The organism is uncultured Alistipes sp. (genome assembly GCF_902388705.1).
Classification (GTDB): domain Bacteria; phylum Bacteroidota; class Bacteroidia; order Bacteroidales; family Rikenellaceae; genus Alistipes.
In genome coordinates, this window is sequence record NZ_CABMQJ010000016.1 from 1 (window position 1) to 44,254 (window position 44,254).

Genomic DNA, 44,254 nt, shown 5'->3' on the forward strand with positions numbered 1-44,254 from the left:
GGGAATCCTGCCCCTGCCGCAGAACGGACTGGTCTACGGCAGGGTGGGTTCCGATTTTTACCGGGGCGCGGCGGTTTCCCGTGCGGCGATCCGGCGCTCGGAGGGTGCTGTACCCGTCCCGTCTGCCGGCGCGGTATCCCGGCCCGCGGGGCTTTTCCGGGGAATGCCGCAGGCCCCCGCCGGGCCGCTGCCCGACAGTCTTTTCCGGTCGTTCCTGCGGGATTCGGCCGCTGTTTTCCGGCTCGGGGATGCCGAGGTGGGCGGTTGTTCGCTTCGGGGGCGGATCATGCTCTACGGCGGCGAACTGCGCATCGATTCGACCTGCCGCATGGAGCACCTGCTTATCTGCGCCCGTAAAATAACCGTGGGGAGCGGTGCCCGCATTACGGCGCAGCTCTTTGCGCGCGATACGGCGGTCATCGAACCCCGCGCCGTGCTGGAATACCCTTCGGGCGTCTATGCGTGCCGTTACGCCGAAGTGGGGGCGCACGGCGCGGTGAACGGCTATGTGATTGTCCGGGATACGGTGGCCCGTAAAAAGGTCACGGCCAACTACCTCCAGTCGCGTACGGCGCGCGTGCGGGGGTTGCTCTATGTCGACGGCATTGCACAGGTGCAGGGCATCGTCGCGGGCCGTGCGGTGCTGCGGCAGGCGGTTTATTTTTCGCCGCAGGGCTACTATAAGGATATGCTCTACGATGTCACGGTGCTCGAAAACCCCGTCACGGCGCAGCCGCTGTGGTTGCCGGCGGCGCGGAGAAAGGAGGCGGCATGCGTCGAGTGACCCGACGGCTTGTGTGCGGGGCGTGCCGCAGGCTGCGGGCGGCTTCGCTGCTCGAAGCCGTCGTGGCCGGGGTGTTGTTCCTGACGGTCTTTGCGGCGGCCCTGGAGCTGCTGCCGCGCCTGACGCTGCGTGACGACGATGCACTGGCGGTCGCCGAGGCGGAATACCGTGTCGGCGAGGCTTTCGACAAGTACGGTACCGGATTGTGGCCCTGCGGCGATTATGCCGAGCTTTACGACTGGGGCGAAATCAGCGTGCGGATCGGGTGTTATGGGGACTTTGCAGACCTGCAGGTAGTCGAAATTTCCGCGCGGATGTCCGGAAGCGGCAAACGCATCGTGCATAAACAGCTCGTCGAATGCAGGCAATGACGAAATACGGGAGTGCTGCCGGGCCTTATTCCCGGCGTACCGAAGCGCCGCGTAAGGCGCCGCCGGGCCTGGATAGACCGTGTGCGGCGTGGCGGAAGGCATCCTTTCGGGGCTCGACCCTTGTCGAGACGCTGGTGATGATGCTCGTGGCGGGGATTGTCTTCCTGACCGTAATGGACGGGATGACGCTTTTCACCCGGTTGCAGACACAGCGGGCCCGGGCGTTGGCGTCCGCCGTCCGCCGCAGCGGAGGCTATACCCGTGTCGTGTCGCTTGTCGGGGATGCCGACAGTATCCTCTGCCCGGCGGCCGGACGGTTGGAATTGTACCGCAACGGCCGCCTGTCGGCGCTGTCGCACGTCGATTCGGTGCTGGTTTACCGCTGCGGCGGGTTTTGCGATACCCTGCTCGGCGGGGTGTCGGCGTTGCGGCTGGCGGAATACGATGCGGTGCCGGATACGGTGGAAATCGGGTTCGGGGTGGGGTTTACGGTGAAATTACCGGTGATGTCCGCCTCGCGGCAGTACCGGATGGCGTTGGACGAAATAGAAAATGGCTATGGCTACGAAGAGTAAGATGACCGATGCGCGGCGCGAGGTTTTCTACGCCGGGCTGCACGCCCTGCTGACGGCGGGGCTGGATTTTTCGCATGCCTTTGGGCTGCTCATCGTGAGCGAGCGGGATGTACGGCTGAAAGCGTTGCTCGAATGCCTTTACAGGGATGTGGTCGGGGGTGCGGCGCTGTGGCAGTCGATGGAGCGCAGCGGGGCTTTCCGGTCGCTGGACTGCGGCGTGGTGCGCATCGGCGAGCAGACCGGGCGGCTGCCCGACACGCTCGATTTCCTGCGGGACTACTACCGCAAACGGGCCGCACAGCGGAGAATGGTGTCTTCGGCCGTCAGCTACCCGCTGGTAATCCTCTCGACGGCCGTAGCGGTCGTGGCCTTTATGCTGGCGGTGATTGTGCCGATGTTCGAGCAGGTCTACGCCCGCATGGGCAGCGAACTGCCCGCCCTGACGCAGTGGGTTATCTGCTTGTCGAAGTCGTTTCCCTGTTATGCCGGCGCAGCCTGTGCGGGAGCCGCTGCGGTTTGCCTGCTGCTGTATGCGAACCGGGGCCGCGAGGAGGTTCAGGCATGGCTGGCCGGCCTGTTGCTGCACCTGCCCGTTGCGGGGGCGATTGTGCGGAAAAACCAGCAGGCGCAGTTCTGTAAACTGCTTTACCTGCTCACCTCGTCGGGCGTTCCGCTGCTCGCGGGCGTGGGGATGCTCTGCGACGTAATCGGCTTCTATCCTTACCGGAAGTCGTTCGCCTCGATTTGCCGCAGGCTGGAGCAGGGCGAGGCATTCTCTGCCGGCATCGCCCGGTTCCCGGAATTGTACGACCGCAAACTGGCCGCCCTCGTGCGTGTGGGCGAAGAGACCAACCGCCTGCCGGAGATGCTCCGCCGCCAGGGCGAGGCGCTGACCGAAGAGCTCGAATATGGAATTAAACGCATGGGCGCAATGCTCGAACCGGCGCTTATCCTGCTGGTGGGCCTGCTGGTGGCCGTAATCCTGATTTCCATGTATATGCCCATGTTCCGACTCGGCGGAATAATGGGGTGAATTCAAGCCCGGACGGAAAATTCACTCCGGGGTACACGAAATATGGCGGCTTTGCGACCGATAGCCCGTATCAGCGGGTCGGACTGTTTCACCGGAGCGGGCCTGGAAATTGTGGGGCTTCATGCGCATGACGAATTTATCGGCAAAAAGACGCAACGGTTCGGAAATTTGGCGGATGGCCATTCGATTTATTCGTACGACGGGCATCCGAAAGAATAATCGATTCAGGCGATGTAAAGCACCCTGTCCGGTTCGTGCGCCTGCATGAAATTAAATCCGCCCTTTGAAATAAGGGCGGATTTTTGATGTGTCCGTACGGACAGCGGCGGGACGGATGCTGCCCGGTGTTTGCCGGTGCGGCGTTCGCGGCCGGGCGGGGTGTTCGTCAGAACTTGTAGTAGAATCCGAATTTCAGGTCGGACGAAGAGAGCTTCAGTCCGAAAGCCTCCCCGCTGCCGCCGTTGAAGTAATCCTTGCGGTAGCCCAGGAACCCGACCTGCGTCAGGAAGCTGAAGTGCTCGTTGATTTTCACGCTTAATCCCGGGGTGATGCCGGCCTGGAATCCCTCGTAATCGCCGCAGGCGAAACCTACGCCGCCGTCGAGGAAGAGCGACAGGATGCCTTTGTTATAATACTTGTAACGGGCATAGGGCGATGCGGTGAACACGTTGTAGCTGTCGCCGTCCTTTACTTTCAGGTATTCGAACCCGAGGGCTACGCCCACCGACCATCTTTGGTTGAAATCGTAGCCTACTTCGGGAGCAATCGAGAACGAGTCGGTCTTGACGCCTTTCGTTTTGTCGTGCCAGTAGCCCAGCTTGCCGCCGATCCACAAACCTTTGTCCTGTGCCGAAGCATTTCCGGTTGCCGTAAAGCATACAACTGCTGCAAGCAGTACCATCATGATTTTTTTCATCTTTGCAAAATGTTTGTTTGACAAAAAGTGTAACTGTTTTTTCTGTTCCGGAAGCAAAGAAAGAGTACAGTTTTTTTCTGCGCAAATAAATTCAACCAACCGGATTGTTCTAAAAATCAATGCCTGAAGTTTCTAAATGAACCATTTCTGCCGGAAACTTCCTGCGGGGCGGTTTCGCGGGTGTTGAAACCGGCTCGGTTTATGCCAGCTGTTTTGCGCAGGAACCGGCAGGAAATAAAAAAGCCATTCATGGCGAATGGCTTTGGACGGGGTGTCGCGAAAAAGTCGCCGCTGTCGGTTCCGGTCTTTCGGGAAAAGGGGCCTGTGGTCCCGGGTGGTTGTCCCGGCGGCTTTGGGGGCTGCGGTTCCGAATGGGAGCTCCTGCAGTGGTTCATGATGGGAGATTCTGGGTTCCGGATGCGGGCTCCTGCGGCCCCGTGTGGGTATCCCGGCGGATTCGGGGGGGGGCTTCGGCAGTTCCGGCAGGGGAGGCCGGGCCGGGAGTAGCCTTTCCGGGCGGGCCCGGACGCTCCTTATCCCGCCGTTAAACGTAGAAACCGTGTGTGCCGAATGTTTTCCCGTGGGGGGGCGCCTTTTCGGCGGAGCGGCGGGGAGCTTACCGGCCGAAGAATTTGGCAACCCGGTCGGTGACGGCCATGCCCATCCGGAGGCGCCCCATGATGTTGTCGCCCTGGTGGCCGTGTCCGGAGTTATGCAGCCATTCGTGGAATTCGGGGTAGAGGCCTTTGCCCGCCATGAATTCGAATGCGGCGTTCTTCAGACGTTTTTCTTCGTTATAACCGGCCTGGATGTTGGCGATCAGGTCGTCGAACGCCGCGATATTGTAAGGATTGGAGACCGGGATTTCGGCAGTGTAATTTTGCTTTTTCATAACTTTTATATTTTTATAATTGACGTATGAAGTATCGATTTCAAGCAGCCCGCAACATCCGGGTCGAACCGTCCGACAGCGTGCCGGAGGACGCTGCAATTTTACCGGTGCCGACCGGTCGGAAAATAGGCTGAAATGGTGTCGTGCCTTTGAAAAACGAACGGCTCCCTATCCCGGGGAATGCCTGGTACGTCGCATCATACAATGTTAGTCACTAGTGCAAAGGTATGATATAATATGTTGAATTCCAAGATTTTCGCATTATTTCTTCGGCGAAAAAAAAGTCGCGAAAAAGTTGCAGGCAATTTTATTATTATATAATAATATAATAATATGTCCGACGAAATAATCCCCGGGAAAATGAATTTTTTTTGCATTTGCGGCTTGTTCCTGTATCGGATTAATAATGTCCGAAACAGCTGGCTGGTAAAAAGGGCTTTTTTATTGGAGCATGGGGTGTGTGCGATCCGGTTGCGGCGCGCATGGAAATTTTGCCGGCCGGAGTCGTTGGAAAACCGCTCCGATTTTATACATTTGCAGTATCATGTCTTCGAACCTGCGGATTATATGTGCATTTGTCGTCCTGTTGTCGTGCTTCTGCACGGCGGCGAGCGCGCAGGAGAGTACCTATACGGTGAGCGGCCGGGTGATCGACCGCCTGACCCGGCAGCCGGTGGCCTATGCCGCCGTCGTTCCTGTCGGGCAGGAGCAGCGGGGCACTTCGACCGATTCGCTGGGGCGTTTCCGCATGGCGCGCGTGCGCGCCGGAATCCACCGCCTGTCGGCTTCGTCCGTGGGCTATAAAACCGTCGTGACGCCCGAGTATATCGTTTCCGCCGCCACGCCTTTCATCGAGATAGAGCTGGAGGAGGACGCCACGCAGCTCGAAGCCGTGACGGTGGCCCCCTCGCCGTTCCGTGCGACGGCCGAAAGTCCCGTGGGGCTGCAGATCATCGGCCTGCGGGAAATCGAGAAGAGTCCCGGCGCCAACCGCGACGTTTCGCGCATCGTGCGCTCGTATCCCGGTGTGTCGTTCTCGCCCGTCGGCTACCGCAACGACCTGATCGTCCGCGGCGGGGGTCCTTCGGAGAACAAGTTCTACATGGACGGCATCGAGATTCCCAACATCAACCATTTCGCCACGCAGGGGGCTACGGGCGGCCCGGTGAGCATCGTCAACGCCGACCTGATTCGTGAGATTAATTTCTACACCGGGGCGTTTCCCGCCGACCGGGCCGGGGCTTTGAGTTCCGTGCTCGATTTCAAACTGCGGGACGGAAATCCCGAGAAGCAGACCTTCAAGGCGACGCTCGGGGCTTCGGAGGTGTCGTTGAGCGGCAGCGGCCATATCGGCGACAAGACCTCCTACCTCTTCTCGCTGCGCCAGTCCTACTTGCAGCTGCTGTTCAAGATGATCGGACTGCCGTTCCTGCCCAACTACATCGACGGCCAGTTCAAGGTCAAGACCCGCATTTCGGAGCACGACGAACTGACGGTGCTGGGGCTGGCGGGCTTCGACAACATGAAACTCAACCTCGACGAAAAGGGCGAGGATGCCGAATACCTGTTGAGCTACCTGCCGCGGATTCGGCAGGAGACCTTTACCGTCGGCGCCGCCTGGCGCCATTATGCCGGCCGCCACGTGCAGGAGGTGGCGTTGAGCCACACCTACCTGAACAACCGCAACCTCAAATACCGCGACAACGACGACTCCTCGGAGGAGAACCTGACCCTCCGGCTGCGCTCCGTGGAGCAGAAGACCACGTTGCGCGCCGGCAACCGCAGCTACCTGGGGCGCTGGACGCTCCGCCAGGGCGCCGAGTTGAGCTATTCAGGCTACACCAACCGCACCCTGCAGCGGCTCTATGCCGACGAGTCCGTGCTTTCCGATTACAACACCCGGCTGGGAATCGTGGGCTGGGGCCTTTTCGCAGGCGCCGATTACGCTTCGGCCGACAGGCGTTTCACGGCTTCGGTGGGCGTGCGGGCCGACGGATGCGACTATTCGCCGCACATGGCGCAGTTGTGGCGCCGGCTGTCGCCCCGGGCGTCGCTCTCTTACCGGCTCAGCAAGGGCTGGTCGTTGAGCGGGAGCGCCGGGCTGTACTACCAGCTGCCGCCCTATACCGCACTGGGATTCAAGCAGGAGGGGGCGCTGGTGAACAAAGCGCTGCATTACATGCGCGTCGGGGCGTTCAGCGCCGGGGCCGGCTGGCGGCTGCGCGACCGCCTGGTGATTTCGTTCGAGGGATTTTACAAGAAATACGGGGATATTCCCCTCTCCCTTGCCGACGGCATTCCGCTCGCCTGCAAGGGCAACGACTACGGGGTGGTCGGCAACGAGGCGCTGCGCTCCTCGGCAGAGGGCCGCTCGTACGGCGTCGAGGCGATGGCCCGCTGGCAGGTGCCCGGAAAGGTCAACCTCGTGGGCTCGGTGACGCTGTTCCGCAGCGAATACCGCAGCGACGCCTGCTCCGCTTACATCGTTTCGGCCTGGGACAGCCGCTTCGTCGTGAATGTGAGCGGCACGTACGATTTGCCGCGCAACTGGAGTGTCGGGGCGCGCCTGTGCGCCGTGGGCGGGGTGCCCTATACGCCCTACGACACCGACAAGTCGTCGCTGGTCGAGGCGTGGAATGCGCAGGGACGGCCTTATTACGACTATGGACGTTACAACGACGGGCGGCTCGACGCATTCGCACAGCTGGATTTGCGCATTGACAAGACATTTTATTTCCGCCGCTGCATGCTGGGGCTTTATATCGACCTGCAGAACGTGACGGGCAGCAAGCTCCGGCAGCCCGACGTGCTGATGTCGACGGGGGTAATCGAGAATCCCGGGGCTCCGGCCGCCGAACAGCGTTACCGCATGAAGTACATCGGGCAGGAGAGCGGAACGCTCATCCCGACGCTGGGGATTACCGTCGAGTTTTAACGACGGCCGCATCCGGCGAGGCGAACCCGGGGCGTTTTCCTCCGGCCGGGGCGTCGGGCTCCGTGCCCGGTTTCAACCTGCGGGACGGAAATCCCGAAAAGCAAAACCTGCCGCATGAAAACAGCAAACCGCAGAACCCGGAGTGGCCGGGCCTGCGGTTTTTCTGTGTTCCGGGCGCTTATTTGCCGGTGCCCGGCCCGGCTTTGCCGGCATTCCTGCGATCCATGACGAAACTGATGACGAACGGGATGGAGAGGAACACCGCCGTGCCGACGACCACCAGCCAGGTATACATCGCCGGGCTGCCCACGGGCAGCTGCGAGGGCGGGAAGAAGGTGACGATGAACGAGAAGAGCACGGCGAGGAATCCGATGCCGCCGACGGCCCACATGCCCGCATTTCCGCCCGGCACCCGGTAGCTGCGCTCCAGCTTGGGCTGGGTGTAGCGCAGGCGGATGCCCGCGGCGTACATCATCATGTACATCACGAGGTAGAGCCCGACGGTCAGTGCGCTCAACAGGAAGAACGCCACGCTTACGTCGCTCATGAGGATGTAGAGCGACGAAAGCACCGTGACGATGCAGCCCTGTATGATGAGGATGTTGATTTGCACGCCGTTTTTGTTGGTCTTTTGCAGGAAGCAGGGCAGCACGCCCTCCTGTGCCGTCCAGAGCAGGCCGCGGCTGGGGCCCGAAATCCACGACATGACGCCTGCAAGGGCGCCGAACGCGACGAGCAGCCCCATGACGTTCGAGAGCCAGCCGACGTGGTAGTGGTCGAAGACGATCTGGAACGTGGTGAACAGCCCCGACTGGAGGTTGATTTGGTCGTAGGGCAGGATAATGGCCACGGCCAGCGCGCCCAGCGTGAAGAGCCCGAACGAAATCAGCGCCGCGAGGAACATGGCGCGCGGGAACTGTGTCTGCGGGGTCTTCAGCTCCGGAGCGTGCACGGCGTGCACCTCGACGCCGGCGAAGAGCAGCAGGATACCCGCGAGGAACGCGATGTCGCTCATGCCCGTGATGTGGGGGAAAAGACGCGGGTGGACGTGGTGCGCGGCGTCGACGTTGACGACCTGGGTGACGGTGTCGGGGATGTGTTCCAGCGCTATGGAGTTGCCGCCGGCCATCCAGATGACAGCCATGACGATGACGACGATGCCCGGCAGGACGGTGCCGATAAGGAAGCCCTTGCTGGTGATGCCCGAAATGGCCGACGTGCCGCGCAGCGTGATTAGCGTGGCGCACCAGTACATGGCGATGGAGAAGAGCCCGACGTAGAGGCCGTTCTGCGCCAGATCGGGCATGCCGATCATGTAGGCGATCGACGCCGCGGCGAAGCCCAGCACGGTGGGGTACCATACGACGTTCTGTATCCATTGCAGGAAGATGGCCGCAAAGCCCATGTGGCGGTTGAACGCCTCCTTGACCCAGGTGTAGACGCCGCCGCCCCGCGAGGCGAATGCGCTTCCCAGTTCGGCGCCTACCAGCGCCGCGGGAATCAGGAAAAGGAAGGTGGCGAAGAAGATGTAGAAGAACATCGTCAGCTCCTCCTGCGCCATCATGGGCAGACCGCGCAGGCTGATGACCGCCGCCGCGGTCATCAGGGCGAGCTGTGTCGTGGTGATATTTTTACGTTTTGCCATAATGTGGAATTGTGGTTATTACCTGGCGGCCAATCAGTTTTCGTGCCGCAGCCGGTAACGGCGGGTGTGTGTTCGGGCGGATGCATGGCGTGTGCGGGCATTCTGCGCCCGCCGGCAATCGTGCGTGCGCGGCCCTTGCCGGCGGGGAATAAAAAAACAGCAGGGGATCTCGCGATTGCCTGCTGCTGCTGGAGGATTGCCCTCCAAAACTACTAACCCAAACTTAAATAAATGAAGAAACCTCACTGCGGTTGCTGTTCCGCAGTTGATTCGATTCATACAAAATACGTGCAAAAACCGTCGGTGTTTCGTCCCGGAATGCGATTGGCCCGAACGTGCCGCACTTGCGCCCGGCGGAGGTACGAATCCCTGCCCGCAGGGAACACCGGCCGCAAAACAAAACAGCAGGGAATCTCGCGATTGCCTGCTGCCCCCGGAGGTTTGCCCTCCTAAAACTACTAACCCAAACTTAAATAAATGAAGAAACCTCACTGCGGTTGCTGTTCCGCAGTTGACAGAATCAGTTGCAAAGCGCGTGCCAGAAACGGCAGGTCGCGGGGCGAATAGCAGAACCTGCCTGTTTTTGTTGTTGTTTGCGCGTTTTGGTTTAATCGACGGGCGGATTTGGTAAAACCGGATTATTTGCATAACTTTGACGTATCTCAATTCCACTAATTCCTCCCGGTTATGAAAACAAAAATCTCCCCCCCCCTCGGTTTGCTGCTTTCGGGACTGCTGTTGATGGCGTCCTGCATTAAATCCCCCTCCCGTGAGAAGACTCCCGACCCCGGGCCTGCTCCCGAAACGGTGACTTACGACGACCTGGCGCTGAAGAGCCTGGCGATTGCTCCCGACGCCAACGAGCGGATATTCGGGACCGTCGTGTTTGCGCCCGAAGCGTCGGCCGGCCGGTGGAACGGCCGTATTTCCGGTTACAAGGCCGACCGTACGCAGCTTGTGGCCGAGTTCGACGCCGTTGCCGCCCGCGTTACGGTCGACGATGCGGAGCAGCAGTCCGGAAAAACGGCCAACGATTTTTCGAAGCCGGTGGTTTACCGCCTCTATGCCGACGACGGGCAGTACAAGGAGTTCACTGCGGTGCTCGATAACGACGGCTACACGGGGTGTCCTGTCGTGGGAATCGTAACCGACGGCCAAAAGGGCGTGACGTCGCGCGACGTATGGATTCCCGGCCGCATGGTGATAGACCGGCAGGAGGGCGAATGCGACGAACTGGCCGCCGAGATCGAAATCAAGGGCCGCGGCCACAATTCGTGGAGCCGCGACAAGAAACCCTATGCCATCAAACTGGCGGAGAAGAGCCCCGTGATGGGCATGAACAAGCAGAAACGCTGGGTGCTGCTGGCCAATGCGGGCGACCGGACGCTGCTGCGCAACCGCGTGGCCTATGAAATCGGCCGCCGCACGCAGCTGGCCTGGACGCCCGACAGCCGTTTCGTCGAGGTCGTGCTCAACGGCAAATACCTCGGCAGCTACCAGCTCTGCGAGCAGATACGCGTGGACAAGAACCGGGTGGATATTACCGAGATGACCGCCCAGGACATCGCGGGTGAGGCCCTGACGGGCGGCTACCTGCTCGAAGTGGATCGTTATTACGACGAGCCCAACAAGTTCCGGACGAAATACCGCGATTTGCCGGTCAACATCAAAAAGCCGGACGAGAAGGTGCTGACCGCCGGGCAGAAAACCTATATCGCCGATTATATAAACAAAGTCGAGGAACTGCTCTGTGCCGGGGAGCAGCCCGATCCCGCCTACCGGGACTACATCGACATCGATTCGTTCGCCGACTGGTGGATTGTAATCGAACTGTGCCACAACCGTGACACGCGCCTGCCGGGCAGCTGCTACATGTACAAGGAGCGGGGCGAGAAACTCTGCGCCGGGCCGCTGTGGGATTTCGACCTGATGACTTTCATTCCCTCGACCTCGTTCCTGCTCAAGGAGTACGAAATAACCGACTTCAGCAAGGAAGGGGGCGACCGGAGCCTGTGGTACAAACGCCTGTTCGCCGATCCAATCTTCGCGGCGCGCGTCAAGGAGCGCTGGCAGGCATATAAACCGGCGTTCGAAACGATTCCGGCGTTCATCGATGCCGAAGCCGAAAAACTCGAAGTGTCGGCCGGGGCCAACTGGGACATGTGGACGCTGACCGGGAATTTCAACCGCGACGAGACGCTGGCGTGGCACGATGCCGTGGAATTGCTGAAAAAGAATTACAGCGACCGCCTGGCGTGGATGGACGGGCAGGTGGCAAAACTCTGATTGGCCGTGCTGGAGAAATAAAGGCCGCCGTCCTCTTTGGGGGACGGCGGCCTTTGTCCGTGCGCTTGCCGGTCGCGGATGCGCTGCCCGGTAGCGCGTGTTTCCGGTTAGCGGAATACGCCCGTGTAGGCCGAAGGCGTGAGGGCGCGCAGCTCCTCTTTCACCGGGTCGGCCACCTCGAGCGTTTCGATGAATGCCGCAATCGACTCGTGCGTGATATGGGCGTTGGTGCGGGTCAGGGCCTTGAGCGCTTCGTAGGGCTTGGGATACCCCTCGCGGCGCAGGACGGTCTGGATGCCCTCGGCTACGACGGCCCAGTTGTTCTCCAGGTCGCGGTCGAGCGCCTCGCGGTTGAGGATGACCTTGTTCAGCCCTTTCATCAGCGAGCGGAAAGCGATGGCGGCGTGGGCTACCGGGACGCCGATGTTGCGCAGCACGGTCGAGTCCGTGAGGTCGCGCTGCAGGCGCGAAACGGGGAGTTTCGACGCGAGGTGTTCGAACAGGGCGTTGGCGATGCCGAAGTTGCCCTCGGCGTTCTCGAAGTCGATGGGGTTGACCTTGTGGGGCATGGCGCTCGAGCCGACTTCGCCCGCCTTGATTTGCTGCTTGAAGTACTCCATCGAAATGTATGTCCACATGTCGCGGCACAGGTCGATCAGGATCGTGTCGATGCGCTTCATGTTGTCGAAGATGGCCGCGAGGTTGTCATAGTGCTCGATTTGTGTGGTGTACTGCGAGCGGCAGAGGCCCAGCGTCTCGTTGACGAACTTATTGGCGAAAGCCACCCAGTCGTATTGCGGGTAAGCCGCGCGGTGGGCGTTGAAGTTGCCCGTGGCGCCGCCGAACTTGGCCGGCACGGCGATGTCGTGCAGCATGGCGAGCTGTTTCTCGAGGCGCTCGACGAACACCATGAATTCCTTGCCCAGCGTCGTGGGCGAGGCGGGCTGTCCGTGCGTTCGCGCCAGCATCGGCACCTCGCGCCACGCCTCGGCGAAAGCCGCCAGTTTGTCGCGCACCTCCTCGGCGGCGGGGTAGTAAACTCCCGTCATCGCCTCCTTGAGCGAAAGCGGAATGGCCGTATTATTGATGTCCTGCGAGGTGAGGCCGAAGTGTACGAACTCCTTGAAAGCCTCCAGCCCGAGGTTGTCCATTTTCTCCTTGATAATGTACTCGATGGCTTTGACGTCGTGGTTGGTGACCGATTCGATTTCCTTTACGCGCTCGGCGTCGGATGGCGAGAAATCGAGGTACAGGGAGCGCAGGGCCGCGAATTTCGTGCGGTCGATACCCGCCAGCTGGGGCAGCGGGATTTCGCACAGCGCGATGAAGTATTCGACTTCGACACGGATGCGGTAGCGGATAAGCGCCTGTTCCGAAAAATAATCGGCGAGTTTCTCCGTTGTATTACGGTAGCGGCCGTCGACGGGCGAAATGGCTGTAAGGCAGTTGAGCATATGGTTGTTCATGGATTTGGTATGTGTGTTTTGTTTAATCCGCCTGGGGTATCGGGACTTCGCTTTTGTCCGGCAGGGCCGGCCGGCGGGCTTCGCACCCGCCCGTGCGCAAAGTTCCGGCACCAAATTTACGACATTTAATTGAAATAAGCATAATTTTCCCTACCTTTGTAGGGTTGTAAACCGAAATGAGATGAATTTTCTAACAGCGATTCTGGATGCCCTCGTGAGATTCGTACAGCGCAATCCGCTGACGGTGCTCGTCATCGTCATCCTGGCCCTCGGCGCCCCGGCGCTGCTCAAGGGCATCGCGCTCTTTTTTCTATATGGCATTATGGGTATCCTATTATTGGTCGTGGCGGCGATCCTGTTGTTCCGCTGGCGTATCTACAAGGTGCGCCGACAGATGGAGGATCAGTTCGGCGAGGGTTTCGGCGGACGGAATCCCGGCGGGCAGGGCTTCGGTGCGCCCTTCTCCGGCGAGCCCCGCAAAGGCCGCGAGGGCGAGGTGAAAGTTTACAGAACCTCGGAAACTCCCGAAAAACGGGTGTCGGGAAATGTCGGCGACTACGTCGAATTCGAAGAGACCAGGGAACCGAAAGAAGAATAGCGGTATGCTGAAGATATTCGAGTTGATAGGGCGCTACTTCATGTTGATGGGAAAGGTTTTTTCCCGTCCCGAGAAAGCCGCCATCTACCGCCGCCGCATCATTTACGAAATGGAGTCGCTGGGCGTCGATTCGATCGGCCTGACGGCCATCATCTCGGTCTTCATCGGCGCGGTCATCACCCTGCAGATGTGCATCAACCTCGATTCGCCGTTCATTCCCCGCTCGCTGGTGGGGTATGCCACGCGCGAAACGATGATTCTCGAGTTTTCGTCGACGGTCGTGGCGCTGATACTCGCCGGCAAGGTCGGGTCGAGTATCGCCTCGGAGATCGGCACCATGCGCATCACCGAGCAAATCGACGCGCTGGAGATTATGGGCGTCAATTCGGCCTCGTACCTCATCCTGCCCAAAATCGTGGCTGCTGTGGTATTCTTCCCCTTCCTGACGATTTTGAGTATCGCCATCGGCATCATCGGCGGCTGGGCGATTGCCTACCTGACGGGCATCATGATTCCCGCCGACTACGTCGACGGACTGCTGATGGACTTCAAACCCTATTCGATCGTCTATTCGCTTATCAAGACCTCGGTTTTCGCCTATATCATCACCTCGATTTCGGCGTTCTACGGCTACTACGCCAAAGGCAATTCGCTCGAAGTGGGCGCCGCTTCGACGCGCGCCGTGGTGGCCAGTTCGGTCGTGATTATGATTTTCAACCTCATACTGACACAAGTCCTGCTCATATGATACGCGCCGATCATATCACCAAATCGTTCGACGGGCGCGTGGTGCTCGACGACATTTCGATTGAATTCGAAACCGGGAAAACCAACCTCATCATCGGCCGCAGCGGGTCGGGCAAGACCGTGCTGCTCAAGACGCTGGTGGGACTTCACGAACCCGACTCGGGGAATGTGTGGTACGACGACACGAATTTCACGCAGCTCGATTTCCGCCAGCGCCGCGCCATCCGCAAGGACATCGGCATGATTTTCCAGGGCGGGGCGCTGCTCGACTCCTCGACCGTCGAGGAGAACGTCAAGCTGCCGCTCGACCTGTTTACCTCGCAGAGCGAGAAGGAGAAGATGGAACGTGTGGATTTCTGCCTGCAGCGCGTGCGGCTGGCGGATGCCAACCACCTCTATCCGGCCGAGCTGTCGGGCGGCATGATCAAGCGCGTGGCCATCGCCCGGGCCATCGTGCTCAATCCCCGCTACCTCTTCTGCGACGAACCCAACTCGGGCCTCGACCCGCAGACCTCGATTGTCATCGACAACCTGATTCACGAAATCACGCGTGAATACAACATCACGACGATTATCAACACGCATGACATGAACTCGGTCATGGAAATCGGCGAGAAAATTGTATACATCCATGACGGTCGTAAATGGTGGGAGGGCACCAAAGACGTCATCCTGCATGCCGACAACCGGGAACTGAACGATTTCGTCTTCGCCTCGGCCATGGCGAAACGGGCCAAACTCGCTGCAGAGCGACCGGACGGGATTCCTAAAAAAATTTAATTTTTATTTGCGTAATATACATAAAGTATGTAATTTTGCGCTGTGAAAAAATAACGGAATTTTTATTAACAAATAAATCGTAAAATTATGTCAAAGATCAAAGTTGGTATCAACGGTTTCGGTCGTATCGGCCGCTTGGTGTTCCGCGCTGCATGCACCAATGAAAACATCGAGGTTGTAGGAATCAACGACCTCGTATCGGTAGATTACATGGCCTACATGCTCAAGTACGACACGATGCACGGTCGTTTCAATGGTACGGTCGACTACAACGTCGAGAAGAGCCAGCTGATCGTTAACGGCAAAGCTATCCGCGTAACTGCCGAGAAAGATCCCGCAAACCTCAAATGGAACGAAGTGGGCGCAGAGTACGTCGTTGAGTCGACCGGTCTGTTCCTCACCAAGGAGAAAGCACAGGCACACATCGCAGCAGGTGCGAAATACGTCGTTATGTCGGCTCCCTCGAAGGACGACACCCCGATGTTCGTATGCGGCGTCAACACCGACACCTACGCCGGCCAGACCATCGTTTCGAACGCATCGTGCACCACGAACTGCCTCGCTCCGATTGCCAAGGTGCTGAACGACAAGTTCGGTATCACCGACGGTCTGATGACGACGGTTCACTCGACCACCGCAACGCAGAAAACCGTCGACGGTCCCTCGATGAAGGACTGGCGCGGCGGCCGTGCCGCTTCGGGCAACATCATCCCCTCGTCGACCGGCGCTGCAAAGGCCGTAGGCAAGGTTATTCCCGAACTGAACGGTAAACTGACGGGTATGTCGATGCGCGTTCCGACCCTCGACGTATCGGTTGTCGACCTGACCGTAAACCTGGCTAAACCCGCCAAGTACGACGAGATTTGCGCTGCCATGAAGGCTGCTGCCGACGGCGAGCTGAAAGGCATCCTGGGCTACACCGAGGAGGCTGTCGTTTCGTCCGACTTCCTGGGCGACGCACGTACGTCGATTTTCGACAAGGCTGCCGGTATCGCACTGACCGACACGTTCGTGAAGGTCGTTTCGTGGTACGACAACGAGTGGGGCTACTCGAACAAGGTGCTCATGCTGATCGAGAAGATGGCTGCTTACAACAACAAATAGTCGTAAGCCGTTCGATAACGAAGAGGGAACCTGCGGGTTTCCTCTTTTTTTTTGTAGGCTGCTGTGCCGGCCGGGGATTGCGGTTGTGCTGTCGCCGCTCCGGGGGCTTTTATTCCCGTTCCACCCGCATCTCGACGGAGGCGCCCGACCATTGGTTGATAAGGCGCTTTTCGGTGCGGAGGAGTTTGCCGCCGCAGGTGATGCGGAAATCGACTTCGAACGGTTGCGTGTCGCCGATGTCGTTGCCTGCGGGCAGCGTGTGGGGGACAATATAAATATAGAGCAGCAGATGGTCGCACGCTTCGGTGGCGAGGCGTAGGCTGCGGTCGCCGCCGGCCTCATCGGGTTTCTTTTCCAGATTCGCGCCGACGTCGGCGACATGCGATTCCGCCGAAACGAAGCCGGTGCGGTTGCCTGCGGCGTCGAAACAGCCGCACATCAGCGCCACATTGTAGCGCCACCAGCCGTCGTAGCGGCTCGAAATCTCGATTGTGAATCCCTCGTTTGTTGCCATAGGGTACAAATATAGCGATTTTTCATCGTTCGGCGAATTCCGTGCCGTGAAATTCCGTACGCCTCTCCGGGGAGGATACGCCGGGCGGATGTGCGGTGCGCCGTGTGCAAAACTCGGCAATTTCTTTGCAAATGTCTTATATTTTCGTAACTTTGTGCCCTAAATGTGCTCGTATGGAGGAAGCGAAAAGATATACGATTGCCTACAAGGGGTTGAAAAGCGGCCTGCACGACTTTCATTTCGAGGTTGACGGTTCGCTGTTCAAAGCTTTCGGGAGCACCGAAATCAAGGACGGGGCATGCGGCGTCACGGTCGTTATGGAACGCGGCGAAGCGATGCTTACGCTCGATGTTACCGTCGACGGCAGCGTTGTGGTCGAGTGTGACCGCTGCCTGGAGGACTGCCGGGTGCCGGTGCATTACGAGGGGCAGCTGCTGGTGAAATTCTCCGACGAAGTCCGCGAGTACGACGGCGAGGTGATGTGGCTGCTGCCCATGGAGGACGAAATCGACCTGACGCAGTACATCTACGAGAGCATCGTCCTGGCGCTGCCTTACCAGCGGGTGCATCCCGACGGGGAGTGCAATCCCGAGATGCTGAAGCGCTTCCGCATCGTTTCCGACGCGGAGTTCGGGGACATCGAAGCCCGTGCCGAGGAGGAGCACAACGGGGGCGAATGGGCCAAACTGGCCGCGCTCAAGGAGCAGATGGAAGCCGAGGAGGCGCAGGACGGGCACGTAAAAGAGGAAGAATAACAGCCGCTCCGGCCGCAGAACGGTTCGCACCGGGAGCGGTCGGGAAATATTTTTGAACGGAAATACGTTAAACTTATAATTTATATTGTAAAATGGCACATCCTAAACACAAAGTCTCGTCGACGCGACGCGATAAGAGAAGAACTCATTACAAGGCTGTCGTTCCGACGGTAGTTACCTGCTCGAACTGCGGCGCTGCTACGCTGTACCACCGCGTATGCCCCGAATGCGGCTTCTATCGCGGAAAGCTGGCGATCGAGAAGAAAGCGGCCGAATAAATCCGGCAGCAGGAAGAGTGCAACCGCGAGGCTGCCCTCTTTTTAGTTTCAGCAACTTCCTGTTCCCGCCGTATGCGGGCGGGCGGCTGCGTACCGTGCCTGCCCTCGGGCGGGGCGGTAGATGAAGTTAAACCTAATCGCACGATTATGTTAAAGATTGGTGTAGATGCCATGGGCGGCGATTTCGCTCCCGAGGCGGCGGTCAAGGGGGCCGTCATGGCACTCGATGCAATCGGGCCGGACAGCCGTATCGTATTGTTCGGTGACGAGGCGAAGATTAAAACCGTGCTCGAGGCCGAAAACTGCCCTGCGGAGCGTTTCGACATCGTTGCGACCACCGAGGTCATCGAGATGGGCGACCATCCCGCCAAGGCTTTCCAGGCCAAGGCCGATTCGAGCATTACGGTAGGCTTCGGTTACCTGGCCAAAGGGGCCGTCGACGGTTTTGCAAGTGCCGGCAGCACGGGAGCCATGATGGTCGGGTCGATGTACGCGGTGAAGCCGATCGAGGGGGTTATCCGCCCCGCGATTTCATCGGTCGTTCCCACGGTTACGGGGCGTCCTGCGCTCCTGCTGGACGTCGGCCTGAACGTGGACTGCAAACCCGAGGTGCTGGCCCAGTACGGACTGATTGGCTCGATCTACGCCGAAGCCGTGCTCGGAATCGAAAAACCCCGTGTCGCCGTGCTCAATATCGGCGAGGAGGAAACCAAGGGAAATGCGCAGACCAAAGCCACCTATGATTTGCTGAAGGCCGACGAACGTATCCATTTCGCCGGCAACGTCGAGGGATCGTACATCTTCACGGGCAAGGTTGCGGACGTAATCGTCTGCGACGGCTTCGTGGGCAATACGGTGCTGAAGATGGCCGAGGGGCTCTATCGCATCAACAAGGCGCTCGGGGGCGGCAACGCTTTCTGGGACGCGATGAACTACGAGAACGTGGGCGGTACGCCCGTGCTCGGCGTAAATGCGCCCGTGGTGATCGGCCACGGTATCTCGTCGCCCAAGGCCATCAAGAGCATGATCCTTTCGACCGAGCGTTGCATCCGAGTAGGCCTGACCGCCAAGTTGCAGCGCGCTTTCAAAAATTAATTATACACTTTAGGAAAAAAGTTAATGGGTAAGATAACAGCAGCAATAACGGGTGTGGGACAATATCTCCCCGATTATATCCTCACCAACGAAGAATTGAGCACGATGGTCGACACGTCCGACGAGTGGATCATGTCGCATATCGGCGTCAAGACGCGCCACATCCTCAAGGGAGAGGGCGTAGGCTCCTCGTACATGGGCGCCCGTGCGGTCATCAACCTCCTGGATAAGGCCGGGGTCGACCCGATGGAGGTGGATTTGGTGATTTGCGCCACGGTAACCCCCGACATGTTCTTCCCTTCGACGGGCAACCTGATTGCCGACCAGGCGGGTTGCAAGAACGCCTTTGCGTACGATGTTTCGGCGGCCTGCAGCGGCTTCCTTTTCGCCCTGACGACGGGTGCCAAGTTCATCGAGTCGGGCTCGTGCAAGAAAGTAGTGGTCGTAGGCGCCGACAAGATGTCGTCGATTGTCGACTATACCGATCGTTCGACCTGCCCGATCTTCGGCGACGGCGCTGCCGCCGTGCTGCTGGAGCCCAATACGGAGGGATTCGGCATTCTGGACGAAATCCTGCGTTCGGACGGTTCGGGCGAGTTGCAGCTCTATATGAAAGCCGGCGGTTCGCGCTATCCCGCGTCGGTCGAAACCGTACAGAACAACTGGCATACGATTATGTGGGACGGACACGCCGTATTCAAGGCCGCCGTTTCGAAGATGGCCGATGTTTCGGTGGAAATCATGGAGCGCAACAACCTCACTTCCGCGGACATCAGCTACCTGGTTCCCCACCAGGCCAACCTGCGCATCATCGACGCTACGGCGCGCCGCATGGGACTGGAGCACGAGAAATGCATGATAAACATCGACCGGAACGGCAACACCACGGCCGCGACGATTCCCTCGTGTCTGTACGACTACGAGAAGGAGCTGCGTCCGGGCGACAACCTCATCCTGTCGGCTTTCGGCGGCGGGTATACCTGGGGCGCCATCTACGTGAAGTGGGCTTACGACGGTTCGAAAGCCTGCCAGGTCGACCTTGCCAAGAAATAGTTTCCCCGGGTGGCGAATGGCTGCCGGGACGTGATAGAAGGGCGGAAGCGCATTGCGTTTCCGCCCTTTTCCATGTGCGACGGTGGGTTTTTCCATGTGCGACGGTGTGCTTTTCCGAGTGTGGCGTGTGCTTTTCCGAGTACGGCAGTGTGCTTTTCCATGTGCGACGGTGGGGGGGGCGAGTCCTGCGGCCCGTTTTCCCGTGTGCCTGGTGTGCTTTTTCGTGTGCAGCGGTGTGCTTTTCCGAGTACGGCGGCCCGCTTTTCCGTGTGTTGTGCTGCGCCGGATATGCAGGGATGCCGCCCGGATTGCGGAGCTTTTGCCGGGATGAGCGCGCTACCGCGGTGCGGAACTGTTCCGGCAGCGCCGGCAGCCGGTGTGACCGAACCGGGATTTTTCGTATATTTGGCGTGCGGGACATCGTTGCGATTTCAGTTTCTTTTCGGATTCGCGCGTTAGTTTTGCCTCCGAAACAATTGCCGCCTATGAAAATCCTGATCGTCGAGGACGAACCCTCCCTGCGGGAGATCATGGTGCAGACCCTGCGCCGCGAACAGTATGTGGTCGAACAGGCCGCCGATTACACCTCGGCCCTGGACAAAATCGCCGGATACGACTACGACTGTATCCTGCTGGACATCATGCTGCCCGACGGCAGCGGACTGCGCCTGCTGGAGGAGCTCAAGCGGCAGCGCAAGCGGGCGGGCGTCATCATCATCTCGGCCCGCGATTCGCTCGACGACAAGGTCGAGGGGCTCGAGTTGGGGGCCGACGACTACCTGCCCAAACCGTTCCACCTCGCCGAGTTGAGCGCGCGCATCCGCAGCGTCGTGCGCCGCCACCAGCGCGACGGGCTGCAGAGCCTCGATGCCGGGAATGTGCGGCTGTTTCCCGACAGCCGCCGCGTGGAGGTGGCCGGGCAGCAGGTCGAATTGCTGCGCAAGGAATACGACATCCTCTATTATTTCATGAGCCGCCCCAACCACATGGTCGACAAAACGATGCTGGCCGAGGCCGTGTGGGGCGACCATATCGACCAGGCCGACAACTTCGACTTCGTCTACGCCCAGATGAAAAACCTGCGCCGCAGGCTCCACGACGCGCAGGCCGACATCGAAATCCGGGCTGTCTACGGCTTCGGCTATAAACTCGTTACCCCATGAAATTGGTTTACCGCATCGTATTGCACATGTCCTGGGCCCTCTCGCTGCTGCTGGCGGCGTGGGCCGTGCTGTTCTATTTCACGCTCATCGACGAGATTAACGACGAAGTGGACGATTCGCTGGAAAATTACGCCGAGGTGCTGGTCAGGCGCAGCCTTGCGGGCCGCGAGTTGCCGCAAGCCTTTTCCGGCAGCAACAACGGCTATTTCCTGCACGACGTGTCGGCCGAGTACGCCGGTTCGCGGCGCCATATGGTGTACAGCGACGAGGAAATCTTCATTCCCGAGAAGGACGAGGAGGAGCCGGCCCGGGTGCTGCGGATGATTTTCCGCGATGGGGAGGGAAATTACAAGGAGCTGACCGTGATGACCCCGACCATCGAAAAGGACGATTTGCAGGAGGCGATACTCCGGTGGATAGTCTGCCTCTACCTTTTCCTGCTGCTGACGATTCTGCTTATCAACGTGCTGGTGCTGCACCGCACGCTGCGGCCCCTCTACGCCCTGTTGCGGTGGCTCGACGGCTACATCGTGGGCGGGAAGAACGCACCGCTCGCCAACGATACGAATATCACCGAGTTCCGCCGGCTGAACGAAGCCGCAAGCCGCTATGCCGAACGTGCGGAGTCGCTGTTCGAGCGCCAGAAGCAGTTTATCGGCAACGCCTCGCACGAGATGCAGACCCCGCTGGCCGTCTGCCGCAACCGGCTGGAGATGCTCGTCGACGACGGCTCTGCGTTGAGCGAGTCACAACTCGGCGAAATCCTGAAAGTACAGCGGACGCTGGACTACCTCGTCCGGCTCAACCGTTCGCTGCTGCTGCTCTCGAAAATCGAGAACGGCCAGTTCCCCGAGGCCGAACAGGTCGATCTCAATGCGCTGGTGCGGCGTACGGCCGAGGATATGGGCGAGATATACGCCGGGCGCGGCATGCGCTTCGTGCTGCATGAAGAGCAGCGGCTGGCGGCGCTGATGAACCCTTCGCTGGCGGCGAGCCTGGTGACGAACCTGCTGAAAAATGCCTTCGTACACGGCGATGCGGGCGGAGAGGTGGACGTAACGGTCGCGGCGCGCGAACTGCGCGTATGCAATGCCGGGGCACAGGGGCCGCTCGACGCGGAACACATCTTCGAACGGTTCTACCAGGGGGCGAAAAAAGAGGGCTCGACGGGGCTGGGGCTTTCGATTGTCGACGCCGTGTGCCGCCTCTACGGGTTGCGCATCGGCTACGCTTATATAAATAGGTGCCACTGTTTCACCGTGCATTTTCCTGCATAATTTCGAAAAAAACCGAATTCGGCCGTTTATTTCAAATTCGTTTCAACTTTGGGTAGCAACTTTGCAGGGTGAATAATAAGTTAAACCTAATATCGAAACGATTATGAAAAAGCTCACAATGATTCTCGCAGGCGTGGCCCTGCTCGCAACTTCCGCTCCCGCATTCGCGGATAACGACCGTCCGATCGCCGTCGGCGAACTTCCGGCCGTGTCGCAGGAATTTATCAAGACCCATTTTTCGGGTGTCGAGGTTTCTTTCTCCAAGGTGGACGAGGGACTTTTCGACAAGGATTACAAGGTCGTCTTCGTCAACGGCGCGAAAGTCGAGTTCGCGAAAAGCGGCGAATGGAAAGACGTCGAATACAAGTACGGCGAGGTGCCTGCCGCCATTGTCCCGCAGCAAATCCGCGACTACGTGGCCAAGAACTATCCCGGCCGCAAAATCACGGCCATCGACCGTGACCGCCGCGATTACGAAGTGGAACTGGACAACGGCCTCGATTTGAAATTCGACCTGAAGTTCCGCCTGATCGACATCGACGATTAATTTAAACTGGAGTCTGTTATGAAAAAGTTGGCAGTATGGATGCTGGGCTTCGCATCGCTGGTGGCGATGACGGCCTGCAATGACGATGACAGGGAGTCGGTAAGGGTGCCTGCCGCCGTGCAGGGCGTTTTCGGGGAGATGTACCCCGGCGCAACCCATGTCGAATGGTCGGACAGGGGCGGATATATGGTCGCCGACTTTCGTGACGGGGGAGCAGGCATGCAGGCGTGGTTCGACGCCGCCGGCAAGTGGTACATGACCGAGCAGGACGTACCCTATGCGCAGCTGCCCGAGGCGGTGCGCACGGCATTCGAATCCGGCGACTATGCCGCATGGCAGGTGGACGATGTGGACAAGCTGATGCGCGAGGGGCTGGAAACGGTCTATGTGCTCGAGGTCGAGCGGGGGAAGGAAGAGTTCGACCTCTGGTATTCGGCGGACGGCGTGCTGCTGCGCGCCGTGCCCGATACGGATGGCGACGACGACCGCGAAGGGATGCTCCCGCAGGAACTTCCGCAGGCCGTGCGCGATTTCATCGCCGGGAAATACCCCGGGGCGCGCATCGCCGATGCGGAGTGTGAAAAGGGGACGCTCGAGGTCGAAATCATCGACGGCCGCACGCCGCGCGAGGTATGCTTCGGCACGGGCGATGCATGGCTGTGGACCAAGACCGAAGTGCGCAGCAGCGGGCTTCCCGTCGCAGTGATTGCGGCGCTCGCCGGCTCGCAGTATGCGAACTGGAAAATCGATGATGCGGACCATTACGACAGTCCCGACGGGGAGTGGTACCTCCTCGAACTGGAGCAGCCGCAGTCGGAGCGCGAAGCGGAACTGCGCATCCTGCCCGACGGTACGATTCTCTGACCTTTCGCCTGGCATTTTGCGGGGCCGCGCCATCGGGTGCGGGCCCCGTTTTTTTTTGTTATAACGGAAAGCTATATGGTTATAAAATAATACGATGGGATTCCGGTACAAATCGGCAAAAACTATTGTATATTTGTATCAGGAAAAGAAAACACAAACTTAAAACAATACCACTATGTTAAGCAAGGAATTACACGAAGCGCTGAATGCGCAGATCAATGCCGAGTTATGGTCGGCTTATCTTTATCTCTCGATGTCGATGGACGCCGAAGCCAAGGGGTTGAAAGGCGTTGCAAACTGGTTCTTCGTCCAGTTCCAGGAGGAGCAGGACCATGCCCGCATCCTGATGAACTACATCAATTCGCGCGACGCCCAGGTCGTGCTGCAGCCGATTGCGGAGGTGCGCACCGCATGGGACTCGCCGCTGGATATGTTCAAGGATACGCTCGTGCATGAGAAAAAGGTCACGGCGATGATTAACAACCTCGCGGCCATTGCCGCCGCCGACAAGGATTTCGCTTCGTCGAACATGCTCGTATGGTTCGTCGACGAGCAGGTCGAGGAGGAGGAGTCGGCCCGCGACATGATTACCGCCTGCGAGGCTGTCGAAGGCAACAAGTTCGGCCTCTATACGCTCGACAAGGAGCTGGCCGCACGCACCTACCAGCAGGCATCGCCGCTGGCTGCCGCCAACGCATAATTCGTAATGCCATAGCTATTAAGCGGCCGCTCCGGGAAACCGGGGCGGCTTTTTTGCAGGGCGCCGCCGCACAACGGCGCCTTGCGTTTCGGGAGCGGAGCCGGGGGGCTGGCGACGCGTGGACCGGAACTGTCCGGCTTTTGCGTAGGCGGAGCGTGCGGCAAACGCGTGCCGTACAGTGTCGCTACCGCCAGACTTTGTAGTCGATTCCCGCCTTGCGGGCCTGCGAATGCTGGTACTGGCGGCGGATGCGGTACAGGCGGCCGTCTTTCAGCAGCCGTGCCCCGGTCTGGTGGTAACAGAACGGAATGCCTGCTTCGACGCTCTGGCGGCGGATGCCGAGAACCCAGTCGAAGTCGCAGGGCCGGGCCTCGTTGCCCGATTCGCCGCCGACCGAAACCTCCTCGATTTCAGGGGTGAGGTATTGCGCGATGTCGAGCGGCCCGAGCAGCGGCGCGCAGATAATCAGCTTGTGGCGCAGGGGTGCCTCCAGCAACAGCGGCAGGCGGTAGTCGGCCATCGACTGGTTCTCGACGGTGCAGCCCACGGCGAGGTTCTCGTAGCCCTCGCCCCAGTCGGGCGGCAAGACCTGTGTGAGGCGGTCGATGCGCTTGGTGATGAATAAGAAGCGCAGGTCGCTGCGCATGCGAATCATCTCCCACGCCTCGGCGCGCCATGCGTCGGCCTCTTCGACGAGGAAGTCGGAGGTGAAGCAGGTGTAGACCATCTCGCCCGGCGGCACTTTGTAGCGCCCGTCGCGCGTGCGGCGCACGGGGAGGTTGAAGGCTGCGGTTTTCCGCACCTCGCGGCTGTCCTTGTCGTGCTGCGCGTCCTGCCGGTAGACGTAGCAGTGGCGGCAGCCCTCGCTGATTTTGCGGCATCCGTGCCACGGGTTCCATCCGACCGACATAAACCGCTATTTGAGTTCCATGCGCAGGCGCACTATGTGGCGGCACTCGACGCCGTTCTCGAAAAACGGAACGGGGTAGTGTTTGCTGAAATAATCCACGTCGACGCCGCAGCGGACGAAGCCGCAGCGTTCGTAGAGCGCAATCTGTCCCACGCCCAAATCCCCCGTGCCGATTTCGAGCAGATGGAACCCGGCCGCACGGGCCGTGGCGACGGCGTGGCGGAGCATGGCCGTGGCGACGCCCTTGCGCTGGTGCTCGGGGACGACGGCGATATTGACCACTTCGGCCGTGAACGGCCGCGTGTGCAGGAATACATACTGGCCGAGGATTTCCCCGCCGCGGCATGCGACATAGGTTGTGCCGCGGCCGGCATAGTCGGCTACGGACTCTTCCGATTCGTCGGCCAGCAGCAGCAGGTCGCGCCGAGGCGTGTCGGTCTTTACAATTTCGATTTCCATGTCAGAAAAGCGATACGGCGCTTTCGAAAGTCGCCAGTACGACAATGTAACGCAGGGTTTTACCGACGAGCATCGAGCCGCCCGTGAGCCAGACGTTGCTGCGCATCAGCCCCAGCACGATGGCGATGGCTTCGCCGATTGTAGGCAGGAATGCGAAAAAAGCCATCAACGCCCCGCGTCCCGCGAGGAATTTGCGCGCCCGCGCCAACTGCTTGTCGCTTACGCCCAGCCGGGTTATCCATTCGCTCTTGCCCAGCGTGCCGATCCAGTAGCAGCTCATGCCGCCCAGCGTGTTGCCCAGCGAGGCCGCGGCGATGCACAGCACCGGGTCGAGTCCCATGTGCACGAGCACGATCATGACGGCCTCGGAGCTGAACGGCAGGACGCTCCCGGCGACCAGCGCCGAGAGGAAGAGGCCCCAGTAGCCCCAGTCGACCAGAAATTGTGTGAGCGATTCCATGTGCGGGTGTCCGATTTTGTGCAAGAGTAGTCTGCCTGCGGGACAAAGATAGTTTTTTTGCCCGAAAGGGCTTGCAGGTACCCTGTAAAAAGCGCTAATTTTGTCTGAACATAAATCAGACCCTTATATGCTTAAATCCGGACTTTGTATTGCTTTATTCGCTTTTGCCGCGGGCTGCGCCCCGACGCAGAAGCAGCTTACCGACTATGTGAATCCCATGCTGGGAACCGCGACGCTGTGGGACAGCGTCGATTTGGGATTCAAGCCCACCAAACGTACGTGGGGCGCCGAGGTGTTTCCCGGTTCGTCGCTGCCCAACGCCATGGTGCAGGTCAGCCCTGTCACCAAATTTCACAGCGGTGCGGGCTACCAGTACGAAGACAGCGTGATTTACGGCTTCACGCACACCAACAAGGGGCATTGGAACCTCTGCCACATTCCGCTGCTGCCCGTGACGGGCACGCCGACGCCGGGCGATTACTGCTCGCCCTTCAGCCACGGGCGCGAATCGGCCGCCCCGGGCTATTACCAGGTGTTCCTCGACCGTTACGGCGTCGATGCCGAGGTGAGTTCGACGCTGCGATGCGCATTCCATAAATATACCTACCCTGACGGTGCCGCGGCTTCGCTGCTGGCCGATTTGCAGCGTTCGAACGAGCACGTGCGTGCGTGGGAGATTCACAAGGAGGGCGACAACGTCTTCGCCGGATGGCAGCAAACGGGTGAGAAGATGTATTTCTACGCCGTGGCGAACCGTCCCGTGACCGGGGTGGAACCCGTCGTCGAGGGCGACCGTGAGATCCGTATCGTGCGCTTCGGCGAGGGTGCGGGGCCGCTCGAACTGCAAATCGGCTTTTCGTTCGTGAGCCAGAAGAACGCCCGCGAAAACCTCGAGGCCGAGATGCTCGGCAAGAGCTTCGCCGAGGTGCGCGCCGAGGCCACCGCGACGTGGAACGACCTGCTGGGGCGGATTCGTGTCGAGGGCGGCACGGAGCGTGAAAAGGGGCTGTTCTATTCGAGCCTTTACCGTTCGTTCCTCTGGCCGGCGCTGCGCAGTGACGTGAATGGCGAATATACCGACGCCGCAGGCAAGGTCGTCAATCCGGGTCACCGCTACTATACGGGCCCGTCGTACTGGGACGACTACCGCAACAAACTGATTCTGCTCGGCCTGTTGGCGCCCGACGTGGCGGCTGACGTCATCAGCTCCGACACGGACAAGGGCGAGAAGCGCGGCGGTTTCATGCCGACGTTCTTCCACGGCGACCATGCGTCGGCGTTCGTGGCCGGAACCTACCTGCGCGGCAACCGCGGCTTCGACGTGAACCGCGCCTATAACCTCGTGCTGCGCAACGCCACGGTACAGGGGCCGAGCCGTCCGTGGCTCGACGAGTATATCGCCAAGGGCTACATTTCCGAAATGGATGTCGAGAATCCCGTGACGTGGACGGTCTGCAAGGCCGCCGTGACCAAGACACTCGAATACTCCTACGACGACTATGCGGTCGCACTGCTGGCCGAAGCGCTGGGCGATAAGCAGAACCACGACATGCTGATGAAGCGTACGACCAACTACAAGAACCTCTTCGACCCCTCGACGGGCCTGATGCGCGGACGCCTCGAAAACGGCGAGTGGATTACTCCGTTCGACGATCAGTATCCCTACTACGAATATATGTACCGCGAGGCCAACGCCTGGCAGCAGGCGTTCTTCGCGCCGCACGATACCGAGGGGCTTATCGGTCTTTTCCCGAGCCGCGAGGCGTTCGGCGAGCAGCTGGACAAGCTCTTCTCGATTCCGTGGAAAGGGTACGAGGTGGATAACCTCTCGTGCTTTATCGGCCAGTATTGCCACGGCAACCAGCCTGACCACAGTTTCCCCTACCTCTACTACTTCATCGGTCGCCAGGAACGGTCGCAGGAGTTGCTGGATTACATCCTCGACCGTTTCTACGGGATGGGGCCGGAAGGGCTGGCGCTGTGCGGCATGGACGACGCGGGCGAGATGTCGTCGTGGTACGTCTTCAATGCCATCGGCCTCTATACCTATTCGCCGGCTGATCCGGAGTATATCGTGACCGTACCTTTGTTCGACAAGGTCGAGGTGTCGCTCGGCGACGGAAACCGCTGGACGATTCGCCGCGAGGGCGAAGGACGTAAGATCACGGGCATCACCTGCGGCGGCAAATCCGTCGACGGCTGGTTCGTGTCGCACGATGCGCTGAACGGGGGCGGACTGGTAATCTCGACCTCGGAGAAGTAACGCCCGGGCCGCTCCGGACAGGGGCGTACCGAATGCACGACGATGTAAAGCGGCGGCAGGAACACTCCTGCCGCCGCTTTCGTGTCTTTGCGGGACGGGTTAAGGCTTTTCGCCCGCCCAGCTGCGGATTACATGGCTCTGCACGTTTACGCCGTATTCGGCGGCTTTGGTGAGGATGCGCTGCGCCAGCGCCGCTTTCCTGTCGTCGGGGGCGTAGCGAAAATAGGCTTCCGCCGCCCGGACGTGCTCGGCGTCGACGAGCGGGAATTCGCGCGTTTCGGGGATTCCGAAGGCCGCGTCGGGCAGTTCGTGCCGCTCTTCGGCGGTGAGGCGGTCGTGCGGTTTGGTTTGTGTCGTCATGGCTGTTGCTGTGTCGGTGCTGGTACGGGAATATGCAAATTCCAGGCCAACGGCCGCTTTTTGCCCGGCGGCGATCTATCCGATGACGGTGGCGACGATACGGCGTCCCGCAGCGCGGTTGCGGAATTCGCAGAGGTAGATGCCCTGCCACGTGCCGAGGTTGAGCCTGCCCCGGGTGACGGGAATCGTGAGTTCGACCCCGGTGAGCGTCGCTTTGGCATGGGCGGGCATGTCGTCGTCGCCTTCGAGCGTATGGACGTAGTAGGCTTCGCGCTCGCGCACCAGCCGGTCGAAAATCGCCCCGAGGTCGGTGCGTACGTCGGGGTCGGCGTTCTCGTTGATGGAGAGTCCGGCCGAGGTGTGCCGGATGAAAAGGTGTACCAGCCCGGCGTCGGGCAGCGGCGGGAGGTTGGATACGACCTCGTCCGTGACCAGGTGAAACCCGCGGCTGCGGGGACGGAGCGTGAATTCGGTTTGGCGTATCATGACGGATGATTGATGTGCAGGCAAAGATAGCAAAAATCGGGCATTGCACGGCCTTGGGGCCGGATGCCGCCGCCGGGGAGTTGGAAAATCCGGTATTTATTTTGATATTAGCGTTCCGGATACCAATAAACGTTGTGATGCTGAATTTCCTGTTTCCTGAAAAAAACGATGCGCCCGGCGTTTCGTGGCTGCTGCTCGCGGCCCGGATTGTTTTCGGCGTGCTGCTGATGTCGCACGGAATCGCCAAATGCCTGAATTTCGACACGCTTGCGGCTACGTTCCCCGATCCGCTGGGTGCGGGCAGCCGCGTGTCGCTCATGATGGCGATTTTCGGCGAAGTCGTCTGTCCGGCCGGGTTTATTGCCGGGCTGCTCTACCGGCTGGCCCTTATCCCGATGATTTTTACGATGTGCGTGGCGTTTTTCGCGGTGCACGGCGGCGATCCGTTCGCCGCACGGGAGCTGGCGCTGGTCTACCTGGCGGTTTTCGTGCTGATGTATATTGCCGGGCCGGGGCGCTATGCTGCCGACACGCTGATTGCACGGTATATTCCCCGGCGGCTGCGCTGACGAGGGGGGGCCTGCACTCCGGTGCGGTTTGCAGGGCCCGGTGCGCCGCAGTCGTTACGCTTCGCTGCGCATCGACAGCGAGATGCGGTTGCGGACGGTGTCGATGGCCGTGACCCTCACCTCGACGTGCTGTCCGAGGTGTACGGCATCTGCGGGCGAGGCGACGTAGCGATCGGCCAGTTGCGAAATGTGCACCAGCCCGTCCTGCTTGATGCCGATGTCGACGAACGCACCGAATGCCGTGATGTTGGTGACGATACCCGGCAGGCGCATGCCTGTGCGCAGGTCGTCGATGGTATGGACGTTCGGGTCGAACGAGAAAACCTGCAGCTGCTCGCGCGGATCCAGTCCCCGTTTGTCGAGCGCCTCCAGAATGTCGGTCACGGTCGGCAGCCCCACTTTTTCGGACACATACCTCTCGGGGTTGAGTGTTTTGCGCAGCTCCTTCTCGGCAAGCAGTCTGTCCACGCTGACGCCCGCGTCGGCGGCCATGCGCTCGACGATGTGGTACGACTCGGGATGCACGGCGCTGTTGTCCAGCGGATTTTCGCCGCCGACAACCCGCAGGAAGCCGGCCGCCTGCTCGTAGGCTTTGGGGCCGAGGCGCGGAACTTTCAGCACCTCTTTCCGGCTTTTGAAGCTGCCGTTGGCGGTGCGGTATGCGACGATGTTCCCGGCCAGGGCGGGCCCCAGTCCCGAAATATAGGTCAGGATGTGTTTCGATGCCGTATTGATGTTGACGCCGACCCGGTTCACGCAGCTTTCGACCACGGTGTTCAGCCGGGCTTTCAGCTTCGGCTGGTCGACGCTGTGCTGGTATTGCCCCACGCCGATTGATTTCGGGTCGATTTTCACCAACTCCGAGAGCGGATCGATAAGCCTGCGTCCGATGCTGACGGCGCCCCGCACCGTCACGTCGTAGTCGGGGAACTCCTCGCGGGCCGCGGCCGATGCCGAGTAGACGGATGCGCCGTCCTCGCTCACCATGAACAGTTGTACGGAGCCGTCCAGTCCCAGGCTGCGGACGAGTTGTTCGGTTTCGCGCCCGGCCGTGCCGTCGCCGACGGCAAAGGCTTCGGCCTTGTATTTCGCGGCGAGCGTTTTGAGCGTTTCGGCGGCCTCCGCATAGCGGTTCTGCGGGGGATGGGGGTAGATGGTCGTGTTGTGGACGAGGTTGCCCTGCGCGTCGAGTACGACGACCTTGCAGCCGGTGCGGAATCCGGGGTCGACGGCGATGACGCGTTTCTGCCCCAGCGGGGCGGAGAGCAGCAGCTGCCGCAGGTTCTCGGCGAAGACCCGGATTGCCTCGTCGTCGGCTTTCTCCTTGGCGGCCGCGAGCATCTCGGTTTCAATCGAGGGGCGTATGAGGCGCTTGAACGAGTCGGCGACGGCGGCTTCCAAGTATTCGCGCGTCGCGGAGCCGGGGCGTATGAACTGGCGGCAGAGGTTTTCGGTGATGCGCCCGGCGTCGACGTCGATTGAGATTTTCAGGATGCCGTCGTCCTCGCCCCGCCGCATGGCGAGGAAACGGTGCGACGAGATGCTGCGCAGCGGGGACGTGGCGTCGAAGTAGTCGGAGTACTTGACGCCCCCGGCATCTTTTCCCTTTACGACTTTCGAGTGGACGATTCCCTCGCGTGCGAAGGTGCGGCGGACGCTGTTGCGTGCCCGCTCGTCCTCGGCGATACGTTCGGCGATGATGTCGCAGGCTCCGGCGAGGGCCTCTTCCGGGGTCGGGACGTCGGCCGTGACGAACCGCCGTGCCTGCTGCGCCGCATCACGGGCGTTTTGCGCTTGGATGATGTTCGCCAGCGGCTCCAATCCCCGTTCGCGTGCGACCGTGGCGCGCGTGCGCCGTTTGGGTTTGTAGGGCAGGTATATGTCTTCCAGCTCCACGGCATCCCAGCACGCAGCGATGCGTTGGCGCAACTCCCCGGTCAGGCTGCCCTGCGCCTCGATTGTCGCAAGGACGGTCTGCCGGCGCGCTTCGAGTTCGGTGAGTTTGTCCAGCTGCTCCCTGACGGCGCCGATTTGCACCTCGTCGAGCGAGCCGGTCGCCTCCTTGCGGTAGCGGCTGATGAAAGGAATGGTCGCGCCCTCGCGCAGCAGGCGGACGGTGCCCTGCACCTGCGGCAGGGCGATCTGAAGCCGTTGTGATATGATTTGTTCGAGCATTGTTTGCGTGTTGATGTGCAAAGATAGAATATTTTCGGGGATAAACAGGCCCCGCCTTTACAGGGGCTGGGGGGGGAGCTGCCGGCCGGTGTTTTATCGATGTGCGGGCTCCTGTTTGCGGCTGTCCGCAGCGCTAACATGCCGTAAGCGGCGGCACGCATGGAAACAGGGAAGGCAGATGCCTTTTATCATCTGCCTTCTGCTTTTTGCGGTCATAGACCTTTTTCGACTTGTGTACCCGGCAGAAACTGACCGGGCGGCCGTGATTTCCGATTTCGGCCTCCCGGCTCGCTTTGCGGTTGGCCTTGATGTAATCACGCGCGGTGATTCTCGTTGTTTTCATTTTATATCGGTTTTACCGGGGCAAAGATAACCGGAATTTTTTAATCGGCGCATTTCGCGGGGTATGTCGTGGCGATTTGACGCCGATCGGGATAAGCGGCCATTGCCATCAAAGGGACTATCATTAAATTTCTCCGCAAGCGCCCTGTCGGGAGCTGCCTGATTTCCATCTGCCCCTTAACCCGCTGTTTAAAAGCCGCTGGGAACCAATCCCAAATTATTGATCGATTCGTTTACGAATTGCATGGAGTCGTGTATCTTCAGCACCTCCGTATAGTCCCAGTATTTAATGTCGTCTTTGATCTCTTTAATCCCGGCCACCTCTTTCCGTATTTTCTCGATTTGATGTTGGTCGGAAACCGCGATGATTCGCTGTACGGCCTGGTTGTTTTTAGCCCGGATCAAATTTAATATAAGACTGTCGATAGAGCCCGAGGTTTGTACCTCGAAGACGTAAATAATGCGTCCCATATTGCCGATAGTGACTTCCCAGACAGCGTCCACTACGGCTCCGTCGGCGACTTTCTTTTCGACTTCAGAGCGGAATCCCAGAAAACGGCCGATGTCGGCAAGCTTGTCCCGCACGTCGTTGTGGACGAACAGGGCTTCTTTCTTGCTTTTGGGGGTTAACTCTTCCTGCGTGTCCGGCTTTGCGAGATTGTCGTGATTGTTGATTTGTAACTGCTGCCAGATGAACGTGTTCAGCGTCAGCATGTCGGACACTTCCGCATATCCGTCGGCTTTTGCAAACGCGACGATGTCGCGTCCCTTGGCACAGAGATATTCATATGTTTTCCCTGTCAGCCGGGCTTCGTAACGGGGTAGGTTTGGAATCTGGAGCGCACTGAACCCATTGTATGTTTTCTTATTCCAAAGCAGGTATTTGTCCGGGTAGGTTTTGCACAGCAGTTCACTCATAATGGCTGGCCCGACTCCTTTGATTTTGGATCTGAACTCGTCCCATCGTTTTTCAAGCGATGATTGGCCGTAAAGGAGATTGGAAAATTGTTCGCGCAGCAGCGGCATGCCGTTCGCTTCGATGACATTGTCCACCTGATAGTGCTTGTTCCCCCACATCGCCATTGCCCAGAGCGGAGCGATATATTCGAAAAAATCCGTTTCCGACATATTCAACAGCCGCTCTTTGGTGAAGCTTTGCGTGCACTCTGCGAGATGTTCCCGCTCTTTCTGCTCTGCGGTTGCCTGTGCCTTATTGGCTTTAAACCACGTTCTGAAAACGGTTAGGGCTTTGATTAGTTGGTTTGAGTCCATATGTAATTTATCATTGTTTCAAAATTACCGGCGCATTTGACTGGACGGTTCAATCAGGCGATAGAGCACATCCGTAGGTGCCGATTTGCCGATTTGCCGATTTCAGCTGTTTGCGAGAGAATTAGCTCGTAAAATCGATTCCGGTACCGCCGTATGCGTTTGTCGGTTGTTCTTGTAAAGTTACGAAAAAATTCTCAAGGTGATTGGGTTTGTTTCGCGATAATTTTTATTTGTATAATACCATGCGCAAATTATCGGGCCCTTCCGTTTCGCTGCCTGTCGGGGGACGCGATTCGGGCCAAGCCAAATCGGAAAATTATTTGCCGATGCAGAACTTCGAGAAAATGTTTCGGAGCACTTCGTCCGGGGCGATGGTGCCGCGGCCGGTGATGGTGCCGAGGTGGCGGACGACTTCGCGGATTTCTTCGCTCAAAAGGTCGGCCGGGAGTTGGTCGTGCAGGCCGTCGAGGGCCGTGCGGAGGGCGTTGCCCGCCGCTGTGAGGGCTTCGTAATGGCGGCTGTTCGAAACGACCGTGTCGCCGTGGTAGAGCGCCTGCGTATCGACCGTATCGCGCAGGATTTTACGCAGGCAGTCGATGCCCTCGCCGCTGCGGGCGGAAATGCCGATTGTGCCGGCGGGCAGTTGCAGGTTCGGCACCGTGTCGGTTTTGTTGATTACCGTAAGCAGCGTCTGGTCGTTGCGTACCGTAAAGCCGGGTGCGGGAACGGGAATTTCAGAAAGCAGCGAATCCTGCGGAACTCCTTTGTCCGCCGTTCGGAATTGCGCCGCGTCCGCCATGTAGATGACGATTTGCGCCCGCGAAATGCTGGACATCGTGCGCTGGATACCCATCTGTTCGAGCCGGTCGTCCGTCGTGCGGATGCCGGCCGTGTCGAGGAACCGGAAGACGACCCCGTCGATGTTGAGCCGCTCTTCGATGACGTCGCGCGTCGTGCCGGCAATCTCCGATACCATGGCCCGTTCTTCGTTGAGAAGCCGGTTGAGCAGGGTGCTTTTGCCGACATTGGGGGCTCCGGCGATGGCTACGGCGATTCCCTCCTTGAGGGCGTTGCCGAGCGAGAACGAGCTGCGCAGGGCGTCGATTCGCGTTTCGATTTGCTGCATCGTGTCGCGCAGCTGCGTGCGGTCGGCGAATTCGACGTCCTCTTCCGAGAAGTCGAGTTCCAGTTCGAGCAGCGAGGTGAGGTGCAGCAGTTTTTCCCGCAGCGCTTCGAGCGCCTCGGAGTAGCCGCCGCGCATCTGGTTGGCGGCCAGTGCGTGTGCCGCGCGTGACGACGAGGCGATGATGTCGGCGACGGCTTCGGCCTGCGAGAGGTCGAGTTTGCCGGCGAGGTAGGCCCGGATGGTGAATTCGCCCGGCCGGGCCATGCGGGCGCCCGCGGCGGTGAGCAGCCGCAGGGTTTCGGCCACGATGTACTGCGAACCGTGGCAGGAGATTTCGGCGGCGTCTTCGCCCGTATAGGAGTGGGGGGCGCGGAAGACCGTGATTAGCACGTCGTCCAGGATGCGTTCTGCGTCCATGATCCGGCCGTAGTGCACCGTGTAGCCGTCGGCGTCGGCCAACGGTTGCCGGCCCCGGAAAATACGGTCGCAGACTGCCAGCGCTTCGCTTCCGCTTATGCGGATGAGGGCGATGGCCCCTCCGGCGGCGGTTGCGGGGGCGGCGATGGTATCGTGGTCGCAGTTCATGTTATCTTCCCTCGATGCGGATTCGCTGCCCCAGGCGGAGCTTGTGGGCGTTCTTGATGCCGTTCCAGCGCATCAGCTGTGCCGTGGTCACGCGGTAGCGGCGGGCGATGGCGCCCAGCGTGTCGCCTTTTTTGACGATGTAGACCGAACCCGAGCGCTCCTGTCGTTTCTTGTCGAGGTTCGCGGGATTGATATACTCTTTGAGGTAAGCCGAATCCTTGGCGAAAATTTCGGGTTCGTTGGCGATGTATTGCGTGATTTTGCGCTGCGGAAGCACCAGCGTGTAGACCTTGTTGGTGGCCGGGATGATGTCGAGTTTGTACTGGGGGTTGAGCTGGCGCAGGGTTTCGATGGGAACGTCGATCGTCGAGGCAATCTGCCCGAGGTGCATCAGCCGGTTGATGCGGATGGTGTCGGTCGCCAGCGGAATCGGGGCCTCGGTGAGCTCGATGCCGTGCTGCCGGTGGTAGGCGTAGGCGTACGAGGCGCCGATGAAAGCGGGAACGTACCCGCGCGTTTCGCGGGGCAGGTAGTCGTAGATGTCCCAGAACGTGCGGCTTTTTTCACCGGCGCGGGCCAGCGCCTTGTTGACGTTGCCCGGGCCGCAGTTGTAGGCGGCGATGGCCAGCGACCAGTCGTTGTAGATGGCGTAGAGGTCTTTGAGATAGCGGCATGCGGCCTGCGTCGAGCGGATCGGGTCGCGGCGTTCGTCGACCAGCGAGTTGACCTCCAGTCCGTAGCTTTTGCCCGTCGAGGGCATGAACTGCCACAACCCCACGGCTCCCATCGGCGATACGGCCGTCGTGGAGAGCGCCGATTCGATGATGGGCAGGGCGCGCAGCTCGACCGGAAGCCCCTCTTTCAGGAGTTCGTCCTCGATCAGCGGAAAGTAGTACTGCGACATGCCCAGGATGCGGCTGATTGTGCCGTAGCGCGAGTCGGTGTAGCGGTTGATATAGCCCCTCACGATGCTGTTGTACGGGAGTTGGATCGGCGAGGCGAGCGCCAGCAGCCGCCGGGTGTAAACCGAGTCCGGCACGCTGCCTGCGGCTGTGGTGTCGATTAGGATGTAGTTGTCGAAAAATTCCCGGAAAGAGCCGCTGCACTGCCTCTCGCGCCAGACGGCTACCAGCGAGTCGGCCTGTTGGCCCGTGAGTCCGAGCGTTAGGTCGTTGTGCCGCACCTCGGCCGGCGCCGGGCCTGCGGCCTCCGTTTCCGGCTCGGGGCATACGGTTTTTTCGGGTTCCGGAGCGGTTGCGGGCGCCGTGACGGTTTCGGTCTTGGCTTTTTTGTCGCGTTTCTTTTTGCGGGGGCTGCGGTCGAGGGCCGACGCCGAAGCGGTGACGCCGAGCAGCAGCAGTATGGTCAGGAGGATTCTCATCGGTTAGAATTTGATACTCATGTTGAACCCGAATACGGGGCGGTTGCCGCCGACGGAGGGGACATAGGTGTAGTCGACCATCGGCTCGAGGTTCATCGTCAGATCGTCGGAGATGTCGTAGTCTTTCAGGTGGGCGTCCACATGGGCGTCGACGATCTGCAGCACGTACAGTCCGGCCGAGATGATGATACACAGGTCGCGGTTGCGGCGGTAATTGTTCCGCAGGTTGCGGATGAAGTCCGCCGAATAGCGTCCGTGGAACTCATCAGTGGGGCCGTCGGGGTATTTGTCGGGATTCTTTTCGTAGTCGCTCAACAGGCTGTAAGCCTTTTTGAAGCGCTGGTAGCCGCGGTTGTTCCAGTCGATACAGTAAATCATCGCGGCGAAACCGCCCACCACGAAGGGTACTTTCCAGTAGCTTTTGTTGTATATCTGTCCCGCGCCGGGGAAGATGCAGGCCAGCGTGGTGGCCTTTTTGACGTCCGACACGTCGTTGGTCGAGTAGTTCACCGCGGCGTCGCCGATGAAATAGATGTACGAGGCGACGGTCAGACCCAGGTAGACCTGGCGCTTGGTATTGCTGCGAATCATCTTCGTCTGCAGGGCATCGAGCTCCGGCGTGCGCGAAAGGCTCTTGTCCGTGTAAGCCTCGTATTCGCGTTTGAGGGGTTTATAAGTCCTGTTTTCGTTGATATAAAGGGCGAGTCCCGTCGCCACGGTGCCGTAGAGCACCGGCAGTTTCCAGTATTGCTTGTTGTATATCTGGCCGTAGCCGGGCAGCACGGTCGAAATCCAGCAGACTTTCGACAGCGACATCGAGTCGCTCATCAGCCATCCCCTTTTGCGGGTCGTGTCGGCCTCGGTTTTGATGCCGGCCATGCGGAGCTGCCAGAGCGAGTCCGTATGGCGGATGTCGTCGGTGCGCAGGGCCGTGACGGCGAGCGAGTCGGCCGTGAAGTCGCCGGTCATGAGCGAGTCGAGTTCGCGCATGACGGCGTTTCCCGCCAGCGAATCGCTTCGCTGCCGCAGGGAATCCGGCTTGACGAGCATGCCGCCGCGTACGATGGTGCGCGTCCCGCGGTGGGACTGCGCCTCCGCGGGGAGCCACAACAGGAGCGCCGCGAGCATCGGCAGCAGGTATCTGAACCGGATTCTTACCATATTTATTTAAGGCGTCCGGAGAACCGTTGGATGAATTGTTCGATGTCCTTGTCGTCGTCGAAGCCGATTACGATTCGTCCGCCGCCGTTTTTCGCGCGTTTGATGCTGATGTCCTGCGAGAAGAACTTTTCGAGCTGTTCCACCAGCCGCGAGTAGCTCTCGGGGTACTCCTCGTCCTCCACATTCTGTGCCGCGGCGGCGGGCTGTGCGGTGAGCGTGCGCACCAACTCCTCGGCCTGGCGCACCGAGAGGCTTTTCCTGAGGATTTTTTTCAGCACGCGCACCTGCGACTCTTCGGGGGCGCCGGCGATGGCTTTGGCGTGGCCCATCGAGATAAGCCCCTCCTTGAGCGCCAGCTGCACCTCGTCGGGCAGCTTCAAAAGGCGCATGTAGTTGGATACGGTCGAACGCTTCTTGCCCACCTTCTCGGACAGGGCGTCCTGCGTGAGGTTGCACTCGTCGAGCAGGCGCTGCATGCCCAGGGCGATTTCGATGGCGTTGAGGTCCTGTCGCTGGATATTCTCCACGAGGGCCATGGCGTGCAGGTTCTCGTCGTCCACCTCGCGAATGTAGGCCGGCAGGCTCGTCAAATCGGCGCGTTGCGCGGCACGCCAGCGGCGCTCGCCGCTGATGATGATATATTTCCCGTCGCCGGATTTTTTGACCGTGATGGGTTGGATGACTCCCAGCTGGCGGATCGAGTCGGCCAGTTCGTCGAGGGCCTCCTCGTCGAACTGCGTGCGCGGCTGCGTGGGGTTGGGTATGATCTCCGTGATGTCGATCTCGGACATCTGGCTCATCGGCTTGAGCTTGGCATCGATGGCGTCGGTGCCGAATATGGCGTCCAGTCCGCGCCCTAATCCCTTTGGCTGTTTCATTTCGGTATGTTATTTACTTTTTTTGCGGTTGCGCTTGAGGAACTCCCGGGCGAGCGTGAGATAGTTCTCCGAGCCGACGGCGCCCGCGTCGTAGAGCATGACGGGCTTTCCGTGCGAGGGCGCTTCTCCCAAACGAATATTGCGCTGAATTATTGTGTCGTATGCCAGTTCGCCGAAGTGCTCGCGCACCTCGTTCACGACCTGGTTGTTCAGGCGGTTGCGCATGTACATCGTCAGCAGGAATCCCTCGATGTCGAGCGCGGGGTTCAGGCCGCTTTTGACCTTGCGGATGGTGTTCAGCAGTTTCGAGAGTCCCTCGAGCGCGAGGTATTCGCATTGCACGGGAATCAGCACCGTGTCGGCGGCCGTCAGGATGTTGACGGTGGTGTAGCCCAGCGAGGGGGAGCAGTCGATGAAGATGTAGTCGAACCGTTCGCGGACGGCGTCGACGATGCGCTTCATCACGTGGTGGGCGTTCTCCATCTTCGGCAACTCGCTGTCGGCGGCCACCAGGTCGATGGACGAAGGCAGCAGCCAGAGGTTCTTCACGTCGGGGCTCTTGAGGATGACCTCGTCGGGGGTTTTCAGCCCGGCGATGCACTCGTAGATGCCCTCGAGGTTGATGTCGAAGCCCAGTCCGGATGTGGCGTTGGCCTGCGGGTCGGCGTCGAGCAGCAGCACCTTTTTGCCCAGCAGGGCCAGTGACGCCGCAAGGTTGATGGCCGTGGTGGTCTTGCCCACGCCGCCTTTCTGATTCGCTAAAGCTATAACCTTTGCCATGTTTCAATCGGGTTTATAATCGGGCAAATTTAATGATTTTATATGGAAATCCATAACCGTGGCCGAAATTTGCTCTTCTTTTCGGAAATAAGGCGTGCCCCGGCGAATGCGAATAAATTTGCTTTTGTCTTTGACCTGCACTATCTTTAACCTTGCTTTAGACAGGCTGCGGCCCGGCAATGCGCAAATAAATTTGGCATTGCTCTCGCCTTGCACTATCTTTGAAGCCGGAACGAATTGACAGTTACTGGCTCTATGACAGAAAAGAAACAGGAGGCTCCCGTGCAGGAGCCGGTGCAGGCACCCGTTGCCGCGGATAAAATCTGGAAACTGCAGGGGCGGTTTCCCGTACTGGCCGATTATCTCGTATTTTTCGGTATTTTCCTGCTTGCGCAGGTCACCGGCGCCGCAATCGCGTGGCTGGTCGGGTGCAAGTGGCCCGATCCGGCCTTGCTCGCCAGTCCCGATGAGGCCGTGAGCACTGCCGAACAGGTGCTCGCAGGGCATTTCAATGCCGTTTCGTATTTCGTGGCGATGTCCGTGACGCTCGCGGGATTCCTCTTTTACCGCAGCCGGAGGCACGGCCCCAAGGTCGTGGCGCACTTCTCCCGGCGGGGACTGAATCCCGTGCTGCTGCTCTGGGGCGTGTTCTTTATGCTCTCGACCTCGGTGGTGCTCGAACCGCTGTTGGGACTGCTGCCCGAAGTGCCGAACGCCTACGGGCGCGGGGCGTGGGCGATAGTGACGGTCGTGGTGATGGCCCCGCTGTTCGAGGAGGTGATTTTCCGCGGCGTGCTGCTCGAGTCGACGCGCGCCAAATACGGCGTGATGGTCGCCTGGCTGGTCTCGTCGGCCATATTCGGTATCGTACATGTTCATCCCACCGTGGCGGTGAACGCCTTTTTCATCGGCCTCGTGCTGGGCTTCATCTACCTGCGCACCGATTCGCTCTGGTCGGTGATCATCCTCCATGCCGTCAACAACGGCATCGCCTACCTGGCGCTGATTGCCGGGCACGGCAACTCGATGCTGATCGACGTGGTCGGCAGCCGCACGCTTTACGTGCTGGTTTACATTGCCGCGCTGGCCGTCTTCGCCGTTTCGGGCTACATGATGCTGCTTGCCCTGCGCCGCCTTAAAGCCGAGGAGAAAAATCGCGCCGCGGCGTAATAATCTCGCCTGCGGCTGCGTTAGTTACGAGTAAAAACTGTATCTTTGTCCTCCGGATGATGAATTTGCGAGCGAAAATAGCGGTCGTGGCGGCTGCGTTGTTCCTGGCCGGCTGTCAGGAACTGCCCGGCTATTTTGCCAGCGACACCACGCTGGCGCGGGCGGGCGGCAACGAACTGCGGATGCGCGACGTGGAGTCGGTGGTGCCCAAGGGGGTCACGGGCGAAGACAGTGCGGCTTTCATGAAAGTTTATGTCGGCCGCTGGGTTCGCAAACAGCTCAAACTGCAGGAGGCCGAGATTCTTTTCTCCTCCTCGGCCGACGACATCGACAAGATGGTGGAGGAGTACCGGCAGGCGCTGCTGATACGAAAGCTGGATCAGCACTACGTCGACCGCAGTATCGACACGACATTTACCGACAGCGAGATTACGGCCTATTACAATGCGCACAAGGCCGATTTCCGGCTCGACCGCACGCTGGTCAAGGGCCGCATCGTCCAGTTCGGGGAGGGCTACCGCCAGGCGCGGAAGCTGCGCGAACTGATGGGGGCGAAGTCCGAGACCCAACAGCAGGATTTCCGCGACATCTGCGCGAAAAACGACTTCACAATCACCGATTTCCGCGACCAGTGGGTCGATTTCCCGGAGTTCTTGAGTTACCTCCCGACGCTGCGGTCGCAGAATTACGATTCGGTGCTGGCGTCGACGGCCGTGCAGGAGATGCGCGACATCCGTTCGCACTACTATTTCCAGATCGACGCCGTGCGGCGCGAGGGCGAGCCGATTCCCCTCGAGCGGCTGCGGGGTACGATTCGCCGCATTCTGTTCAACCAGCGCCAGAGCGAGATTATCCGCAACTACGAGGAGGAACTTTTCAACCGTGCGACGGAAAACGGGGAAGTGAAGATTTTAGACAATACGAAAGAGAATACAAACGATAAACAATAACGAAATGTTGAGAAAAAGTATGTTGGGGGCGGCTCTCGCCCTGCTCGCTGCAGGGGTGTTCGCGCAGAAACAGCAGGTGATGCTCGACAAGGTGGTGGCCGTCGTGGGCTCCTCGTCGATCCTCTATTCCGAAGTGTCGGAATACGCCAACCAGCTCGTCGCCCAGCGCCGTGCCGAGGGTTATACCACCGACCGCGACCCGATGAACGAGGCGCTCGAAGCCCTTATGACCCAGAAACTGCTTTTCAACCAGGCGCAAATCGACTCGGTGCAGATCAATACGGGCGGCATCGTGTCGGCCGTCGAGGATCAGTTGCAGAATATGATCGATATGGAGGGCTCCATTCCGCAGCTCGAGGCCAAGCACCACATGGCCATCTTCAACATCCGTGAAAACATGCGCCAGCGCTACGAGGAGCAGTCCTATGCGCAGGAGATGCAGCGCACGGTCATCGACAAGGTGTCGGTCATTCCCGGCGAGGTCGAGCGCTTTTACAAGGCGATCGACAAGGACAGCCTGCCGACCATCGCCGAGCAGTACATCTATGCGCAGATCACCCGTTTCCCCAAGTCGATTACGCAGGCCAAGCAGCGTACGCGCGAACGTCTGCTCGACATGCGCGAGCGTATCATCGCGGGCAAGGCCAAATTCGACAATCTCGCCCGCATGTACTCGCAGGATCCGGGTACGATGATGCGCGGCGGCGAGATGGATCCCACGGCGCTCGCCGGCCTCGACCCCTCGTTCGCCGCGGCACTCGAGGGGATGAAGCCCGGGCAGATTTCGGAGGTCGTGGAGTCGCAGTTCGGTTTCCACATCATCCAGCTGCTCGACAAGCGGGGCAACCTCTACCATTTCCGCCACATCCTGCTGCGTCCGGTCTATACGACCGAGGAGCTGAATGAAGGCACCCACCTGCTGGACAGCATCGCCAACCTGATTCGCAAGGATTCGCTCACGTTCGAGAAAGCCGCCCTCCAGTACTCCGACGACGCTACGTCGAAGATGAACGGAGGCATCGTTTCGAACCATGACATTATCGAGCGGTATGCGGCCAACGACCAGGCGAAACTCACCGTTACGAAATTCCTGCGCGAGGACTTCGCGCACTTCAACGCCCTCGACGACTACAATGCGCTGATACGGCTCAAACCCGGCGAGGTTTCGGATGCGTTTCTGACCGAGGACGTGCTGGCGAACCAGCTGGCCAAGATTGTCAAGCTCGTGGAGGTCGTGCCCACGCATGTGGCTTCGCTCAACGAGGATTACCTGCGCCTGGAGGAGATGGCCCTGCACGAGAAGCAGGAGCGTGTCTTCAAGGAGTGGCTGACCAAGAAGATCGACGCCATGTACATTTACATCGACCCCGAGTTCCGCGACGGGGAGTTCGAGAACAAAAACTGGGTGAAATAAAACCGTGCGCAGGCTCTTTACCATAGTCGCCGTCGTGCTGGCTGCGGGCAGCGTGATGCTGGTCCGCGGCGGAATGCAGGCACCCGGACGGGAGCAGGAGCCCGAAAAAAAACTCATCGACCTCAAGTCGGACAACATGGGCCCCGTGGCCCCGGGCGACTCGGTGATTTTCCTGGTCGGCAATTTCGCCGCACAGCACAACGGCGCCGTCATCACGTGTGACAGCGCCGTGCGCTATTCGGACATGCGCATCGAGTTTTTCGGCAACGTACTGATTAACAAGAACACGACCTATATCTACGGCGACCGTGCCGTATACGACGGCGAGGTGAACGAGGCCCGCGTCTTTTCGGACATCGTCAAGGTGGTCGACGGCGATGCGACACTCTATACCTACCAGTTCCTGTTCAATACGAAAGACAATATCGGCGAATTCGCCGACGGGGGCGTCATGCTCAACCGCGAAAACCGCCTCGAGTCGGTGCGCGGCTACTATTACGCCGACACCAAAGACCTCATTTGCGTCGAGCGGGTCGAGATGCGCAACGACGAGTACGAACTCAAAGGCGATTCGGTGGTCTACAACATGGCCACCGACAACGCCTTTTTCTTCGAGAACACCAATATCTGGAGCAGGGACGGCGACTACCTCTATGCCGACCGGGGCTCGTACGACAAAGCCGATACGCTCTACAAAGTCACGCGCAGCGGTTATGTGCTGACCGAGAAACAGGAGATGTGGAGCGACAGCATCGACTATTACCGCGCCAAAGACCATGTGATTCTGCGGCGTGACATCCAGATCGACGATACGGAGCACAAGGTGCTCGCTTTCGGGGACTACGGCGAATACTGGAAAGAGCCGGGCGATGCGTTCCTTACGCGGCGTCCCGCGATTGTGAGCTACGACCTTTCGCAGGGCGACTCGCTCTTCATGCGGGCCGATTCGATGTTTCTCTTCACGGTCAACGAAAATGCCCGCCGCAGGGCTGCGGAAGCGGCTAAAGCGGATTCGCTGGCCCGCCTTCAGGCCGATTCGGCAGCTTCGGCCCGGCCCGATTCCGTCACCGGGGGAGGGTTCGCCGGGGGGGATTCGGCGGCATTGGCCGCTTCGGGGCATGGGCCGCAGAAGGGC

Annotated in this window: 42 protein-coding genes and 1 pseudogene; 25 read left to right on the forward strand and 18 right to left on the reverse strand. The window is 59.8% G+C overall.

The window, feature by feature from the left end; all coding sequences use genetic code 11:
• The 4 genes and pseudogenes from QZT71_RS06170 to QZT71_RS06185 all read left to right on the forward strand — a co-directional run.
• Positions 1–784 (forward strand): annotated as a pseudogene (locus tag QZT71_RS06170) (hypothetical protein); the annotation flags it as partial.
• The gene (locus QZT71_RS06175) at positions 772–1,155 is read left to right on the forward strand and encodes a hypothetical protein (RefSeq protein ID WP_295913939.1); all 384 of its coding nucleotides are present in this window, start codon (positions 772–774) and stop codon (positions 1,153–1,155) included. The pseudogene QZT71_RS06170 and the gene QZT71_RS06175, both read left to right, overlap by 13 nt.
• A complete protein-coding gene (locus QZT71_RS06180; RefSeq protein ID WP_295913942.1) occupies positions 1,143–1,730 on the forward strand; it encodes a hypothetical protein in 588 nt (195 codons plus the stop codon). Before QZT71_RS06175 ends, QZT71_RS06180 begins: the two co-directional genes overlap by 13 nt.
• Positions 1,714–2,763, forward strand: a complete 1,050-nt coding sequence (locus tag QZT71_RS06185; RefSeq protein ID WP_295913945.1) for a type II secretion system F family protein — start codon at positions 1,714–1,716, stop codon at positions 2,761–2,763. The genes QZT71_RS06180 and QZT71_RS06185 overlap by 17 nt, the downstream gene beginning before the upstream one ends.
• Before the next feature lie 385 nt (positions 2,764–3,148).
• Here the strand turns inward: QZT71_RS06185 and QZT71_RS06190 are convergent, their stop codons facing one another.
• Positions 3,149–3,679: an outer membrane beta-barrel protein gene (locus QZT71_RS06190; protein ID WP_295913946.1), complete on the reverse strand. Its 531-nt coding sequence runs from the start codon at positions 3,677–3,679 to the stop codon at positions 3,149–3,151.
• A 616-nt stretch (positions 3,680–4,295) separates the two neighbouring features.
• Positions 4,296–4,571, reverse strand: coding sequence for a hypothetical protein (locus tag QZT71_RS06195; RefSeq protein WP_295913949.1), 276 nt, complete (start codon positions 4,569–4,571; stop codon positions 4,296–4,298).
• A 544-nt stretch (positions 4,572–5,115) separates the two neighbouring features.
• Here QZT71_RS06195 and QZT71_RS06200 point away from each other — a divergent pair.
• Positions 5,116–7,506: a TonB-dependent receptor gene (locus QZT71_RS06200; protein WP_295913952.1), complete on the forward strand. Its 2,391-nt coding sequence runs from the start codon at positions 5,116–5,118 to the stop codon at positions 7,504–7,506.
• A gap of 178 nt (positions 7,507–7,684) precedes the next feature.
• On the opposite strand, the gene QZT71_RS06205 is transcribed toward QZT71_RS06200, so the two are convergent.
• Positions 7,685–9,151 carry an amino acid permease gene (locus QZT71_RS06205; protein ID WP_295913955.1) on the reverse strand — a complete coding sequence of 489 codons (1,467 nt, stop codon included), beginning with the start codon at positions 9,149–9,151 and terminating at the stop codon, positions 7,685–7,687.
• Positions 9,152–9,838: 687 nt separating this feature from the next.
• On the opposite strand from QZT71_RS06205, the gene QZT71_RS06210 reads away from it, so the two are divergent.
• Positions 9,839–11,437 carry a CotH kinase family protein gene (locus QZT71_RS06210; protein ID WP_295913958.1) on the forward strand — a complete coding sequence of 533 codons (1,599 nt, stop codon included), beginning with the start codon at positions 9,839–9,841 and terminating at the stop codon, positions 11,435–11,437.
• A gap of 107 nt (positions 11,438–11,544) precedes the next feature.
• On the opposite strand, the gene purB is transcribed toward QZT71_RS06210, so the two are convergent.
• Entirely contained in the window at positions 11,545–12,891 is a 1,347-nt protein-coding gene (gene purB / locus QZT71_RS06215; RefSeq protein ID WP_295914023.1) for an adenylosuccinate lyase, read from the reverse strand.
• Positions 12,892–13,084: 193 nt separating this feature from the next.
• Here purB and QZT71_RS06220 point away from each other — a divergent pair, with 193 nt between their 5' ends.
• From QZT71_RS06220 to gap, 4 genes are all read left to right on the forward strand, one after another.
• A complete protein-coding gene (locus tag QZT71_RS06220; protein WP_295913962.1) occupies positions 13,085–13,501 on the forward strand; it encodes a DUF4834 domain-containing protein in 417 nt (138 codons plus the stop codon).
• A gap of 4 nt (positions 13,502–13,505) precedes the next feature.
• On the forward strand, positions 13,506–14,249 hold the full coding sequence (locus tag QZT71_RS06225) for an ABC transporter permease (RefSeq protein WP_295913965.1): 744 nt from the start codon (positions 13,506–13,508) through the stop codon (positions 14,247–14,249).
• A complete protein-coding gene (locus tag QZT71_RS06230) occupies positions 14,246–15,028 on the forward strand; it encodes an ABC transporter ATP-binding protein (protein WP_295913968.1) in 783 nt (260 codons plus the stop codon). The genes QZT71_RS06225 and QZT71_RS06230 overlap by 4 nt, the downstream gene beginning before the upstream one ends.
• Positions 15,029–15,115: 87 nt before the next feature.
• Entirely contained in the window at positions 15,116–16,132 is a 1,017-nt protein-coding gene (gene gap, locus QZT71_RS06235) for a type I glyceraldehyde-3-phosphate dehydrogenase (protein WP_295913969.1), read from the forward strand.
• A 109-nt stretch (positions 16,133–16,241) separates the two neighbouring features.
• Here the strand turns inward: gap and QZT71_RS06240 are convergent, their stop codons facing one another.
• A complete protein-coding gene (locus tag QZT71_RS06240; RefSeq protein ID WP_295913970.1) occupies positions 16,242–16,646 on the reverse strand; it encodes a hypothetical protein in 405 nt (134 codons plus the stop codon).
• A gap of 173 nt (positions 16,647–16,819) precedes the next feature.
• On the opposite strand from QZT71_RS06240, the gene QZT71_RS06245 reads away from it, so the two are divergent.
• The 9 genes from QZT71_RS06245 to QZT71_RS06285 all read left to right on the forward strand — a co-directional run bounded on the left by QZT71_RS06245 (position 16,820) and on the right by QZT71_RS06285 (position 24,378).
• Positions 16,820–17,401 (forward strand): DUF177 domain-containing protein, encoded by a 582-nt coding sequence (locus QZT71_RS06245; protein ID WP_295913971.1) that lies wholly within the window; start codon positions 16,820–16,822, stop codon positions 17,399–17,401.
• A 92-nt stretch (positions 17,402–17,493) separates the two neighbouring features.
• On the forward strand, positions 17,494–17,679 hold the full coding sequence (gene rpmF / locus QZT71_RS06250; protein WP_014774705.1) for a 50S ribosomal protein L32: 186 nt from the start codon (positions 17,494–17,496) through the stop codon (positions 17,677–17,679).
• A gap of 147 nt (positions 17,680–17,826) precedes the next feature.
• Positions 17,827–18,774: a phosphate acyltransferase PlsX gene (gene plsX / locus QZT71_RS06255; protein WP_295913972.1), complete on the forward strand. Its 948-nt coding sequence runs from the start codon at positions 17,827–17,829 to the stop codon at positions 18,772–18,774.
• A 24-nt stretch (positions 18,775–18,798) separates the two neighbouring features.
• A complete protein-coding gene (locus QZT71_RS06260; protein WP_295913973.1) occupies positions 18,799–19,827 on the forward strand; it encodes a beta-ketoacyl-ACP synthase III in 1,029 nt (342 codons plus the stop codon).
• Positions 19,828–20,312: 485 nt separating this feature from the next.
• Positions 20,313–20,990: a response regulator transcription factor gene (locus tag QZT71_RS06265; protein WP_295913974.1), complete on the forward strand. Its 678-nt coding sequence runs from the start codon at positions 20,313–20,315 to the stop codon at positions 20,988–20,990.
• Entirely contained in the window at positions 20,987–22,267 is a 1,281-nt protein-coding gene (locus QZT71_RS06270) for a HAMP domain-containing sensor histidine kinase (RefSeq protein ID WP_295913975.1), read from the forward strand. Before QZT71_RS06265 ends, QZT71_RS06270 begins: the two co-directional genes overlap by 4 nt.
• Positions 22,268–22,370: 103 nt before the next feature.
• Complete coding sequence (locus QZT71_RS06275; RefSeq protein WP_295913977.1) at positions 22,371–22,814, forward strand: PepSY-like domain-containing protein; 444 nt, start codon at positions 22,371–22,373, stop codon at positions 22,812–22,814.
• A gap of 18 nt (positions 22,815–22,832) precedes the next feature.
• Entirely contained in the window at positions 22,833–23,678 is an 846-nt protein-coding gene (locus tag QZT71_RS06280) for a PepSY-like domain-containing protein (RefSeq protein ID WP_295913978.1), read from the forward strand.
• 175 nt (positions 23,679–23,853) lie between these two features.
• On the forward strand, positions 23,854–24,378 hold the full coding sequence (locus QZT71_RS06285; RefSeq protein ID WP_295913980.1) for a ferritin: 525 nt from the start codon (positions 23,854–23,856) through the stop codon (positions 24,376–24,378).
• Positions 24,379–24,562: 184 nt separating this feature from the next.
• On the opposite strand, the gene QZT71_RS06290 is transcribed toward QZT71_RS06285, so the two are convergent.
• From QZT71_RS06290 to QZT71_RS06300, 3 genes are read right to left on the reverse strand one after another with little or no spacing between them, the layout of a single operon-like run.
• Positions 24,563–25,288: a DUF5131 family protein gene (locus QZT71_RS06290; RefSeq protein WP_295913981.1), complete on the reverse strand. Its 726-nt coding sequence runs from the start codon at positions 25,286–25,288 to the stop codon at positions 24,563–24,565.
• Between the two features lie 6 nt (positions 25,289–25,294).
• A complete protein-coding gene (locus tag QZT71_RS06295; protein WP_295913982.1) occupies positions 25,295–25,747 on the reverse strand; it encodes a GNAT family N-acetyltransferase in 453 nt (150 codons plus the stop codon).
• A 1-nt stretch (position 25,748) separates the two neighbouring features.
• The gene (locus QZT71_RS06300; RefSeq protein WP_295913983.1) at positions 25,749–26,207 is read right to left on the reverse strand and encodes a DedA family protein; all 459 of its coding nucleotides are present in this window, start codon (positions 26,205–26,207) and stop codon (positions 25,749–25,751) included.
• A gap of 127 nt (positions 26,208–26,334) precedes the next feature.
• On the opposite strand from QZT71_RS06300, the gene QZT71_RS06305 reads away from it, so the two are divergent.
• A complete protein-coding gene (locus QZT71_RS06305; protein WP_295913986.1) occupies positions 26,335–28,470 on the forward strand; it encodes a GH92 family glycosyl hydrolase in 2,136 nt (711 codons plus the stop codon).
• A 99-nt stretch (positions 28,471–28,569) separates the two neighbouring features.
• On the opposite strand, the gene QZT71_RS06310 is transcribed toward QZT71_RS06305, so the two are convergent.
• Positions 28,570–28,830 carry a DUF6582 domain-containing protein gene (locus tag QZT71_RS06310; RefSeq protein ID WP_295913987.1) on the reverse strand — a complete coding sequence of 87 codons (261 nt, stop codon included), beginning with the start codon at positions 28,828–28,830 and terminating at the stop codon, positions 28,570–28,572.
• A gap of 75 nt (positions 28,831–28,905) precedes the next feature.
• Positions 28,906–29,316, reverse strand: a complete 411-nt coding sequence (locus QZT71_RS06315; RefSeq protein WP_295913989.1) for a secondary thiamine-phosphate synthase enzyme YjbQ — start codon at positions 29,314–29,316, stop codon at positions 28,906–28,908.
• A 137-nt stretch (positions 29,317–29,453) separates the two neighbouring features.
• On the opposite strand from QZT71_RS06315, the gene QZT71_RS06320 reads away from it, so the two are divergent.
• Positions 29,454–29,885, forward strand: coding sequence for a DoxX family protein (locus QZT71_RS06320; protein ID WP_295913991.1), 432 nt, complete (start codon positions 29,454–29,456; stop codon positions 29,883–29,885).
• Between the two features lie 54 nt (positions 29,886–29,939).
• Here the strand turns inward: QZT71_RS06320 and QZT71_RS06325 are convergent, their stop codons facing one another.
• From QZT71_RS06325 to QZT71_RS06360, 8 genes are all read right to left on the reverse strand, one after another.
• Positions 29,940–32,060 (reverse strand): Tex family protein, encoded by a 2,121-nt coding sequence (locus QZT71_RS06325; protein ID WP_295913993.1) that lies wholly within the window; start codon positions 32,058–32,060, stop codon positions 29,940–29,942.
• A gap of 133 nt (positions 32,061–32,193) precedes the next feature.
• A complete protein-coding gene (locus QZT71_RS06330; RefSeq protein ID WP_295913995.1) occupies positions 32,194–32,403 on the reverse strand; it encodes a hypothetical protein in 210 nt (69 codons plus the stop codon).
• Between the two features lie 188 nt (positions 32,404–32,591).
• Positions 32,592–33,674 carry a hypothetical protein gene (locus QZT71_RS06335; protein ID WP_295913997.1) on the reverse strand — a complete coding sequence of 361 codons (1,083 nt, stop codon included), beginning with the start codon at positions 33,672–33,674 and terminating at the stop codon, positions 32,592–32,594.
• Positions 33,675–33,990: 316 nt separating this feature from the next.
• Positions 33,991–35,385, reverse strand: a complete 1,395-nt coding sequence (mnmE, locus tag QZT71_RS06340; protein WP_295913999.1) for a tRNA uridine-5-carboxymethylaminomethyl(34) synthesis GTPase MnmE — start codon at positions 35,383–35,385, stop codon at positions 33,991–33,993.
• Position 35,386: 1 nt separating this feature from the next.
• A complete protein-coding gene (locus tag QZT71_RS06345) occupies positions 35,387–36,766 on the reverse strand; it encodes a lytic transglycosylase domain-containing protein (protein ID WP_295914002.1) in 1,380 nt (459 codons plus the stop codon).
• Between the two features lie 3 nt (positions 36,767–36,769).
• The gene (locus tag QZT71_RS06350; protein ID WP_295914005.1) at positions 36,770–37,927 is read right to left on the reverse strand and encodes a DUF5683 domain-containing protein; all 1,158 of its coding nucleotides are present in this window, start codon (positions 37,925–37,927) and stop codon (positions 36,770–36,772) included.
• A gap of 2 nt (positions 37,928–37,929) precedes the next feature.
• Positions 37,930–38,805, reverse strand: a complete 876-nt coding sequence (locus QZT71_RS06355) for a ParB/RepB/Spo0J family partition protein (RefSeq protein WP_295914008.1) — start codon at positions 38,803–38,805, stop codon at positions 37,930–37,932.
• Between the two features lie 9 nt (positions 38,806–38,814).
• Positions 38,815–39,585: an AAA family ATPase gene (locus QZT71_RS06360; protein ID WP_295914011.1), complete on the reverse strand. Its 771-nt coding sequence runs from the start codon at positions 39,583–39,585 to the stop codon at positions 38,815–38,817.
• A 255-nt stretch (positions 39,586–39,840) separates the two neighbouring features.
• Between QZT71_RS06360 and QZT71_RS06365 the strand changes: the two genes are divergently transcribed.
• The 4 genes from QZT71_RS06365 to QZT71_RS06380 form a co-directional block, all read left to right on the forward strand.
• A complete protein-coding gene (locus QZT71_RS06365) occupies positions 39,841–40,755 on the forward strand; it encodes a CPBP family intramembrane glutamic endopeptidase (protein ID WP_295914014.1) in 915 nt (304 codons plus the stop codon).
• Between the two features lie 59 nt (positions 40,756–40,814).
• Complete coding sequence (locus QZT71_RS06370) at positions 40,815–41,705, forward strand: hypothetical protein (protein WP_295914027.1); 891 nt, start codon at positions 40,815–40,817, stop codon at positions 41,703–41,705.
• Between the two features lie 4 nt (positions 41,706–41,709).
• Entirely contained in the window at positions 41,710–43,119 is a 1,410-nt protein-coding gene (locus QZT71_RS06375; RefSeq protein ID WP_295914017.1) for a peptidylprolyl isomerase, read from the forward strand.
• Between the two features lie 4 nt (positions 43,120–43,123).
• Positions 43,124–44,254, forward strand: a 1,131-nt coding sequence (locus tag QZT71_RS06380) for an OstA-like protein (RefSeq protein ID WP_295914020.1), incomplete at its 3' end; no start/stop codon positions are given.

Excerpts from the sequence above, each read along its gene's own strand:
- QZT71_RS06370 (WP_295914027.1), top strand. The coding sequence starts at position 40,815 with ATGAATTTGCGAGCGAAAATAGCGGTCGTGGCGGCTGCGTTGTTCCTG.
- QZT71_RS06335 (WP_295913997.1), bottom strand. The coding sequence starts at position 33,674 with ATGGACTCAAACCAACTAATCAAAGCCCTAACCGTTTTCAGAACGTGG.
- QZT71_RS06285 (WP_295913980.1), top strand. The coding sequence starts at position 23,854 with ATGTTAAGCAAGGAATTACACGAAGCGCTGAATGCGCAGATCAATGCC.
- QZT71_RS06210 (WP_295913958.1), top strand. The coding sequence starts at position 9,839 with ATGAAAACAAAAATCTCCCCCCCCCTCGGTTTGCTGCTTTCGGGACTG.
- QZT71_RS06200 (WP_295913952.1), top strand. The coding sequence starts at position 5,116 with ATGTCTTCGAACCTGCGGATTATATGTGCATTTGTCGTCCTGTTGTCG.
- QZT71_RS06350 (WP_295914005.1), bottom strand. The coding sequence starts at position 37,927 with ATGGTAAGAATCCGGTTCAGATACCTGCTGCCGATGCTCGCGGCGCTC.
- QZT71_RS06275 (WP_295913977.1), top strand. The coding sequence starts at position 22,371 with ATGAAAAAGCTCACAATGATTCTCGCAGGCGTGGCCCTGCTCGCAACT.
- QZT71_RS06230 (WP_295913968.1), top strand. The coding sequence starts at position 14,246 with ATGATACGCGCCGATCATATCACCAAATCGTTCGACGGGCGCGTGGTG.
- QZT71_RS06345 (WP_295914002.1), bottom strand. The coding sequence starts at position 36,766 with ATGAGAATCCTCCTGACCATACTGCTGCTGCTCGGCGTCACCGCTTCG.
- QZT71_RS06265 (WP_295913974.1), top strand. The coding sequence starts at position 20,313 with ATGAAAATCCTGATCGTCGAGGACGAACCCTCCCTGCGGGAGATCATG.
- QZT71_RS06330 (WP_295913995.1), bottom strand. The coding sequence starts at position 32,403 with ATGAAAACAACGAGAATCACCGCGCGTGATTACATCAAGGCCAACCGC.
- purB (WP_295914023.1), bottom strand. The coding sequence starts at position 12,891 with ATGCTCAACTGCCTTACAGCCATTTCGCCCGTCGACGGCCGCTACCGT.
- QZT71_RS06360 (WP_295914011.1), bottom strand. The coding sequence starts at position 39,585 with ATGGCAAAGGTTATAGCTTTAGCGAATCAGAAAGGCGGCGTGGGCAAG.
- QZT71_RS06190 (WP_295913946.1), bottom strand. The coding sequence starts at position 3,679 with ATGAAAAAAATCATGATGGTACTGCTTGCAGCAGTTGTATGCTTTACG.
- QZT71_RS06280 (WP_295913978.1), top strand. The coding sequence starts at position 22,833 with ATGAAAAAGTTGGCAGTATGGATGCTGGGCTTCGCATCGCTGGTGGCG.
- gap (WP_295913969.1), top strand. The coding sequence starts at position 15,116 with ATGTCAAAGATCAAAGTTGGTATCAACGGTTTCGGTCGTATCGGCCGC.
- QZT71_RS06260 (WP_295913973.1), top strand. The coding sequence starts at position 18,799 with ATGGGTAAGATAACAGCAGCAATAACGGGTGTGGGACAATATCTCCCC.
- rpmF (WP_014774705.1), top strand. The coding sequence starts at position 17,494 with ATGGCACATCCTAAACACAAAGTCTCGTCGACGCGACGCGATAAGAGA.
- QZT71_RS06205 (WP_295913955.1), bottom strand. The coding sequence starts at position 9,151 with ATGGCAAAACGTAAAAATATCACCACGACACAGCTCGCCCTGATGACC.
- plsX (WP_295913972.1), top strand. The coding sequence starts at position 17,827 with ATGTTAAAGATTGGTGTAGATGCCATGGGCGGCGATTTCGCTCCCGAG.
- QZT71_RS06305 (WP_295913986.1), top strand. The coding sequence starts at position 26,335 with ATGCTTAAATCCGGACTTTGTATTGCTTTATTCGCTTTTGCCGCGGGC.
- QZT71_RS06365 (WP_295914014.1), top strand. The coding sequence starts at position 39,841 with ATGACAGAAAAGAAACAGGAGGCTCCCGTGCAGGAGCCGGTGCAGGCA.
- mnmE (WP_295913999.1), bottom strand. The coding sequence starts at position 35,385 with ATGAACTGCGACCACGATACCATCGCCGCCCCCGCAACCGCCGCCGGA.
- QZT71_RS06185 (WP_295913945.1), top strand. The coding sequence starts at position 1,714 with ATGGCTACGAAGAGTAAGATGACCGATGCGCGGCGCGAGGTTTTCTAC.
- QZT71_RS06295 (WP_295913982.1), bottom strand. The coding sequence starts at position 25,747 with ATGGAAATCGAAATTGTAAAGACCGACACGCCTCGGCGCGACCTGCTG.
- QZT71_RS06195 (WP_295913949.1), bottom strand. The coding sequence starts at position 4,571 with ATGAAAAAGCAAAATTACACTGCCGAAATCCCGGTCTCCAATCCTTAC.
- QZT71_RS06245 (WP_295913971.1), top strand. The coding sequence starts at position 16,820 with ATGGAGGAAGCGAAAAGATATACGATTGCCTACAAGGGGTTGAAAAGC.
- QZT71_RS06310 (WP_295913987.1), bottom strand. The coding sequence starts at position 28,830 with ATGACGACACAAACCAAACCGCACGACCGCCTCACCGCCGAAGAGCGG.
- QZT71_RS06180 (WP_295913942.1), top strand. The coding sequence starts at position 1,143 with ATGCAGGCAATGACGAAATACGGGAGTGCTGCCGGGCCTTATTCCCGG.
- QZT71_RS06320 (WP_295913991.1), top strand. The coding sequence starts at position 29,454 with ATGCTGAATTTCCTGTTTCCTGAAAAAAACGATGCGCCCGGCGTTTCG.
- QZT71_RS06375 (WP_295914017.1), top strand. The coding sequence starts at position 41,710 with ATGTTGAGAAAAAGTATGTTGGGGGCGGCTCTCGCCCTGCTCGCTGCA.
- QZT71_RS06355 (WP_295914008.1), bottom strand. The coding sequence starts at position 38,805 with ATGAAACAGCCAAAGGGATTAGGGCGCGGACTGGACGCCATATTCGGC.
- QZT71_RS06325 (WP_295913993.1), bottom strand. The coding sequence starts at position 32,060 with ATGCTCGAACAAATCATATCACAACGGCTTCAGATCGCCCTGCCGCAG.
- QZT71_RS06225 (WP_295913965.1), top strand. The coding sequence starts at position 13,506 with ATGCTGAAGATATTCGAGTTGATAGGGCGCTACTTCATGTTGATGGGA.
- QZT71_RS06220 (WP_295913962.1), top strand. The coding sequence starts at position 13,085 with ATGAATTTTCTAACAGCGATTCTGGATGCCCTCGTGAGATTCGTACAG.
- QZT71_RS06240 (WP_295913970.1), bottom strand. The coding sequence starts at position 16,646 with ATGGCAACAAACGAGGGATTCACAATCGAGATTTCGAGCCGCTACGAC.
- QZT71_RS06315 (WP_295913989.1), bottom strand. The coding sequence starts at position 29,316 with ATGATACGCCAAACCGAATTCACGCTCCGTCCCCGCAGCCGCGGGTTT.
- QZT71_RS06270 (WP_295913975.1), top strand. The coding sequence starts at position 20,987 with ATGAAATTGGTTTACCGCATCGTATTGCACATGTCCTGGGCCCTCTCG.
- QZT71_RS06175 (WP_295913939.1), top strand. The coding sequence starts at position 772 with ATGCGTCGAGTGACCCGACGGCTTGTGTGCGGGGCGTGCCGCAGGCTG.
- QZT71_RS06300 (WP_295913983.1), bottom strand. The coding sequence starts at position 26,207 with ATGGAATCGCTCACACAATTTCTGGTCGACTGGGGCTACTGGGGCCTC.
- QZT71_RS06290 (WP_295913981.1), bottom strand. The coding sequence starts at position 25,288 with ATGTCGGTCGGATGGAACCCGTGGCACGGATGCCGCAAAATCAGCGAG.